The sequence below is a fragment of the Novosphingobium sp. ST904 genome (genome assembly GCF_001298105.1).
Classification (GTDB): Bacteria; Pseudomonadota; Alphaproteobacteria; order Sphingomonadales; family Sphingomonadaceae; genus Novosphingobium.
In genome coordinates this window covers 113,533-162,422 of the sequence record NZ_LGJH01000159.1, presented here as the reverse complement: position 1 = coordinate 162,422, position 48,890 = coordinate 113,533, and the positions used below count along the sequence as shown (strand labels likewise).

The 48,890-nt window shown below is 63.8% G+C and carries 51 protein-coding genes and 7 pseudogenes (1 of these 58 running past the window's edge); 9 read left to right on the top strand and 49 right to left on the bottom strand.

The window, feature by feature from the left end; translation table 11 throughout:
* Positions 1 to 245: 245 nt before the first annotated feature.
* A pseudogene (locus ADT71_RS22325) lies at positions 246 to 1,551 on the bottom strand (class I SAM-dependent methyltransferase).
* A gap of 52 nt (positions 1,552 to 1,603) precedes the next feature.
* Positions 1,604 to 2,979: pseudogene (locus ADT71_RS22320) on the bottom strand (deoxyribodipyrimidine photo-lyase).
* A gap of 41 nt (positions 2,980 to 3,020) precedes the next feature.
* Between ADT71_RS22320 and ADT71_RS22315 the strand changes: the two are divergent.
* Complete coding sequence (locus ADT71_RS22315; RefSeq protein ID WP_054440378.1) at positions 3,021 to 3,749, top strand: phosphatase PAP2 family protein; 729 nt, start codon at positions 3,021 to 3,023, stop codon at positions 3,747 to 3,749.
* Here ADT71_RS22315 and ADT71_RS22310 read toward each other — a convergent pair.
* From ADT71_RS22310 to ADT71_RS22300, 3 genes are read right to left on the bottom strand one after another with little or no spacing between them, the layout of a single operon-like run.
* Positions 3,718 to 4,653 carry a metal-dependent hydrolase gene (locus tag ADT71_RS22310; RefSeq protein ID WP_255351680.1) on the bottom strand — a complete coding sequence of 312 codons (936 nt, stop codon included), beginning with the start codon at positions 4,651 to 4,653 and terminating at the stop codon, positions 3,718 to 3,720. The two genes, ADT71_RS22315 and ADT71_RS22310, sit on opposite strands and share 32 nt — an antisense overlap.
* A 33-nt stretch (positions 4,654 to 4,686) precedes the next feature.
* Positions 4,687 to 5,700: a 2-oxoacid:ferredoxin oxidoreductase subunit beta gene (locus tag ADT71_RS22305; protein ID WP_054440373.1), complete on the bottom strand. Its 1,014-nt coding sequence runs from the start codon at positions 5,698 to 5,700 to the stop codon at positions 4,687 to 4,689.
* A 23-nt stretch (positions 5,701 to 5,723) separates the two neighbouring features.
* Complete coding sequence (locus ADT71_RS22300; RefSeq protein ID WP_231636105.1) at positions 5,724 to 7,727, bottom strand: 2-oxoacid:acceptor oxidoreductase subunit alpha; 2,004 nt, start codon at positions 7,725 to 7,727, stop codon at positions 5,724 to 5,726.
* A 269-nt stretch (positions 7,728 to 7,996) separates the two neighbouring features.
* On the opposite strand from ADT71_RS22300, the gene ADT71_RS22295 reads away from it, so the two are divergent.
* Positions 7,997 to 8,479 (top strand): RNA pyrophosphohydrolase, encoded by a 483-nt coding sequence (locus ADT71_RS22295; protein WP_054440404.1) that lies wholly within the window; start codon positions 7,997 to 7,999, stop codon positions 8,477 to 8,479.
* Between the two features lie 43 nt (positions 8,480 to 8,522).
* On the opposite strand, the gene ADT71_RS22290 is transcribed toward ADT71_RS22295, so the two are convergent.
* The 5 genes and pseudogenes from ADT71_RS22290 to ADT71_RS34285 all read right to left on the bottom strand — a co-directional run bounded on the left by ADT71_RS22290 (position 8,523) and on the right by ADT71_RS34285 (position 13,368).
* Positions 8,523 to 9,065 (bottom strand): hypothetical protein, encoded by a 543-nt coding sequence (locus ADT71_RS22290; RefSeq protein ID WP_054440371.1) that lies wholly within the window; start codon positions 9,063 to 9,065, stop codon positions 8,523 to 8,525.
* 13 nt (positions 9,066 to 9,078) lie between these two features.
* Complete coding sequence (locus ADT71_RS22285; protein WP_054440369.1) at positions 9,079 to 10,251, bottom strand: RsmB/NOP family class I SAM-dependent RNA methyltransferase; 1,173 nt, start codon at positions 10,249 to 10,251, stop codon at positions 9,079 to 9,081.
* A 37-nt stretch (positions 10,252 to 10,288) separates the two neighbouring features.
* Positions 10,289 to 11,745, bottom strand: a pseudogene (gene guaB, locus ADT71_RS22280) (IMP dehydrogenase).
* Positions 11,746 to 11,821: 76 nt separating this feature from the next.
* The gene (locus ADT71_RS34290; RefSeq protein WP_231636104.1) at positions 11,822 to 12,691 is read right to left on the bottom strand and encodes a M28 family peptidase; all 870 of its coding nucleotides are present in this window, start codon (positions 12,689 to 12,691) and stop codon (positions 11,822 to 11,824) included.
* Complete coding sequence (locus ADT71_RS34285; protein WP_231636103.1) at positions 12,688 to 13,368, bottom strand: hypothetical protein; 681 nt, start codon at positions 13,366 to 13,368, stop codon at positions 12,688 to 12,690. The genes ADT71_RS34290 and ADT71_RS34285 overlap by 4 nt, the downstream gene beginning before the upstream one ends.
* A 186-nt stretch (positions 13,369 to 13,554) precedes the next feature.
* Here ADT71_RS34285 and ADT71_RS22270 point away from each other — a divergent pair, with 186 nt between their 5' ends.
* A complete protein-coding gene (locus ADT71_RS22270; protein ID WP_054440368.1) occupies positions 13,555 to 14,421 on the top strand; it encodes a neutral zinc metallopeptidase in 867 nt (288 codons plus the stop codon).
* Between the two features lie 80 nt (positions 14,422 to 14,501).
* Positions 14,502 to 15,113, top strand: coding sequence for a hypothetical protein (locus ADT71_RS34280; protein WP_231636102.1), 612 nt, complete (start codon positions 14,502 to 14,504; stop codon positions 15,111 to 15,113).
* Positions 15,114 to 15,157: 44 nt separating this feature from the next.
* On the opposite strand, the gene ADT71_RS22260 is transcribed toward ADT71_RS34280, so the two are convergent.
* The 6 genes and pseudogenes from ADT71_RS22260 to sdhC all read right to left on the bottom strand — a co-directional run bounded on the left by ADT71_RS22260 (position 15,158) and on the right by sdhC (position 20,677).
* Positions 15,158 to 16,855 (bottom strand): M56 family metallopeptidase, encoded by a 1,698-nt coding sequence (locus tag ADT71_RS22260; protein WP_054440366.1) that lies wholly within the window; start codon positions 16,853 to 16,855, stop codon positions 15,158 to 15,160.
* Positions 16,852 to 17,262, bottom strand: a complete 411-nt coding sequence (locus ADT71_RS22255; protein WP_054440364.1) for a BlaI/MecI/CopY family transcriptional regulator — start codon at positions 17,260 to 17,262, stop codon at positions 16,852 to 16,854. Before ADT71_RS22255 ends, ADT71_RS22260 begins: the two co-directional genes overlap by 4 nt.
* A gap of 58 nt (positions 17,263 to 17,320) precedes the next feature.
* Positions 17,321 to 17,917 (bottom strand): HdeD family acid-resistance protein, encoded by a 597-nt coding sequence (locus ADT71_RS22250; RefSeq protein WP_054440361.1) that lies wholly within the window; start codon positions 17,915 to 17,917, stop codon positions 17,321 to 17,323.
* A gap of 149 nt (positions 17,918 to 18,066) precedes the next feature.
* On the bottom strand, positions 18,067 to 19,887 hold the full coding sequence (gene sdhA / locus ADT71_RS22245; protein ID WP_054440358.1) for a succinate dehydrogenase flavoprotein subunit: 1,821 nt from the start codon (positions 19,885 to 19,887) through the stop codon (positions 18,067 to 18,069).
* Complete coding sequence (sdhD, locus tag ADT71_RS22240) at positions 19,887 to 20,270, bottom strand: succinate dehydrogenase, hydrophobic membrane anchor protein (RefSeq protein ID WP_054440356.1); 384 nt, start codon at positions 20,268 to 20,270, stop codon at positions 19,887 to 19,889. Before sdhD ends, sdhA begins: the two co-directional genes overlap by 1 nt.
* Positions 20,271 to 20,282: 12 nt before the next feature.
* A pseudogene (sdhC, locus tag ADT71_RS22235) lies at positions 20,283 to 20,677 on the bottom strand (succinate dehydrogenase, cytochrome b556 subunit).
* Between the two features lie 223 nt (positions 20,678 to 20,900).
* Between sdhC and bla the strand changes: the two are divergent.
* From bla to ADT71_RS30645, 3 genes and pseudogenes are all read left to right on the top strand, one after another.
* Complete coding sequence (gene bla / locus ADT71_RS22230; RefSeq protein WP_231636101.1) at positions 20,901 to 21,842, top strand: subclass B3 metallo-beta-lactamase; 942 nt, start codon at positions 20,901 to 20,903, stop codon at positions 21,840 to 21,842.
* Positions 21,839 to 22,740 (top strand): annotated as a pseudogene (locus ADT71_RS22225) (50S ribosomal protein L11 methyltransferase). The gene bla and the pseudogene ADT71_RS22225 overlap by 4 nt, the downstream one beginning before the upstream one ends.
* Positions 22,741 to 23,012: 272 nt before the next feature.
* On the top strand, positions 23,013 to 23,315 hold the full coding sequence (locus tag ADT71_RS30645) for a DUF1153 domain-containing protein (RefSeq protein WP_082370497.1): 303 nt from the start codon (positions 23,013 to 23,015) through the stop codon (positions 23,313 to 23,315).
* Between the two features lie 66 nt (positions 23,316 to 23,381).
* Here ADT71_RS30645 and ligA read toward each other — a convergent pair whose 3' ends face one another.
* Positions 23,382 to 25,553: an NAD-dependent DNA ligase LigA gene (gene ligA / locus ADT71_RS22215; protein ID WP_054440350.1), complete on the bottom strand. Its 2,172-nt coding sequence runs from the start codon at positions 25,551 to 25,553 to the stop codon at positions 23,382 to 23,384.
* A gap of 48 nt (positions 25,554 to 25,601) precedes the next feature.
* Complete coding sequence (locus ADT71_RS22210) at positions 25,602 to 26,924, bottom strand: cytochrome P450 (RefSeq protein ID WP_054440348.1); 1,323 nt, start codon at positions 26,922 to 26,924, stop codon at positions 25,602 to 25,604.
* A 138-nt stretch (positions 26,925 to 27,062) separates the two neighbouring features.
* Between ADT71_RS22210 and ADT71_RS22205 the strand changes: the two genes are divergently transcribed.
* Positions 27,063 to 27,692, top strand: coding sequence for a trimeric intracellular cation channel family protein (locus tag ADT71_RS22205; protein WP_054440401.1), 630 nt, complete (start codon positions 27,063 to 27,065; stop codon positions 27,690 to 27,692).
* A gap of 6 nt (positions 27,693 to 27,698) precedes the next feature.
* Here the strand turns inward: ADT71_RS22205 and ADT71_RS22200 are convergent.
* The 30 genes and pseudogenes from ADT71_RS22200 to rpsJ all read right to left on the bottom strand — a co-directional run bounded on the left by ADT71_RS22200 (position 27,699) and on the right by rpsJ (position 47,179).
* A pseudogene (locus ADT71_RS22200) lies at positions 27,699 to 29,854 on the bottom strand (prolyl oligopeptidase family protein).
* Positions 29,855 to 29,957: 103 nt separating this feature from the next.
* Positions 29,958 to 30,380, bottom strand: coding sequence for a 50S ribosomal protein L17 (gene rplQ / locus ADT71_RS22195; RefSeq protein ID WP_054440398.1), 423 nt, complete (start codon positions 30,378 to 30,380; stop codon positions 29,958 to 29,960).
* A 145-nt stretch (positions 30,381 to 30,525) separates the two neighbouring features.
* On the bottom strand, positions 30,526 to 30,933 hold the full coding sequence (locus ADT71_RS22190; RefSeq protein ID WP_054440346.1) for a diacylglycerol kinase family protein: 408 nt from the start codon (positions 30,931 to 30,933) through the stop codon (positions 30,526 to 30,528).
* 131 nt (positions 30,934 to 31,064) lie between these two features.
* Positions 31,065 to 32,132, bottom strand: coding sequence for a DNA-directed RNA polymerase subunit alpha (locus ADT71_RS22185; RefSeq protein WP_054440344.1), 1,068 nt, complete (start codon positions 32,130 to 32,132; stop codon positions 31,065 to 31,067).
* 106 nt (positions 32,133 to 32,238) lie between these two features.
* Positions 32,239 to 32,628 (bottom strand): 30S ribosomal protein S11, encoded by a 390-nt coding sequence (gene rpsK / locus ADT71_RS22180; protein WP_007011846.1) that lies wholly within the window; start codon positions 32,626 to 32,628, stop codon positions 32,239 to 32,241.
* A gap of 66 nt (positions 32,629 to 32,694) precedes the next feature.
* On the bottom strand, positions 32,695 to 33,063 hold the full coding sequence (gene rpsM, locus ADT71_RS22175) for a 30S ribosomal protein S13 (RefSeq protein ID WP_021233423.1): 369 nt from the start codon (positions 33,061 to 33,063) through the stop codon (positions 32,695 to 32,697).
* A 382-nt stretch (positions 33,064 to 33,445) separates the two neighbouring features.
* Positions 33,446 to 34,093, bottom strand: a complete 648-nt coding sequence (locus ADT71_RS22170) for an adenylate kinase (RefSeq protein ID WP_054440342.1) — start codon at positions 34,091 to 34,093, stop codon at positions 33,446 to 33,448.
* A 34-nt stretch (positions 34,094 to 34,127) separates the two neighbouring features.
* Positions 34,128 to 35,495: a preprotein translocase subunit SecY gene (secY, locus tag ADT71_RS22165; RefSeq protein WP_054440340.1), complete on the bottom strand. Its 1,368-nt coding sequence runs from the start codon at positions 35,493 to 35,495 to the stop codon at positions 34,128 to 34,130.
* 202 nt (positions 35,496 to 35,697) lie between these two features.
* Positions 35,698 to 36,177, bottom strand: a complete 480-nt coding sequence (gene rplO / locus ADT71_RS22160) for a 50S ribosomal protein L15 (protein WP_054440338.1) — start codon at positions 36,175 to 36,177, stop codon at positions 35,698 to 35,700.
* A 99-nt stretch (positions 36,178 to 36,276) separates the two neighbouring features.
* Positions 36,277 to 37,545: a hypothetical protein gene (locus ADT71_RS22155; protein WP_054440336.1), complete on the bottom strand. Its 1,269-nt coding sequence runs from the start codon at positions 37,543 to 37,545 to the stop codon at positions 36,277 to 36,279.
* 197 nt (positions 37,546 to 37,742) lie between these two features.
* Complete coding sequence (rpmD, locus tag ADT71_RS22150) at positions 37,743 to 37,919, bottom strand: 50S ribosomal protein L30 (protein ID WP_054440396.1); 177 nt, start codon at positions 37,917 to 37,919, stop codon at positions 37,743 to 37,745.
* A 5-nt stretch (positions 37,920 to 37,924) separates the two neighbouring features.
* Positions 37,925 to 38,637: pseudogene (gene rpsE, locus ADT71_RS30640) on the bottom strand (30S ribosomal protein S5).
* Between the two features lie 2 nt (positions 38,638 to 38,639).
* Complete coding sequence (gene rplR, locus ADT71_RS22140; RefSeq protein WP_054440334.1) at positions 38,640 to 38,978, bottom strand: 50S ribosomal protein L18; 339 nt, start codon at positions 38,976 to 38,978, stop codon at positions 38,640 to 38,642.
* A complete protein-coding gene (gene rplF, locus ADT71_RS22135) occupies positions 38,978 to 39,511 on the bottom strand; it encodes a 50S ribosomal protein L6 (protein ID WP_054440332.1) in 534 nt (177 codons plus the stop codon). Before rplF ends, rplR begins: the two co-directional genes overlap by 1 nt.
* Positions 39,511 to 39,906 (bottom strand): 30S ribosomal protein S8, encoded by a 396-nt coding sequence (rpsH, locus tag ADT71_RS22130; RefSeq protein ID WP_054440330.1) that lies wholly within the window; start codon positions 39,904 to 39,906, stop codon positions 39,511 to 39,513. The genes rplF and rpsH overlap by 1 nt, the downstream gene beginning before the upstream one ends.
* Before the next feature lie 12 nt (positions 39,907 to 39,918).
* Positions 39,919 to 40,224 carry a 30S ribosomal protein S14 gene (rpsN, locus tag ADT71_RS22125; protein WP_054440327.1) on the bottom strand — a complete coding sequence of 102 codons (306 nt, stop codon included), beginning with the start codon at positions 40,222 to 40,224 and terminating at the stop codon, positions 39,919 to 39,921.
* 29 nt (positions 40,225 to 40,253) lie between these two features.
* Entirely contained in the window at positions 40,254 to 40,832 is a 579-nt protein-coding gene (rplE, locus tag ADT71_RS22120) for a 50S ribosomal protein L5 (RefSeq protein ID WP_054440325.1), read from the bottom strand.
* Positions 40,825 to 41,142: a 50S ribosomal protein L24 gene (gene rplX / locus ADT71_RS22115; RefSeq protein WP_054440323.1), complete on the bottom strand. Its 318-nt coding sequence runs from the start codon at positions 41,140 to 41,142 to the stop codon at positions 40,825 to 40,827. The genes rplE and rplX overlap by 8 nt, the downstream gene beginning before the upstream one ends.
* Positions 41,142 to 41,510: a 50S ribosomal protein L14 gene (gene rplN, locus ADT71_RS22110; RefSeq protein ID WP_054440322.1), complete on the bottom strand. Its 369-nt coding sequence runs from the start codon at positions 41,508 to 41,510 to the stop codon at positions 41,142 to 41,144. The genes rplX and rplN overlap by 1 nt, the downstream gene beginning before the upstream one ends.
* A gap of 162 nt (positions 41,511 to 41,672) precedes the next feature.
* A complete protein-coding gene (rpsQ, locus tag ADT71_RS22105) occupies positions 41,673 to 41,942 on the bottom strand; it encodes a 30S ribosomal protein S17 (RefSeq protein ID WP_054440320.1) in 270 nt (89 codons plus the stop codon).
* Positions 41,943 to 41,953: 11 nt separating this feature from the next.
* On the bottom strand, positions 41,954 to 42,154 hold the full coding sequence (rpmC, locus tag ADT71_RS22100) for a 50S ribosomal protein L29 (RefSeq protein WP_054440318.1): 201 nt from the start codon (positions 42,152 to 42,154) through the stop codon (positions 41,954 to 41,956).
* A gap of 12 nt (positions 42,155 to 42,166) precedes the next feature.
* Positions 42,167 to 42,601 (bottom strand): 50S ribosomal protein L16, encoded by a 435-nt coding sequence (rplP, locus tag ADT71_RS22095; protein WP_021233439.1) that lies wholly within the window; start codon positions 42,599 to 42,601, stop codon positions 42,167 to 42,169.
* Positions 42,602 to 42,623: 22 nt separating this feature from the next.
* The gene (gene rpsC / locus ADT71_RS22090) at positions 42,624 to 43,319 is read right to left on the bottom strand and encodes a 30S ribosomal protein S3 (RefSeq protein ID WP_054440316.1); all 696 of its coding nucleotides are present in this window, start codon (positions 43,317 to 43,319) and stop codon (positions 42,624 to 42,626) included.
* Positions 43,320 to 43,322: 3 nt separating this feature from the next.
* Entirely contained in the window at positions 43,323 to 43,700 is a 378-nt protein-coding gene (gene rplV, locus ADT71_RS22085) for a 50S ribosomal protein L22 (protein WP_054440314.1), read from the bottom strand.
* Positions 43,700 to 43,978 carry a 30S ribosomal protein S19 gene (gene rpsS, locus ADT71_RS22080; RefSeq protein WP_054440312.1) on the bottom strand — a complete coding sequence of 93 codons (279 nt, stop codon included), beginning with the start codon at positions 43,976 to 43,978 and terminating at the stop codon, positions 43,700 to 43,702. The genes rplV and rpsS overlap by 1 nt, the downstream gene beginning before the upstream one ends.
* 6 nt (positions 43,979 to 43,984) lie before the next feature.
* The gene (rplB, locus tag ADT71_RS22075; protein ID WP_054440310.1) at positions 43,985 to 44,821 is read right to left on the bottom strand and encodes a 50S ribosomal protein L2; all 837 of its coding nucleotides are present in this window, start codon (positions 44,819 to 44,821) and stop codon (positions 43,985 to 43,987) included.
* Positions 44,822 to 44,825: 4 nt separating this feature from the next.
* Entirely contained in the window at positions 44,826 to 45,137 is a 312-nt protein-coding gene (locus ADT71_RS22070; protein WP_054440308.1) for a 50S ribosomal protein L23, read from the bottom strand.
* On the bottom strand, positions 45,130 to 45,756 hold the full coding sequence (gene rplD, locus ADT71_RS22065; RefSeq protein ID WP_054440306.1) for a 50S ribosomal protein L4: 627 nt from the start codon (positions 45,754 to 45,756) through the stop codon (positions 45,130 to 45,132). The genes ADT71_RS22070 and rplD overlap by 8 nt, the downstream gene beginning before the upstream one ends.
* Before the next feature lie 2 nt (positions 45,757 to 45,758).
* Positions 45,759 to 46,514 (bottom strand): 50S ribosomal protein L3, encoded by a 756-nt coding sequence (rplC, locus tag ADT71_RS22060; RefSeq protein ID WP_054440304.1) that lies wholly within the window; start codon positions 46,512 to 46,514, stop codon positions 45,759 to 45,761.
* Positions 46,515 to 46,867: 353 nt separating this feature from the next.
* Complete coding sequence (rpsJ, locus tag ADT71_RS22055; protein WP_007011873.1) at positions 46,868 to 47,179, bottom strand: 30S ribosomal protein S10; 312 nt, start codon at positions 47,177 to 47,179, stop codon at positions 46,868 to 46,870.
* A 212-nt stretch (positions 47,180 to 47,391) separates the two neighbouring features.
* On the opposite strand from rpsJ, the gene ADT71_RS22050 reads away from it, so the two are divergent.
* On the top strand, positions 47,392 to 47,892 hold the full coding sequence (locus ADT71_RS22050) for a hypothetical protein (RefSeq protein ID WP_054440302.1): 501 nt from the start codon (positions 47,392 to 47,394) through the stop codon (positions 47,890 to 47,892).
* 116 nt (positions 47,893 to 48,008) lie between these two features.
* Here ADT71_RS22050 and tuf read toward each other — a convergent pair whose 3' ends face one another.
* On the bottom strand, positions 48,009 to 48,890 hold the 3' portion of the coding sequence (gene tuf, locus ADT71_RS22045; RefSeq protein WP_054440300.1) for an elongation factor Tu. It continues 309 nt past the right edge of the window; only the last 882 of its 1,191 coding nucleotides appear in the window; the start codon falls outside the window, past its right edge; it ends in the stop codon at positions 48,009 to 48,011.

Here is a 48,890-nt window from a genome sequence, read left to right as displayed (position 1 = left end):
TTGATCGAAGAAGGCAATCCGCAGTGGCGCGATCTCGCCATCGACTTTGGCTTCGAAGCGTTGCGTTGACTGGATTCCCGCCTTCGCGGGAATGACGAAGATCTGGGTGCGGATTTGGCATCAGCAACTGGTGTTTTAAAATCCGAACCCGACAGTCCGCTATCCACCCTTGCCTGCCGTTCAGCCGGTTTACGTGTCTACCCCATAGCGAAAGTCGATTCAGGCTGGAAATTCGTCCAGGCCGCCTAGGTTGCAGTCTTCACCAGCGTCACTTGCGCCACGTCGATGCCGCCGCCCATGAAGCCGCCTTCGCAATACATCAGATAGAACCGCCAGAGCCGGACGAAACGTTCGTCGAATCCCGCCGGCAACCGCCCCTCTTCTACCGCTGCATCGAAATTGCGACGCCATTCGTAAAGCGTGCGGGCATAGTCGAGCCCGAAGCCCTGCCGGTCTTCCCACGCCAGCCCCCGTTCCTCGGCCAGGCGGCGGAATTCCGGTTCGTGGATCAGCAGGCCGCCCGGAAAGATGAAGGTCTGGATGAAGTCCGCGCTTCGGGCGTAAGCCTCGAAGAGATCGTCCCGAATGACGATGTACTGGATCGCCGCCCTGCCGCCGGGTTTCAGGTTGCGGGCCACGCAGTCCAGGAAATCGGGCCAGAACCGGCGCCCGACCGCCTCGACCATCTCGACCGAGGCAATCGCGTCATACCTGCCCGCAACGTCCCGGTAATCCTGCTTGCGAAAGTCCACCCGGCCGCCGCTTGCCTCGATCCTGCCGCTCCAACGCTGGCGCGCGTAAGCGAGCTGCTCTTCGGAAAGGCTGATGGCATCGACATGGGCACCCTCGGTTTCGGCCAGGAAGGCGGAAAGCGTGCCCCAGCCGCAGCCGATTTCCAGCGCCCGGCCGCCCGCCGGCAATGCCAGCCGGTGGGCAATCGCGCCGATCTTGTTGGACTGCGCCATGTCGAGTTCGCTGACGAACTGGCTCAGCGCATTCGGGCCGCTTCCCGGCTTCGGGTAGATGCCGCTCGAATAGAGCATCGTTTCGCCCAGCCACTGCTCGTAGAAGTCGTTGCCGAGGTCGTAATGGGCGTGGATGTTGCGCAGTGCGCCGCGCGGTGTTGCGGTGGAGCCAGTGCACGAAGCGCGCCGCCGCGCGCCATGGGCCATGGGCGCGTCCCACGTCGCCGAGGCTGGTGGCATTGTCCATGAAAAGCGCGAAGATCGGCACCGGGTCCGCGCTGTCCCATTCACCGGCCTCCCAGGCCTGGTACCAGCCGACCGAACCTGCCGTGGCGAGGCGCAGCAAGGCGCGCCAGCTCCGGATTTCCACGGCGGCCTCGAATCCCGGGGCCCGGCCGCCGAGCAGACGCGTTTCGCCGCCGGGAAGCGTGGCCTCGATGGCCCCGCGCTCCAGCCCCCGGTCGATCCGGTCCAGCACTTTGTCCACCCCGCCCGACCAGAGCCTGGCCAGCCATTGAGGACCGACACCGATGGACCGGCCGCCCTCGACCAGTTCCTCACCCCTGCCTGGCGCCTGTGCGTTCATGCTGCCGATATTATCCGGAAAATGGCCACGGGCAATTGCTTAGGTCGTGCCATCAATTGCCTTTCGAACGGGCCCATGCGGCCAACGCACGCTCCCGTCCGTCGCGGTGCTCGACCAGCTTTGCGGGATAGCCTGCCGGGCGCCGGCCGGCGGGCGGATCGTGGATATCCTGATCGGACAGGTCCTTGAGTTCCGGTACCCATTCCCGAATGTAGGCCGCCGCGTCGAACTTCTCCGACTGCGAGAGGGGCGCCATGATCCGCACGAACATCTGCGCGTCGACGCCGGACCCTGCGGACCACTGCCAATTCACCGCATTGGACCCGTAATCGGCGTCCACCAGCGTATCCCAGAACCACTGCTCGCCTTCGCGCCAGTCGATCAGGAGGTGCTTGATGAGGAAGCTGGCCGCGATCATCCGGACGCGGTTGTGCATCCAGCCGGTGTGCCAGAGCTGCCGCATTCCGGCATCGACGATGGGATAGCCGGTCCTGCCCCGCTGCCATGCGCGAAGGTCCGATTCGGCCCCCTTGCCCGTGCGCCAGTGCAAGTGGGCGAAGTCCTCCTTCGCCGGGCGACTGCCATATTCGGGCAGTTGCAGGATCACGTTCTGCGCATAGTCGCGCCAGCCCAGTTCGCCGAGAAAGGTTTCCACGGAGCCCCCCGCTCCGGCGACCGCGTGCCACACCTGCCCCGGCGAGATCTCGCGAAATGGAGGTGCGGGGAAAGGAAGGAGGTGCCTTCGACCGAAGGAAGGTTGCGCTGCGCCTCGTAAGCTGCGGCTTCCTCCCGGAAGGCATCCAGCCGCTTGTGCGCACCGTGCTCTCCCGGCTCCCACATGTCCCGCATGCCGCCCGCCCAATCGGGCTTCGCCGGCAGCAGGCTCCAGTCCGCCAGACGGTCCGACGCGGGCCATTCGTCCGGCGCTTCGAGCCGATGCGGACGGGGATGCGGCTCCACCGGCGGCAGGCGTTCGTGCAGCGCCCGCCAGAACGGCGTGTAGATCTTGTAAGGCCGCCCGGAACCGTTCGTCACCGCGCCGGGCGGCACCAGATAATTGCCGTGGTGGAGATGGAGGTCGATCGCCTTGGCTACCGCCTTTTCGGCGTTGCGCCACCAGGGCTCGTAATGGTGCAGCGCGTGAACCGCGGTGGCGCCGGTTTCCCGCGCGATTTCGGCCAGCACATCCTCGCTGCGCCCCTTGCGCAGGACAAGGCGCGATCCCTTTTCACGCAGAGCTGCATCAAGGCTTTCCAGCGAGTGATGCAGCCACCAGCGCGAAGCCGCTCCCATCCGGCGATGCCTGGGGGTCTCGTCATCGAGAACGTAGACCGGGATAACGGCCCCTTGGCTGGCGGCTTCGGCGATGGCAGGCTGGTCCGAGAGGCGCAGGTCGCGCCGCAGCCAAACGATGACGGGGGATTTCATGGAGCCGGAACGCGTATCACTCATGGGCGTTCCCTAGGCCAATGACCCTGTCTTCCGAAAGAACGATCGCTCCGCGTCACCGGATCGACCCGCGCAAGGCGCTGATCGCGGCGCTTGCCTGCTGGTCCGCCTTTGCCCTGTTCGCCTGGGCCGTGCCGACCGGCCGAACCGCGCAGTTCGACCGGATCGGCCTGCTGTTCTGGCGCACCGAGGACCTGAGGCCGCTCGGCCCCACATGGCTGCTGGAATGGGTTCGCGACCTGACCGCGATGGGCGGCTTTCTCCAGCTCAAGCTCTACACGATCTGCGCAGTCGTCGCCCTGTTCTGGCTGCGCTGCCGCCGCGAGGCGGTGCTGCTGGCGCTGACGGTGCTGAGCGCCAGCCTCGTCAACATCGGGTTCAAGGCACTGTTCGGCCGCCCGCGCCCCGAAATCCTGCTTCGTCTCACCGAAGCGGGCGGCGCCAGCTTCCCGAGCGGGCACAGCTTCAACGCCGCCTCCACCTACATCGCCCTGGCTCTCGCCTTCGCAGCGCTGAGCCCCCGTGCAAGCGTTCGCCATACGCTGGTTGCCGCGGCCATGGCGCTCAGCCTTGCCGTTGCATGGAGCCGCGTCTGGCTGGGCGTCCACTGGCCGAGCGACGTCATGGCGGGCTGGCTGGGCGGAGCGGGCTGGTCGTTCCTTGCCAGCGCCCTGCTCTACCGTCCCGCGCAGACCATGGTTCACGCCGCGGACGAGTTCACCGCCCCGCACAACCGGGACCGTCCGTAGGAACTTCTGCCGAGGCGGAGAAGCTGTTCTCGAAACGCGGCCCCTCGAAGCGCGCGTCGCGGAAGGTCACGCGGGCGGTGCAGCCCCGTCGCTCGATCCCGGCCATCGGCAGGTTCGACCATGCCAGAAACCGCGCGACCTCGAGATTCGCCGCGGCAGCGCGGCGAACCAGCGGATCGGCCATGTTGTCCGGCCGCAACGGTTCGCGCGAAATCAGGGCGTCCGCCTTGCGCAACAGGTCGTATCTGCCTTTCCCGATCATGCCGCCCTCCCGCCAGATCACTTCGCGCCGCCAGAAAGCCAGCGGCTCCGGCCCGGCGAAGATCCGATCCGCCCTGACACCGGGCGCCTCATAGGCCAGCCGGGCGATGCCGATGTTCGCGGCGATATAGGCCAGGACGACCAGCAGCGCGGCAATCGCGGGCACGGCGCTGCCGGATCGCCTTCTGCGCCAGATGCCCAGCCCCAGCACGATCCAGACCCACGGGTCGATGATGAACAGCCCGTCGGTATGGAACCACGCCCCGCTCATCGGCGAGAACAACTGGACCGCATAAACATTCTGGAGGTCCAGCAGGGGATGGGTCAGCGCGCCGAGGTAGCATAGCGTCACCAGCCAGCCGAAGTGCATCCGAGGCCCGCGTGCGAACACCTTGCCGCGCTTCGCCTGCCAGCGATCGAACAGCCAGAGCAGCGCCGCGAGCAGAGGCGGCATGAGCAGCACGCCGCCGACGAGGCCATGAGTGAAGCCCCGGTGCATCGCCAGCGGTGCCCAGGGAGACCAGCCGAAGAATACGTCGATATCCGGCATGTTCGCCGCCAGCACGCAGGCCGCCAGCCCCTTGCGGCTCCGCCGCATGAGACCGGTCTCCGCCAGCGCCCAGCCGACAAGGCTGTGAGTGATATTGTCCAGAAAACGCGACCTCGAGAACGTGGATCAGGAAACCGTCCAAGTCTGGCCCCGCGCGAGCAATTTGCCAAGGTCTGCGGACTTTCCGGCGATCAGGCCCTCCCGCTCCGCGATCACGGCGCTTTCGAAAGTCGGCGCGGGATCGTCGTAAATCACGCCGAGTGCCATGGGGAACGGTCCGAACGGCATCTCGACCAGCATATGCGCAAGCCCGCGATTCCGGGCATTGTGGACCAGCACCCCCGCTGCCTGCCAGTCACCCCCGGCTACCTCGACGACTTTCAGCGAAAACGTATCGGGATCGAGCGCCAGGCCCTTGCTTTCCTTTGCGAAAAGCAGCGGCTCACCGTCCCGGCACTGGACCTGCATGTCCGCCGAGACCGCCTTGGCCGTGAAGTCGTCGAAGCGGTCCTTGTTGTAGACTATGCAATTCTGGAAAATCTCGATGAAGGCCGCGCCCTTGTGGCGATAGGCCGCCTGGAGCACTTCGGGCAGGTCTTTCGAAACGTCGTAACTGCGGGCCACGAAGCGTGCGCCCGAACCAAGCGCGAACGCACAGGGGCTCGCCGGCCGGTCCACCGACCCTGCCGGCGATGTCGGCGAAGGCGTGCCGGTGCGGCTGGTGGGAGAATACTGGCCCTTGGTCAGGCCGTAGATCTCGTTGTTGAACAGCATGATCTGGCAATCGAGATTGCGCCGCAGGATATGCATCGTGTGATTGCCGCCGATCGACATGCCGTCGCCGTCGCCCGTCACCAGCCAGACGTCGAGTTCGGGATTGGCCAGCTTTATCCCGGTCGCCACCGCCGGCGCCCGGCCATGGATGGTGTGGAAGCCGTAACTCTCGACATAGTAGGGGAACCGGCTCGAACAGCCGATGCCCGAAACGAACACGGTGTTCTTCGGATCGGCGCCCAGCAACGGCAGGGTCCGCTGCACCGCCTTCAGGATCGCATAGTCGCCGCAACCCGGGCACCAGCGCACTTCCTGATCCGTTTCCCAGTCTTTCAGCGTCGTCTCGATCGGGGTCATGCCGTTCATGAGGAAGTCTCCGTCCGAAATGCTCAGGGCTGTTCGATTTCGGGCGCGGGAAGCTGGCTTTCATTGACCGCCACTTCGCCGCCTTCGTTTCCGGGCACCCCGTCGAAGAACCGGAAGATCGCCGTTTCCAGTTCGGCGATCGCGAAAGGCTGGCCGCTCGTCTTGCCCAGCGATACGGCATCCACGAGGAAGCGGTCGCGCAGCAGCGTCTTGAACTGCCCGGTGTTCATTTCCGGCACCAGGATATGCTCGAACCCGGACAGCAGCTCGCCCAGATTTCCGGGCAGCGGCCAGATATGGCGGACATGGGCATGGCTGACGTCGAGCCCCAGCCCGCGGGCGCGCCGGACGGCCTGATGGATCGGCCCGAATGTCGATCCCCAGCCGATCACCAGCAGCCGTCCCTTCGCCTCGCCCAGGCAGACTTCCTGCGGCGGAACGGTTTGGGCTATGCCGTCGATCCTGGCCTTGCGCGCATCAGTCTGGAGTTGATGCACGTCTGGCGCATAGTCGATGTTTCCGCTGTCCACCGCCTTCTCGATTCCCCCTATGCGGTGCATGAGGCCGGGCGTACCCGGCCTGATCCAGGGGCGGACGCCGCGTTCGTCCCGCTTGTAGGGCAGCACGCGGTCCCCGCCGTTCCTCTCCTCCAGGAAGCGGACGGGGAACGGCTCGAAGCTGTCGGGATCGGGGACTTTCCAGGGCTCGGACGCATTGCCGATATAGCCGTCCGTCAGCAGGATCACCGGCGTCATGTAGCGGGTGGCGATGCGGCAGGCCTCGATGGCGCATTCGAAGGCATCGGCCGGCGAACGCGCGGCAATCACCGGCAGCGGTGCATCGCCGTTACGGCCGTAGACGGCCTGATAGAGGTCCGATTGCTCGGTCTTGGTCGGCAATCCGGTGGAAGGACCACCGCGCTGGGAGTTGACGATCACCAGCGGCAATTCGGTCATCACTGCCAGACCCATCGCCTCACCCTTCAGCGCGATTCCGGGACCGGAGGACGAGGTTACGCCAAGCTGCCCGGCATAGCTCGCCCCGATGGCAGAGCAGATCGCGGCGATCTCGTCCTCGGCCTGAAACGTGGTGACGCCGAACTCCTTCATCTTCACGAGATGATGCAGGATCGCCGAGGCGGGCGTGATCGGATAGCCGCCGAAGAACATCGGCAGTTCGGCCAGGCGGCAGCCGGTGACCAGCCCCAGCGAGATCGCCTCGGCGCCGGTGATCGTGCGGTAGAGGCCCGGCTCGGCAGGCACGGGATCGATATGCAGCTTGCGAAGCGGCCCGGCGATTTCGGCCGTCTCCCCATAGGCGTGTCCGGCATTGAGGGCGGCGATGTTCGCCTGGGCAAGGACCGGCTCCTTCGCGAACTTCGCCGTGAGCCAGTCCACCAGCGGCTGCCGGTCACGATCGAACATCCACAGCGCGAGGCCGAGCGTCCACATGTTCTTGCAGCGCAGCGCCTCCTTGTTGCCGAGGCCGAAAGGCTTCACCGCTTCGAGCGTCAACGCCGAAATGTCGAATGCCAGCACATCCCATCTGGCGAGACTTCCGTCTTCCAGCGGGTTCTCGGCATACTTCGCCTTTTCGAGATTGCGCCTGCCGAACTCGCCCGTGTCGATGATGACCAGCCCGCCGGTCTTCAGCGCGTGGATGTTGGTCTTGAGCGCTGCCGGGTTCATGGCAACGAGCACGTCCGGCGCATCCCCCGCCGTGGTGATCTCGCTCGAGCCGAAATTGATCTGGAATGCCGAGACCCCGAACAGCGTCCCTTGCGGTGCCCGGATTTCGGCGGGGAAATCCGGGAAAGTGGCAAGATCGTTCCCGGCAAGCGCCGTGGAGAGCGTAAACTGCCCCCCGGTCAGCTGCATGCCGTCTCCCGAATCGCCGGCAAAGCGCACGACCACCGCTTCCACGGCCGGTGCATCCGGCGCTCCGCCCGCCGCGCCGGAGAAGATGCCCTTATCCGATGAGCCCGATGAGCCCGATGAGCCCTTATCCGATGAGATTGTCGCCATCATCGTCCTCTCCCGGGAATGCCGGTCTTGTGCCGACGGCTTGTTTTCCCGTTCGCAAGACTATGCCCGCTCGGTATCGACGCAAAACGGAAAAATGCTCAGGGCCACAAATAGCCCCGCCCCCCAAATCGGTTACCGGGGATGGAAGCATAAATCGCACTGGCAATGCGAGCGCCCTTGGGCCATTCTGGAGTCATGCGATCCGCTCCGGTAATCCTGCCGCCGATTTCCGAATGACGCTTCTCCCAATCACCATGGAATCCCGCTCACCGATGAAAGACTTCGCGTCCCTGCCCTACCGCCCCTGTGTCGGCGTCATGCTCGTCAATTCAGACGGCAAGGTCTTCGTCGGCAAGCGGATCGACACCAAGGAAGGCGACTGGTGGCAGATGCCCCAGGGCGGCGTCGACGAGGGCGAAGACCTGAAGGCCGCGGCTTTTCGCGAGCTTTGGGAGGAAACCGGCGTCACCGAAAAGCACGTCACCATCCTGTCGCACACGCGGGAAGAGCTGCTTTACGACCTGCCGGACGAACTCATCGGCAAGCTGTGGAAGGGCAAGTATCGCGGCCAGCGCCAGACCTGGTATCTGGCACGCTTCGATGGCGCCGATGCCGACATCGACCTTAACGCGCACAAGCCGGCCGAGTTCTGCGAATGGAAGTGGATCGACGCCGAACTGCTTCCAGAGCTGATCGTGCCCTTCAAGAAGCGCGTTTACCGCGCCGTTCTGGAAGAATTCCGGGCACTCATCTGAATTTCCGGCCTGCCCGAACCGGGCACGCCGCAATTCCCCAAACTCAGTTCTCCGAAACGGCCGGCTTCGCGGTCACCGATTCGGCGCTGACCATGCGCGTCGACGGCCCACGGGCGATCGCTGCCGCCAGCTTCTCCGTCTCGGCGCAATCCTTGCCGCAGAGCGTCTGGAGGCGGGCGAGATTGCGATTCGCCTTCTCGGTCGCGCCCTTTTCGGCAAGCGCGATCCCCTCTCCGGCGATGGCGGCCACATTGCGCGGGTCAGTACCAAGCGCGACGCGGTAATAATGCAGGGCCTTGCCCTGGAGCCCCTGCCCGCGAGTAGCGTCCGCCAGGGCGAGAAGAACCGATACATTGCCGGGCTCGACCGTCAGCGCCGCCTCGTAGGCATCGATCGCACCGTTGAGATTACCTGCCTCGGCAGCCGCGCGGCCTTCTCCCATGAGTGTTGCCGTGCGCGGGTCGAGAGCCGCGACGGGCGCTGACAGGATGGCGCTGGAAGAAACGGCAACAACAAGGGAAAGAGCAATCGCGGCAGGCGTGTAACGCATCAAAATGTCCTTGGCCGAGGGCTTCGTCCTCATCATGACCGCGACGCTATCACAGGCGTTCAAAACGCGCGACGAAAAAGCCGTCGGTACCGTCGTGCCACGGAGAGAGGCGCAAACCGGGGCCACGCGGCGTTCCGACGGGCAGGTCGGGCATCGCCGCAGACCAGTCCGGATGCCGCTTCAGGAAGCCTTCGGCCTGCTTCGCGCCTTCCTCGTCCAGCAGCGAACAGGTGACGAAAACCAGCCTTCCACCGGGCTTCACGAGCTGCGCCGCAATATCGAGCAGGCGCGACTGGGTGGCGACGTATCGGCCCAGTTGCGCCTCGGTGAGCCGCCAGCGCGCCTCGGGATTGCGGCGCCAGGTCCCGGTTCCGGAACAGGGTGCATCCACCAGCACCGCATCGGCAGCCCCTGCAAAGCGTTGCAGCGCCTGAAGTTCCTTGCCCGGATCGAGCAGAACGGTTTCGATGCCCGTCGCCCCGGCACGCTCCGCGCGAGGCGCAAGGCGCGAGAGGCGTGTCCGGTCGGTATCGCAGGCCACCAGAGCGCCGGAATTGTCCATGGCCGCCGCCAGCGCCAGGGTCTTGCCCCCTGCCCCTGCGCACAAGTCCATGATCGTCTCGCCCGCACGGGCGGCAACCACTTCGCACGTGAGCTGGGAGCCGGTGTCCTGCACCTCGATCGCGCCCTGAACATAGGCTGCGGACTGTTCGATGCGGGTTTCCGGCGGATAGCGCCAGCCGTTGGCGGCCACCGATCGCTCGCCGCCCTCCGGCAAGGCAAGGCTTGCGGCCTTGAGCGTATTGACGCGGATGTCGAGCGGGGCCCGGTCCAGCAAGGCCGCCGCATCTGCCGCGGCGACACCGCTGGCGGCGAAGCGTTCCACCAGCCATTGCGGAGCCAGACCGGCCTCCGCAACGGGTTCTCCCGCCACGATCGCGGCCGGAGAATGGCCCGTACCGTCAAACAGGGCGGCAACTTCCCGGTCTTCCGCAGCTACCCGCAGCATGGCCGCCCGGCCCGTTTCCGGTACTTCGCCGCAGGCCCTGATCGCACGATAGGCAAGCTCACGAACGGCGCGCCGGTCCTTGCTGCCTGCAAATCGGCGCGTACGGAACCAGTCCCCGATCAGGCGGTCCGCCGGTGCGCCGTTGGCGCGTGCGGCGGCGATCACCTGATCGAGAATCTCGATCGCCGCTTGTACTCGTGCGCCCGGCGTCATCCCCCAGCCCTCGAACCGATGTCGAAACCTGCGGCGATCAGCGCGTCGGGTAGTTCGGCGCCTCGCGGGTGATCGTCACGTCATGGACGTGGCTTTCGCGCAAGCCGGCATTGGTGATGCGGACGAACTGGGCGTTCTTGCGCAGGTCCTCGATGGTGGCCGAACCGGTATAGCCCATGGCCGCCTTCACCCCGCCCACGAGCTGGTGAATGACGTCCTTTGCGGGGCCCTTGTAGGCAACCTGGCCTTCGATACCTTCGGGAACCAGCTTCATCTGGTCCTTGATGTCGCCCTGGAAGTAGCGGTCCGCCGAACCGCGGCCCATGGCGCCCACCGAACCCATGCCGCGATACGACTTGTAGGCACGGCCCTGGTAGAGGAACGTCTCGCCCGGCGCTTCCTCGGTACCGGCAAGCATCGAGCCGACCATGATGGTCGAGGCGCCGGCGGCCAGTGCCTTGGCAGCATCACCCGAAGTGCGCAGGCCGCCATCGGCGATGACCGGGACGCCCGCCTTGTCGGCTTCTTCCGCGGCATCCATGATCGCGGTCAGCTGCGGTACGCCGACACCTGCAACGATGCGCGTGGTGCAGATCGAACCCGGCCCGATGCCCACCTTCACGCAGTCCGCACCCGCGTCGATCAGCGCGCGCGCCGCTTCGGCGGTGGCGATGTTGCCGGCGATGACCTGTGCCGAATTCGCCATCTTCTTCACCCGCTCAACCGCGAGCGCCACGTCCTTGTTATGGCCGTGTGCCGTGTCGATGACGACAACGTCGCACTCGGCCGCAAGCAGCGCCTCGGTGCGGGCGAAGCCCTTTTCGCCCACGGTCGTCGCGCGGCGACGCGCAGGCGGCCGGCGGCATCCTTGGTGGCGTCGGGGTACGTAACAGCCTTCTCGATGTCCTTGACGGTGATCAGGCCGACGCAGCGGAAGTCATTGTCGACCACCAGCAGCTTCTCGATGCGGCGGGCGTGCAGCAGGCGGCGAGCTTCGTCCTGATCGACGCCGACCCGCACCGTGGCGAGATTCTCATGCGTCATCAGTTCGCGCACGGGCTGCGCCGGGTTGGCTGCAAAGCGCACGTCGCGATTGGTGAGAATGCCGACGAGCTTGCCCGAGTTCTCCACCACGGGAATGCCGCTGATCCGGTTGGCCTGCATGATCGCCTGCGCTTCCCCCAGCGTGGCATCAGGCGAGATCGTGATCGGATTGACGACCATGCCGCTTTCGTAGCGCTTCACGGCGCGCACGGCAGCGCACTGCTCCTCGATCGTGAGGTTGCGGTGAAGCACGCCGATTCCGCCGAGCTGGGCCATGACGATGGCCATGTCGGCCTCGGTCACGGTGTCCATCGCGGACGAGATCACCGGGATGTTGAGCGAGATGTCGCGCGTAAGGCGGCTACGGGTATCGGCCTGCGTCGGGACGATGTCGGACTTCGCAGGACGAAGCAGTACGTCGTCGAAAGTAAGTCCGAGCTGGATATCCATGAGCGCCACCATAACCTTGTACCGGGGAGAATCGTGGCGGCCCATGTAATCAAAGGGGGGCGCTAGTGCTAGTACCTCATTTCACCGTCTTGTCGGCCGGCGCGGCAAGCGTTGGCGCGGAGCCCGCCGGCACCCGGCGCAGATCGCCGAACCAGCGGCCGAGCGCGGTCAGCATCTTCACGTCCTCCACCGCGCCGCCAAGCTCCAGCGGCTTTGCCATATGGGCCAGGTCGTCGCTCGGCCGGTGATAGTCTCCATCGAAGAAGGCCCGCATGCGGTCGATGTCGCCATAGGCCGTGGTAACCATCACCGCCGGAATATCGTGCTGCAACAAGGCCCAGCCGTCCTGGCGGCGCATATATTCGTTGGCGTCGTCATTGGCGCGCAGCTTGACCTTCTCGGCCTTGGCGACCTTGGCGATTTCCGCATCGAGGCCGGTCAGCCCGCGGCCGACGATGGCAAAGGGCGTGCCTTTCGGCGCGATCGCATTGGAATCGATGTTGAATGCCGCCACGATCTGGCCGGGGGGAAGCGGCGGGCTTTCCGCAAAGGCATGAGCGCCCAGCAGGCCAAGTTCCTCGCCGGTGGTAGCCAGGAAATAGACATCGCGATCGAGCTGCTGCCCGCGCGCGAGACGCCGGGCCACCTCGGTCAGCGCCGCGAGGCCGCTGGCATTGTCTATCGCGCCATTGCAGATCAGGTCCTCGGCCGGAGCCTCCCCGCATTCGCCGAAATGGTCCCAGTGCGCAAGGAACAGCACGGCCCCGGTTTCGGGACGGCGTCCCGGGAGCTTGCCGATCAGGTTATGCGTGCGGATCGTCGTCTCGCGCGTGGTGGCCTCAAAAGACCCGGTCACATCAAGCGCCACCGGCACGAAATCGGGCTTGGCCGCCAGTTGCTCCAGATCGTCGAGCGAGCGTGACGTGCCCTTGAGCAGCGCGGTCATGGCCTCACGGGTGATGAAGGCTTCGAGATCGCCGCCGAGAGAATCGTCAGACAGCGCATAACCCGAACGCTGGCGCGCGCGGCGACCTGATCGAGGCTGCGATCGCCGTCCAGCACCGTCAGCACGGCGGAAGCGCCAAGCGCGAGAAGGTCGTTCTGGCGTTCGCCATCGGGCGTATCGCCGTCGAGCACCACCGCCACGCGGCCGGCAAGTTCGGTGCGCGTATAGTCCCGCCCGCGCCCCTTGCCGAGGAACAGCAGCGGGACATTGCGCACGAGACTGCGCTTGCCGGAGGTCAGCACCAGAACGCCGTCCGGGGAAACGGTGCTTCGCGCGCCCTTGCGCAGGAACCGCGCCGCGGAAGCGGAAGGTTCGCGCGCGACCAGCGTGACCGGCGCGAACCACTCATGCCCCGGATCGTTGGTGCCCGATACCAGCCCGATATCGAACCATTGCTTGCCGAGATAGCGCAGGGTCTTCGCCTCGCCGTCGGTACCGGGCTCGCGGCCGTCGAAATCGTCGCTCGCAAGCACTTCGATATGGGCGCGCAGCCGGGCGGCCAGTTCCTGATCCGCCCGGGATATCGCCGAAAGCAGCGGATGCCCGCTGACCAGCACCGCGCCGAGCGCCGCCGCGCCAACCGCACGAGCCAGTCCTGCCTTGAATCCCCTGTTCATCGTGTCGATGCCTATACGACGGATTTCGGCAGGCGGTTAGCATTTCCCGCGCACGCACAGAGGCATGACAGCATTTGTGGCCGGATGGCAACGCTGGAACCTGGCGCGCCAAAAGCGATTGAACAGGACTTGAGCCTGTGGCTACTCTCAACGGCCCAGGACGGCTGACAGAAAGGATCCTTCGCGATGCGGCTCGATGAGTTCGACCCCGACAATATCCGCGTCAGCCAGGGGGGAAGGAGCTTCCCCGGCGGGCGCGGCGGCAAGATGGGCTGCGGCTCGCTGGTGATCGTGCTGATCGGCGCGCTCGTGTTCGGCGTAGATCCCGCGCAGATGCTCGGTACGCTGGAGAACGTACAGCAGCAGCAGCAGCCCGCGTCCGTCCAGCAGGACGTGCCGCAGGACACCACGGCTACCTGCAAGCAGAACGCCTACTCGCTGGAATCCTGCAATGCGCTCGATTCGCTCAATCGCACATGGCAGCCCCTGTTCCAGAAGGCCAACATCGCGTTCGAGCAACCGATGCTGCGCTTCTACAACGGCACGGACAGGTCGGGATGCGGCGCGGCGCAAAGCGCGATGGGCCCGTTCTACTGCCCGGCGGATCAGGGCATCTATATCGACACCAGCTTCTATGACGAGCTTGAACGGCAGCTTGGCGCCAAGGGTGACTTTGCACGCTACTACGTGGTCGCTCACGAATATGGCCATCACATCCAGCACCTGCTCGGTATCGACAGTCAGGTCCGGCAGGCCCAGCGCCAGAACCCGCAGCGCGCCAACTCCCTTCAGGTCCGCATGGAACTTCAGGCCGATTGCTATGCCGGCGTCTGGGCGGGCAGGAACAAGGACCGCATCGAGCCGGGCGACATGGAGGAAGGCATGACCGCCGCCAGTGCCATCGGCGACGATACCCTGATGAAGAACGCCGGCCAGCGTGTGAGCCCCGAGAGCTTCACGCATGGGTCCAGCGCCCAGCGCATGGATTGGCTCAAGCGCGGATTGGAAACAGGGAACGAGGACGCCTGCGACACGTTTAACGATATGAAATGATTTGAACCCCAGGCTGGCGCTTTCCCTCCCATCCGCATGGCTGGCGGCGATGCCGCCGGCTGGGCGGACAGGAGGACTCAATGCGCCATTTCATGATCGTTGCGGCTCTGGCGGGTACGCTCGCGGCGACCTCGGCCGAGGCACGCCAGGACAAACCTATCACCAACAAGGAACCGGATGTGGTGGATGTCGCCAAGACGCCGGTGACGGACCTCAACCTCGACAAGACCGAGATTCCGCCCACGCTGATCGCCGCATTGAAAAAGCCTTACGACCTTTCCTCGATGCGCGGCTGCAGGCAGATCAGCGCCGCCGTGACCGAACTAGACCGCATTCTTGGTCCGGATCTGGACTTGCCCCAGGAAGCGCGCGACCGTGTGAGCACCGGGCGTGTGGCGAAATGGGTCGTCAGTTCGTTCATTCCGTTTCGCGGATTGATCCGGGAGATTTCCGGCGCCAACGCCCAGGAACGCGCAGTCCTTGCCGCAATTCAGGCGGGTGTCGCAAGGCGCGGCTTCCTGAAGGGGGTGGGCGCGGAACGCGGCTGCAAGTACCCAGCCTCCCCCGCCACGCCCGCGATCATTCAGGCAAAGGCGCTGGAACGGCATAACAGCGACGAAGAGAAGAGCGATGCCAAGCCGATCCCAAGCCGGCCGGGAAGGACGGGAAGGCCACTGGGCAGGGCGAGGTGACTTACACCTCGCAGCCCGTGGTCCAGCGGGTGCCCTGATAAGGCCTAGATGCCCTCTTCGTTCAGCGCGGCCCGGCGGGTGTCGGCCATTTCCTTGTCCAACTCCGCAAGTATCTGGCTACGCACCATGCTGTCGAGATTGCGGTTAGCCGCAATTGTTGCCCGCGCCGATGCGATGGCCTTCAATGAAACTTCGGCGGTGTGCTTGGGCGCACCCGTGCAGATCAGCACCGAGGTGGAACGGTTTCCATTCCTTGCGTGGGCGGAAGACCGATGCGTGTCTGCCGGGCAGGTGCTGTCGAGCGTCATGGTGTTGCTGACGTCCCGCTTGCCGCTTTCGTCCGTGCTGACGATTCGAATGGTCTGGATCCGGCCGTCCGACGAGGTGGACTGCTCGACCTTCGGCACACGCCGCATGGCTCTGGCCATGGCGGCATCATGATCGGCCCGGGCAAGCGCACGGTCCGCCGCAGCCTGCCATGACGGCGGAGGAGGAGCCGGGGGTGCCGGGGGCACCGGGGGCGCAGAACGCACGGCCTGCGCGGACGGCCACGGCGCAGCAACAGGGCGCGGCGATGCGGCGGACGGGAGAGGCTCGGCCGCTTCAGAGATTTCCGCCGGTTCCGAAGTCCAGGTGCCATGCTCTACTGCAGAAGCCGCCTGAGGCTCCGCGGGAGCATCGGGTACGACGGGTGCGCGCGGCGCCGCCGGCTCGGCCGCAGGCATTTCAGGTGCAGGCGGAGCCTCGGGCTCTTCCATCGCCGCATAAGTGACCGTGGCGGTGCAGGGCACGGAAACGATCGCAAAAGCGAAAAGACTACGCGCAACCACGCGCCGAGCCGGCGAGACTTCGGCCGAGGCAAGCGCCTTAAGGCGCTGAATGATCGGCTTTTCTCCTGCCAGCGTACCGGCGATCGGCGCCGCCAGCGTCAGCCGCGTTCCTGCAGCGAACGAGGCGATCACGCGGCCGTAACGCGCACGCATCTCGCGGTTGCACCCGGACATGACACGGGCGTCGCAGGCAGCCTCCTGATCCGCACGCAGCGCGCGCCAGGCGGCCCACCCCAGCGGGTTGAACCAGTGCAGCGCGAACAGCGGCTGCAACACCATCAGCGCAAGCAGGTCGTTTCCGGCGTGATGTTCGAGTTCGTGCGCAATCGCGAAGTCGGAGCTTTCCGAATCGACCGTCGCCAGAAATCCGCGGGGAAGCGCCACGACCCTGTCCGTCACCCCGAACGCCAGCGGCGCCCCGGCTGCCGGCGTCTCGACAATGCGGATATCGCCTGCCCGCGCCACTTGCCGCGCATCGGCGAGCAGTTCCTGCTTCATCAACCGATAATTGCGAACCCTGAGCGCAAGGAAAATCACCGCTCCGGCCAGCCAGATCGCGATCGCCAGATTGCCCCAGGGTATCTGGGCCAGCACTCCGGGCTCGATAGCGGCAACCGGGACCGAAGCACCCGCATCCGCGACCGGCCCCGCGATTGGCGCCGTAGCATTGGCGAGCGCCGTATCAACGGCAGGAAGTGCGTTTGCCGTTGTCTGTTCGACCACGATATCGGGCCTGGTGAAAAGCCCCCGTGGCAGCGCCAGCGGCGGAAGAACAAGCCTCAGGACCGGCAAGGCCCATAGCGCATAGGCAGCGGCAGGACCGAACCAGCGCGATACCGGGCGGCGGACCAGCAGAACCAGCGCCATCAGCCCACCGGTCATGACGAGCGTATCGGTAAGCCATTCAATCATGACTTCAGCTCCTTCAAGAGCGCTTCGATCTCGGCGATATCATTCTCGGTCAATGCGTCCGCTTCGGCAAGATGCGCAAAGAGCGGTGCGGCCCTCCCCCCGAACAGGCGGTCGACCAGCCGCCGGCTTTCAGTGCCGACATAAGCCTCACGGGCAATGCTGGGGGAATAGAGAAAACGCTTGCCGTCGGGTTCGGTCGTCACCGCCTGCTTGGCGACCAGTCGCGAAAGCAGGGTCTTGACGGTCGCCAGGGTCCAGCCGCGCGGTTCGCAGACCTTTGCGCAGACTTCCGCAGCCGTAAGTGGGCTGCGGGACCAGAGCGCCTCCATCACCGCATGTTCGGCATCCGAGATACGCTCGGGCGGCTCAGCCGACTGATCCGAATTGACCGACACTCTGGCCTCCATCGTTTACATACGTAATCGACTACGTTTGTAAACATGAATGCCAGATTAACAGGGGCGGTCAAGCCTGCGCCGACTTGCGCAGTGTGAGGGCGAGCATGATGAGGAACACACCGCGCACGACCAGACTGACCATGATGATTATCGCCAGGAAGGCAAGGCCGATACCCGGCGAAGAGAACAGCAGCACAAACCCCAGCAGCACATCGAGAACGCCGAGGAACAAACGCCATCCCTTGTCGTGGCGGGCCTTGAGCGCGAAGGCGATCTGAAATCCACCCGAAACGAGAAGCCACGCACCGATAGCCCAGACGAGCGAAAGCGCGCCCGCAACCGGATTGACGAGCGCAAAGACGCCCGCGATCAGCGCCAGCAGCCCCAGCAGGATTTCCACCCAGCGCGCTCGCTGCGAAAGCGATGTCCAGCCGGAGGCAATGGCAGCGATCCCGTAGATAACCAGAACTACGCCGACGAGCAGCCCGGTCGCTACTCCTGCAACAAGCGGGCGGGAAACCACCAGCAAGGCAATGAGCATGAGAAGAACACCGTAAGCCAGCACCCAGCCCCAGGCCTTGCCAGAGGCCTGCTTCAACGAACTAACGAGGGGATCGTTTTCCACGTTCGGTTCGAGCAACGGGTCCATCTCGGTTCGTGTCATGCGCCTGCCTCCTGCGTTGGCGGGGTCTCTGCAAGAAAATGCCCAGAAACCCGATCGGTTGCAACGACACGGGCAATTGTGAACGCAAAAGGGCGGCGTACCGAATGCCGGTACGCGCCCTTTTCGATTTCAGCTGGCTTGGGAGAAGCTCAGTACACGCGGGCCTTGGGCTTGATGTACTGCACGTCTTCCGTGAGCGTGTATTCGTGGACCGGGCGGTAATCGAGACGGATTTCGCCGCCCTTGCCGCCCCAGCCGTTGAACCAGCCGACGGTGTGCTTCATCCAGTTCGCATCGTCGCGGTTCGGGAAGTCCTCGTGCGCGTGGGCGCCGCGGCTTTCCTTGCGCGCCTGGGCGCCGTGCAGAGTGACCGAAGCCTGCGAGATCAGGTTGTCCAGTTCCAGCGTTTCCACCAGGTCCGAATTCCAGATCAGGCCGCGATCGGTGACCTTGATGTCCTGCATGCGCTCATAGGTCTTGGCGAGCTTGTCCTTGCCTTCGACCATGAGTTCATCGGTGCGGAACACGGCGGCGTGTGCCGACATGGTGCGCTGCATTTCGGTGCGCACTTCCGCCGTCGGCGAACCGCCGTTGGCGTTGCGGAAGTGGTCGAGACGGCCCAGCGCGAGATCCGCCGAATCCTTCGGCAGTTCCGCCTGATTGACGCCCGGCTTGACGATCTCCTTGAGGCGGTGGCCGGTGGCGCGGCCGAAGACCACGAGGTCGATCAGCGAGTTCGAACCCAGACGGTTGGCACCGTGAACCGAGACGCAGGCCGCCTCACCCACCGCGAACAGGCCCGGCACCACGGTGTCCGGATTGCCGTCCGGTCCGATGGTGACGACTTCGCCGTGATAGTTACAGGGAATACCGCCCATGTTGTAGTGAACGGTGGGAACGACCGGCAGCGGCTGACGGGTCAGGTCGACGCCCGCGAAGATCTTGCCGCTTTCGGTGATGCCCGGCAGACGCTCGCCCAGCACCTTGGGATCGATGTGATCGAGGTGCAGGTAGATGTGGTCCTTGTGCGGGCCGACGCCGCGGCCTTCGCGGATTTCCAGCGCCATCGAGCGCGAGACGACGTCGCGCGAGGCGAGATCCTTCGCGGAAGGCGCATAGCGCTCCATGAAGCGCTCGCCTTCGGAGTTGGTCAGGTAGCCGCCCTCGCCGCGCGCGCCTTCGGTGATGAGCACGCCCGCACCGTAGATGCCGGTGGGGTGGAACTGCACGAATTCCATGTCCTGCAGCGGAAGACCCGCGCGCAGGACCATGCCGCCGCCGTCGCCGGTGCAGGTATGGGCCGACGTGGCGGTGTAGTAACTACGTCCGTAACCGCCCGTCGCCAGCACGACAGCCTGCGAACGGAAGCGGTGGATCGAACCGTCATCCATGCAGAGCGCGATCACGCCCACGCACTTGCCGCCGTCCATGATGAGGTCGATGGCGAAGTATTCGATGAAGAAGTCCGCGTCGTACTTCAGCGACTGCTGATAGAGCGCGTGCAGCATGGCATGACCGGTACGGTCGGCAGCGGCGCAGGTGCGCTGCACCGGCGGACCTTCGCCCATGTTCTGCATGTGGCCGCCGAACGGGCGCTGGTAGATCGTGCCGTCGGCATTGCGGCTGAAGGGCACGCCGGCGTGCTCCAGTTCGTAGACCGCCGCCGGGGCTTCGCGCACCATGTATTCGATGGCGTCCTGGTCGCCCAGCCAGTCCGACCCCTTGACGGTGTCGTACATGTGCCAGGTCCAGTGGTCCGGCGAGTTGTTGCACAGCGAGGCGGCGATGCCGCCCTGCGCCGCAACGGTGTGCGAGCGGGTCGGGAAGACCTTGGTGATGCACGCGGTGCGAAGGCCGGCTTCGGCCGAGCCCATGGTGGCGCGCAGACCCGAGCCACCGGCGCCGACGACGACGGTGTCATAGGTATGGTCGATAATCTTGTAGGCAGGGCCCGAGGCGTTTTGGGTCATCAATGGGCTCCCAGCGCGAGACGAATGACGCAGAAGACGCCGAAAGCGATCCCGGCGCAGGCGGAAAGGTTCAGCGCCGCGATGCAGGCGAACTTGTTTGCGTGATCGTGGACATAATCCTCGACGACGACCTGAAGCCCGATGCGTGCGTGCCAGAAGGTGGTCACGACGAGCAGGATCATCGCCACGGCGGGAACCGGGCGCACAATCCACTCGACGACGGTTGCATAGCTCAGATCCGGCAGCAGCAGGATCGAGACCACGAGAAACAGCACCGAGAGAAGGTTGCCGATGGCGGTGAAGCGTTGCAGCAGCCAGTGGTGAACACCGGTCTTCGCCGAACCGAGGCCGCGAACGCGGCCGATGGAAGTTCCGTTACCCATATTTCCCGTTCCTCAGCGAAGCAGCAGGATCGCCCAGAAGGCGACGGTGAGGATCACACCCAGGACCGGCGAAAGGATCGACCAGGTCTTGTTGATCGTCAGTTCGAACCCGGCGCGACGTCGAGGGCGAAGTGGCGAAGGCCGCTCATCATGTGCGTGAAGAAAGCCCAGGAAATGCCGACGAGAACGACATAGCCGATCGGCGTGGTCATCGCCCAGCTGAACGTCTCGTAGGCGGCAGGGCCACCGGCGAGCGCCCCGAGCCACCACAGCAGCACGGCGAGGCCGGCGAATGCCATGCCATCACCGGTCACGCGGTGAAGAATCGAGACGAACATGTGAGGGCCCCAACGCCAGATCTGGAGATGGGGCGAAAGCGGACGGTTCCTGGTGCCGTCTTTGGCCATGGCTCTTTCGAATCCCTTTTGCCTTTGCAGCAGCCCAAGGCTGCCCCTGTCGAGAAGTCCCCTTAGACAAATCGCCGCTTGGCGCAAGTTCCGCGAAGCACATCGCGGATGCATCGCACACAAGCGACTTTCCCGGAGCCTCATCGACAATCGGGCGCAGATGGTACGCGGGACGACCCGTCCCACTGGCTTTGGCCGCCCCTCCGCACTAAAGCGCCAACCCATGAAGAGACCCATGAGCCGCCTGTCGAACATGCTCGCCCCCGCGTTTCTGCTGGGCGCCTGTTCCACCGCGCCCGGCAGCGCAGCACCTGCAACCGACAGCGCGGAGGCACCCCCATCGAGGCTCGCCGCCGCCTGTGAAGGGCACGATGGCTGGGCCGATGCCGCTCCGCCCGCCCACCTTTACGGCAACACCTGGTATGTCGGCACCTGCGGCATTTCCGCTATTCTCATCACCGGCAAGCAAGGCCACATCCTGATCGACGGCGGCCTTCCCGAAGCGACACCGATGGTTCTGGCCAATATCCAGGCGGCCGGATTCAAGGTGAAGGACGTGCGCTGGATTCTCTCCAGCCACGAACACTTCGACCATGCAGGCGCTCTTGCGGAGCTGCGACGCGCGACCGGCGCGCGGCTCGCCGCATTGCCTGCCGCCGCCGAAGTGCTCGAAACCGGCAAGGCCAACCCGAACGATCCGCAATTCGGCCAGCTCGACCCATTCCCGGCGGTTCACGTCGACAAGCGCCTCTCGGGCGGGGAAAGCATCACGCTGGGCGACATCACCGTCACCGCCCGCGCCACGCTCGCTCACGCTGCCGGATCGACGAGCTGGACATGGCAGTCATGCGGCAAAGAGGGCAAATGCCTGACCATCGCATATGCGGACAGCGCAAGCGCGATTTCGGCCAAGGGCTACCGCTTTACCGACCACCCCGACCGCATTGCCGATGTCCGGGAAGGGTTGCGCCGAATCGCCGCCCTGCCCTGCGACCTGCTGGTCACGCCGCACCCCGGGGCAAGCGATCTCTTCACACGGCTAGCGGGCAAGTCCCCGCTGGTCGATCCCACCGCCTGCCGTACTTATGCGGCTGCCGCCAATGCCCGCTTCGACCAGCGCCTTTCCGAAGAAGCCGCCGCCGCAGCGAAGGAGACCCGTTCGTGAGCTGGAAGATCACCGCTTATGCCCCGCGCACCGTCATCGAAGGCGCCCTTGTCGCTCACGAGGATGCATTCGACTGGGACCCCGACATCGTCCTTTCGGGCAGCGAGATCGCCGAAGACAAACCGGACGACTGGCAGCTTGAAGCATGGCTGGCCCACAAGCCGCGCAAGGCCGACAAGGACGCCGTCGCCGCCCTGTTCGGCGGCAAGCCGCCAAAGTTCATTGTCGAGGAACTGCCGGAAACCGACTGGCTGGTAACGAGCCAGCAGGGACTCGAACCGATCCGCGCGGCCGCTTCCACGTCCACACGCCCGAACATCCGGTTTCTGACGATCCCTGCATAACCGATTTCACCATACCCGCCAGCCAGGCTTTCGGCACCGGCCAGCACGCCACGACCGCCGGCTGCCTCGCCATGCTGACGCATATGAAGGCGCAGGGGCTGGTCGTTCGCAACCACGCCGATATCGGGACGGGCACGGGACTGCTGGCCTTCGCAGCGATGTCGCTCTGGCCACGGGCACTCGCGACCGCGAGCGATATCGATCAGGTCTGCTACGGCGTCGTGGAAGACAATGCCGCCGCGAATGGAGTCAGCCTCGGCGCGCGCGGCGGCGAACTGGCCATGACCATCGCGGACGGCATGGACCACCCCCTGCTGGCAGCGCGCGGCCCATACGACCTCATCATGGCCAATATCCTCGCCGGCCCGCTGGTTTCCCTTGCGCCGGACTTCGCCAAGTCCCTTGCTCCGGGGGGTAGCCTCGTCCTTGCGGGCCTGCTGGAAACGCAGGAGGCCGCCGTGCGCCGCGCCTGTCGCCGTGCCGGGCTTCGTCTCGCCGCCAGACTGGTAAACGGAGACTGGTCGATCCTGTGGATGCGGGCGCGTCGCCGATAGCGCGCACGCTTCACCGCACGAACAACTCGCCCAGTCGCAACCGCCGTCATTTCCAAAAACAGCAGATGATCGTGGTTAAACCGAACTTAACGCAAGTCAACGAAAGTTAAATCTCCGAGGAAAAAAAGCCTCGGAGATTTACCCATTCATTTCAGGGAATTACCTGGCAATTGGTTAACGATGATTAACCAAGACCGGTTCCGAATAATTAAAGGATTCGGCCAAGAATTAAGGCCAAGGGGGGCTGGTAACAACAGCTCAAGAGGCCAAAAATGCTTCAATCTGAACTAGACAGGCCGAAGGCCGTCGTCGGACCCCTGGGTGAAGCGCTCGACAAGGGCAGCCTTCCGCCACGCAACACGTCTCGCTGGGTAGTTCGCCGTAAGGCGGAAGTCGTAGCTGCGGTCAACGGAGGGCTCCTGACGATCGCCGAGGCTTGCGACCGCTACGGCCTCACTCTCGAGGAACTGGCATCGTGGCAACGCGCCGTCGAGCGTGAAGGAATGGCCGGCCTGCGCGCCACCCGGGTACAGCACTACCGTCACATGCACGAAAGGCAGGGACGAAACTCCTGATAATCCGCTCGCCGGCGTTCACGCCGACGAGCGGCAGGGGGCCCTCCCTGGGCGCCCTGCCCTTTCTCAACCGGCGCTGCGCACGATCTCGGCCCACCCGGCTTCATCGATCACTTCGATACCGAGCTCGGCAGCCTTCTTGAGCTTTGAACCGGCACCGGGACCAGCGACCAGCAAGTCCGTCTTTGCCGATATGGACCCGGCCGCCTTGGCACCAAGACGCTCAGCCTGAGCCTTTGCCTCGTCGCGGCTCATCGTTTCCAGCTTCCCGGTAAATACCACCGTCTTGCCCGCCACGACGCTTTCCACCGTCTCGACGACGTAAGGCGGGGGAGCGACCTCCGAAAGCAGGTCGTCCCAGACCTGACGGTTATGCTCTTCGTGGAAGAAATCGCCCAGCGCCTCCACCACGGCCGGACCGATGCCGTCGATCGACACCAGTTCGGCATAAGCCTCGCTACCCAGCGCCGCAGCCTCCTCGCCTTCCTTGGCGTGGGCCTGTTCGGCCAGCAGCCGCAAGGCCGGCAACGTCTCGAACCGCTTCATCAGGTCGCGCGCTGTGACGGCTCCGACATGGCGGATTCCGAGCCCGAAGAGCAGCCGGGCCGCATCTGGCGCGCGCTTGTTTTCCACTGCGGCCAACAGGTTGTCCACAGACTTGTCCTTCCACCCGTCAAGCGCGAGAATCTCGTCGCGACGCTTGCGCAGACGGAAGATATCGGCCGGACTTTCGAGCCAGCCCCTGGCGAAGAACTCGTCGATAGTCCGTTCCCCCAGCCCTTCGATGTCGAGGGCTCCCCGGCTGACGAAGTGCTTGAGCCGTTCCGTCCGCTGGGCCGGGCAGATGAGGCCGCCCGTGCAGCGCACATCGACTTCCCCCTCTTCCGCAACCGCCTCGCTACCACATTCCGGGCAGTGATCCGGGAAGTGGAACGTCGCCCTCTCCTCGGCGCGCGTCAGGTTATCCACGACCTGTGGAATCACATCGCCGGCGCGCTGCAGGACCACGCGATCCCCTGGCCGGACGCCAAGACGCGCAATCTCGTCGCGATTGTGCAGAGTGACATTGGTAACGGTCACGCCTCCGACCAGAACCGGCTTGAGCCGCCCGACCGGCGTGAGCTTGCCCGTGCGCCCGACCTGAACGTCGATCGATTCAAGAACGGTTTCGGCGCGCTCTGCCGGAAACTTGTGAGCCATTGCCCAGCGCGGCGCCTTGGCCACGAAACCAAGCCGCTGCTGCCAGTCGAGGCGATCGACCTTGTAGACGACGCCATCGATCTCGAACGGCAAGCCGGGCCGGCCATCGCGAATGACGCGATAGGCCTCCAGCACTTCCTCAAGCGTATGGCACAGGCGGAATTGCGGGGAGACCGGAAGCCCCCAGGATTCGATCCGGCGGATCACCTCGTGCTGGCTGACCCCCGGCACATGGCTCGCGGCGCCCCAGCCATGCGCCCAGAAACGCAGCGGGCGCTTCGCGGTGACAGCCGCATCCTTCTGGCGCAGCGAACCGGCTGCGGCATTGCGCGGATTGGCGAACTGGCGGACCTTGCCCTCGTCGAACACCTCGCCCCTGGCCTCCGCATGTGCGCGCGCTTCAGCCATCAGGGCCTGGTTCAGCGCCGCGAAGGCTGCCTTCTCCATGTAGACCTCGCCGCGCACCTCGAAGACTTCGGGAACATCCTCTCCCTTCAGTTCCTGCACGACATCGGCGATATGCGCGACATTGGCGGTAACGTCCTCGCCCACCATGCCATCCCCGCGCGTGGCGGCGCGGACCAGCCTGCCTTTCTCATACCGCAGCGAGCAGGAAAGACCGTCGATCTTGTCCTCCGCCGTCATCGCTACCGGCTCCTCCGCCGATAGCGAAAGAAAGCGCCGGACCCGGCCCACGAACTCCGCCACTTCCTCGTCAGTGAAAGCATTGTCGAGGCTCATCATGCGAACCTCGTGCGTCACTTTCGACAGGGGCGAGCCGGCCACTTCGTGCCCGACCTGATTCGATGGACTGTCGGAGCGGGCGAGATGGGGGAACGCCAATTCCAGTTCAGCATTGCGCCGCACCAGGGCGTCATATTCGGCATCCGAAATCTCGGGCGCATCCTCGGCGTGATAAAGGCGGTTGGCGCGCTTTATCTGGCGCGCCAGGCGCATCAGTTCATTGGCCGCTTCGGCTTCTCCGATCGCGGAAGCAATCTCGGGGCCGATCTCGGAGCGGGTCTCAGTGCTGGTCATTGCGCGGTAATAGGCCAGAGCGATGCGGGTTGGAATTCCCCCGACGCGTTAATCCCCTTCGATCGGATCGAATTCGAGGTGCAACGCCGCCAGCGCGCGTAGGATGTAAGTCGGCTCGTAATCGAAATGCAAAGCCTCGGCGGGGCCATGATGGGCCTCGGACAAACGGATGTTGCCCATGCGGGCGAGCAGCCGCTCGATACTCGTCACCACTTCGCGCCGGGCCAGCGGAGCACCGATGCAGGTATGAGCGCCCCTGCCGAACGCGAGATGCTCCTTGATCCTCGGCCGGTCCATGTCGAACTGCCCCGGTTCCGCGAAGCGCCTGGGGTCCCGGTTGGCGGCCATGTGCGACAGCAGGACGGCGGTGCCAGCCTTGATCTCCACTCCGCCCAGCGTCGTCGTCTTCTGGCACATGCGCCCGCCGCTCTTCACCGAACCGTCGAACCGCAGCACTTCCTCGACGAAATCACCGATCCGAGCCCGGTTTCCACGCAGTTCCTGCTGGATATCGGGCCTCGTCGCGATGATCCGGAACGCATTGGCAAGAAGCCGATTCGTCGTGTCCTGCCCGGCGCCGAAAAGGAATGCCGCAAGGCTGGTGAGGTCGACCAGCGAAGGCTTCCCGCCATCGGGATAGCTCGCCGTGGCCAATTCGCTCAGGATATCCTCACGCGCCAGCAGGCCGTGCAAAGGCTTCATCAACGGATGGGCGACGATGCGCCGCTGGGCGATCAGCCTGAACAGATCCTTCCCCACCCCCACTAGCGGGTTCTTGAGCATGTCCTCCTCGCTGGCATCCATCGGCACGGGTATCGCTCCCTCAAGCAAGGCCCTGAATTTCGCGCGGCTTCGTTCAGAAAGGCCCAGGAGATCGGAAATGACAAGCGCGCCATAGGGACCGCCGTATTGGCGCACGAGGTCGACCTTTCCGTCCCTGGCGAATTCGTCGATCAGCGATTCCGCCGTGGCGAGCAGCTTCGGCTGCAGATCCTTGAGGCGGCTCGGCGTAAACAGCCGCGCAATGATGGAACGAAGGTCAGCGTGGCGCGCACCGCCCTCGGTCACGATCTGATCGGCAAACGGTATCTGCCGGCGATGCGCCTCCAGCTTCTCCGAGATGTCATCCCCATCGGCTCTGAAAGGCAGGTCGGCAACCGGGCCGGTGACGGCATTGATCGAGGAGAAATGCTCCGTATCCAGCATGATCTGGACAGTCTCATCGTACCCCGTCACCGCCACGGCGTTACGATATGGCAGTCGCACCACCGGGCCTTGCGCGCGCAGGTAATCGAAATAGGCATGTGGATCGTCGACGAGCGAGACGTCGGTATACCAATCGGCGGTTTCGTAGGCTTGTTGATGAGACACCCGTTGCTCTCCCGATTTTATGATCTCCTATGTATCATATATGGATGAGGCGTCATAGCCGGACTGTCCACGCCGCGGCGATGCGATCCCCTCCCCGATTGGCGACAGGCGCGCTATGACAAGGCCATGCCCACGATCATGCCGCCTGACGCGCCCGCCCTGCCCGCAGCGTTCGATATCCTTGGAATCGCCGTCTTCGCGCTGACCGGCGCCCTTTCGGCGGCCCAGTTGCGGCAGACTTTCGTGACCGTCGCATTCTTCGCGCTCATGACCGGCGTGGGCGGCGGCACCTTGCGAGATCTCCTCATCGGAGCGCCGGTCTTCTGGGTTCGCGATCCTTTCGTGGCCCCCGTATGCCTCGCGGTCGCGACCCTCGCCTGGTTCACGCCGGTACGCTGGTGGCAGGGACAATTGCTGGAGTGGGCCGACGCATTGGGTCTTGCGGTCTATTCGGTGTTCGGAACCATCAAGGCCATGGCCTGGGGCGTGCCACCGATTCCGGCGATGGTCATGGGCGTCGCCACCGGCTGCGTCGGCGGCATCGTCCGCGATGTCGTGGCCGGACAGCCTTCGATCCTGATGCGGCCGGAACTATACGTGACAGCCGCAGCCCTGGCAGCAACCGTCGCGGCGGCGGGTATAGCCCTCGGCATCGCCCCTCAACTGACCTGGGCCATAGCCGCAGCGGCGGGATTCGCACTGCGCGGAGCCGCTATCTACTGGTCCCTGGGGCTGCCCGCTCACGAAGGAACGGACAGCGAATCCTGAAGGGGCTCAGTCGGGAATCTTCAATCCCGTCCACCGCGCAACGAACGAGAGGACATCCGCGCCTTCCTCGATCGCCTTGTCGGTCGGCTTGCCGGAGCCATGTCCCGCCCGCGTCTCGATACGGATCAGATGCGGCTTGTCACCCAAGGGCGCGGCCTGAAGCGCCGCCGCATATTTGAAGGAATGCCCCGGAACCACACGATCGTCGGTATCCGCGGTGGTCACGAGAATCGCCGGGTAATCCGTGCCCGCCCGGATGTTGTGATAGGGTGAATAGGCCTTCAATATCCGGAAATCCTCTTCCCGGTCAGGATAGCCATAGTCGTCCACCCAATAGCGACCGGCAGTGAAGCGGTCGAAGCGCAGCATGTCCATGACGCCGACCTGCGGCACCCCGGCCGCGAAAAGATCGGGCCGCTGGTTCAGCACGGCCCCCACGAGAAGCCCGCCGTTCGACCCGCCCTGGATCGCAAGGCCATCCTTTGAAGCGATCCTTCGGCCTTGAGATACTCGCCGGCGGCGATGAAGTCGTCGAACACGTTCTGCTTGTTGGCACGGCGCCCGGCATCGTGCCAGGCGCGTCCATACTCGCCGCCGCCGCGCAGGTTCGCCATGGCAAAGGCGCCTCCGGCCTGGACCCAGGCCATGCGACTGGCCGAGAAACCCGGTGTCAGGGAAATGTCGAAACCACCATAGCCATAGAGCAGCGTCGGCACGGCCTTGCCCGACTGCACCACGTCCTTGCGCCGCACGAGGAACATCGGCACCCGCGTGCCGTCCCTCGACGTATAGAAGCGCTGCTCGACCACGACGTCCGAAGGGTCGAAATCCATCACCGGCTCCGCGAAGGGCTCGGACATGCCGGTATCGAGGTTCATCCGGAAGATCGCTGCCGGACGGTTGAAGCTCGTGAAGGAGTAGAAGGTCTCAGGGTCTCCGGGCTTGCCCCGGAACCCGGAAGCCGTCCCGATACCGTTGAGCGCAAGCGCACGGCCGGCTTGCCGTCAAGCCCGAATCTCGGCATGGCTCGCCGCGTCACGCATATAGTTGAGAACGAGTTGCTGGCCGACGATACCGGCCCGCTCCAGAATGTCCTCGCGCTGCGGGACGACTTCCGCGAAGGCCGGAGCCTTCGCCCCGAGATCGATACTGATGAGCCGGTAGCGCGGTGCACTTTCGTTGGTGACAAACCAGAGCTTCTGTCCGGCCCCTTCGACAAGCCGCCAGTCGTCCTTGAAACCCGTCACCACGGGCTTTGCGTCCCACCCCGCCTTCTTGCGCTTCGACAGGTCGATCACATGCACATCGTAGCGCGAATCCGTGCCGATATGCGAGGTGATGACAGCAAGCCGCCCGTCCTGCGTCACTTCGGCGGCGTGGCCGTAATCCGGATGGTCCGGCGTGGAGTAGACCAGTTCGTCGGCGCTCTGCGGCGTACCGAGCCGGTGGAAATAGATCGCCTGGTTGTAGTTCAGGCTCTGGAACGCGGCCCCTTCCTCAGGCGCCGGGAATCGCGAGTAGAGGAAGCCCTCCTCCCCGATCCAGGCCAGCGCGCTGAACTTGACCCAGCGCAGTTCGTCATCCAGCGCCTTGCCCGTGGTTACATCCAGCACGTGAAGCACACGCCAGTCACTCCCGCCGTCCTGCACACTATAGAGCAGATAGCGACCTTCGTGAGAGGGCTCCCACGCATCCAGTGCCGTGGCACCGTCCTTCGCCCAGGCGTTGGGATCAAGCAGCATCCGCGGCGCACCGTGAAGTCCGTCGCGCACGAAAAGCTGCGACTGGTTTTGAAGCCCGGTGTTTCGGGTATAGAAGTACCGCTTGCCAGCCTTGATCGGCAAACCGAACCGCTCGAAGTTCATCAACGAACTGATCCGCTGCTTGAACCAACTACGCTGCGGCAGTCCTTCAAGGTAAGCTTCGGTGAAGGTCGATTCCTTCTCGACCCAGGCGGCGACTTCCGGATCGTGCCGCACATCGTTTTCGAGCCAGCGGTACGGATCCGCGATGCGCTCGCCGAACAGGGTTTCAACGAGATCGTCGCGGCGTGTTTCGGGATAAGTCATCGGAACCATCGTCTGCGCTGAAACAGGTACCACCGCAAGGCTGGAAGCGGTGGAAAGAAACACGGCCCCAAGCAGGCCCGACAGACGATACATCACGTTCTCCCGAAACAAAAAGAAAGGCGGCCGCGAGGTATTCCCGCGACCGCCCTGCAATCTCTTTGCCGGCTCCTCTACGAAGCCGACTGCCGAAAGGCGATCAGGCCTCGGCGTATTCCTCGGTGTCGGTGGTCACCGGGCCCGAGTCCTTGCCCTTTTCCGAAACGTCGCGGTCGACGAGTTCGATGATCGCAATCGGGGCGGCGTCCGAAGCGCGGATGCCTGCCTTGATAATGCGGGTGTAGCCACCGTTGCGGCCGGCATAACGCTCGGCCAGAACTTCGAAGAGCTTCTTTTCCTGCGCTTCGTCCATCAGGCGAGCGTGCGCCAGACGACGATTCGAAAGGCCGCCATGCTTCGCGAGCGTGATCAGCTTTTCGAGGTAAGGACGCAGTTCCTTCGCCTTCGGCGTGGTGGTCTGGATCTGCTCGTGCTTGATGAGAGCGGCGGCCATGTTGCGCAGAAGGGCGGCGCGGTGGCCCGAGGTGCGCTGCAGCTTGCGCTGACCATGCTTATGACGCATTTCATATACTCCGTTCGTCAGGCAGCCGTTCAAGGTACTGCCTGCCGGGCGATGTGGTTCGGCCATCGCCCAAAGCCGGTTCACTTACGTGTGAGTGGCGCCCTCAACCCGAAAACGGCGAAGGAGTCAAGCCGGAACGGGCCTACTACTGCTGGACAAGCACCCATAACGGCGGACCCAGCGTCAACACACCAATCAGCGCTGCCGCCAGAGAGGCGATTAGAACAGCCCCGGCCGCAACATCCTTGATCCGACCTATGACAAGGTCGAACCCCGGTTCGATCCGGTCGCAAAGCTCCTCGATCGCCGTATTGAACGCCTCGGCGAGCCACACCATGGCCATCGCCAGGACGAGCCACCGCCAGTCGTCCATCGAAACTCGCAGCCAGATGCCTGCCGCCACGACGCACAGCGAAGCGGCGAGGTGTATCCGCGCGTTATGCTCGCCATGAACAAGCCTGCGCAGTCCGCGCCACGCATAGATGACACTCCTGAAGCGTGCGCCAAGACTGAAGCGAGTCCGCGCCGATAGCACGTCGGAAGGTTCGATCATGCCAGCACGCTAAACAGCCGCACGCAAATCGGCCAGACCCGATTGCACCTGCTGCCCAGGGAGCAGTTCCCCAAAGAAAAAGGCCCCGCATTCCTGCGGAGCCCTCTTCAATTCGGTATCGAAGTAACCGATCAGCCGAGCAGTTCCTGCTCCAGCTTCTTGGCCATTTCTTCGATGTTCTCGGGCGGCCAGCCCGGAATGTCCATGCCGAGGCGCAGACCCATCGAGGAAAGAACTTCCTTGATCTCGTTGAGCGACTTGCGGCCGAAGTTCGGCGTACGCAGCATCTCGGCTTCGGTCTTCTGGACCAGATCGCCGATATAGATGATGTTGTCGTTCTTGAGGCAGTTGGCCGAACGTACCGACAGCTCCAGTTCGTCCACCTTCTTGAGAAGGTAGCGGTTGAGCTGGTTGGTATCGCTCTCTTCCGAGGCAGCAGCGCCGCCAGCAGCCATGCCGATCATCGGCGAGGCGCCAACCGGTGCGATGTCCTCGAAGTGGACGAACAGCGCAAGCTGGTCCTGGAGGATGCGCGCAGCATAAGCCACGGCGTCTTCCGGGGTCACGGTACCGTCCGTTTCCACCGTCAGATTGAGCTTGTCGTAGTCAAGCTCCTGACCGATGCGGGCGTTGTCCACCTTGTAGCTGACCTGACGCACCGGCGAGTAGAGCGAATCGACCGGGATAAGTCCGATCGGTGCGTCCACGGGACGGTTCGACACGGCGGGGACGTAGCCCTTGCCGGTGTCGGCGGTCAGTTCCATGTTGAGCGTGGCACCCTCGTCGAGGTGGCAGATCACGAGGTCCTTGTTCATGACCTCGATGTCACCCGAGACGGCGATGTCGCCCGCCTTGACCGCTGCCGGTCCGGTAGCCGACAGTTGGAGACGCTTCGGGCCTTCGCCCTGCATCTTGAGCGCGATCTGCTTGACGTTGAGGACGATGTCCGTGACGTCCTCGCGCACACCGGCCAGCGACGAGAATTCGTGCAGCACGTTCTCGATCTTGATCGAGGTGATCGCAGCACCCTGCAGCGAGGAGAGCAGCACGCGACGCAACGCATTGCCGAGCGTCAGGCCGAAACCGCGCTCGAGAGGTTCGGCGACGAAGGTCGCCTTCAGCTTGGGGTCGGGTCCCGGCTTGATCTCAAGGCTGTTCGGCTTCTTGAGTTCCTGCCAGTTCTTGATGTTGACAGTCATGGACTTCCCCTGGGAGTGATGGCGGTTACGCCCCGGAGCCTGGTGGAAAGGCTCGGGACGTTCCGAAGCCCGGACGACGACCGGTTCGTCGTCCGGATTAGCTCGATCAGACGCGGCGACGCTTGGAAGGACGCACGCCATTGTGCGGGATCGGCGTCACGTCGCGGATCGAGGTAATGGTGAAGCCGACCGCCTGGAGGGCGCGCAGGGCGCTCTCACGGCCCGAACCCGGGCCCTTGACTTCGACTTCGAGAGTGCGGACGCCGTGTTCGGCGGCCTTCTTGCCGGCGTCGTCAGCGGCGACCTGCGCGGCGTACGGCGTCGACTTGCGGCTACCCTTGAAGCCCATCATGCCTGCCGAGGACCAGCTGATCGCATTGCCCTGGGCGTCGGTGATGGTCACCATGGTGTTGTTGAAGCTGGCGTTCACATGCGCGATGCCGCTGGTGATGTTCTTGCGCTCGCGGCGCTTAATGCGCTGGGGTTCGCGTGCCATGATCGTGTATCCTGTCGAAAAATCGCTGGGGGAAACCGGATGGGCCGATTGCTCGGCCCGAACGGCTTACTTCTTCTTGCCGGCGATCGGCTTAGCCTTGCCCTTGCGGGTGCGCGCATTGGTATGCGTGCGCTGGCCACGAACCGGCAGACCCTTGCGGTGACGCAGGCCACGGTAGCAGGCGAGGTCCATCAGGCGCTTGATGTTCATCGCGGTTTCGCGACGAAGGTCACCTTCAACCGTGTGATCGGCGTCGATGGTTTCGCGGATCTGCAGGACTTCGGCGTCCGACAGGTCCTGAACACGGCGGCTGTGATCGATGCCGAGCTTGTCGGCGATCTCGAGAGCCTTGGTACGACCGATACCATGGATGTAGGTGAGCGCGATGATAACGCGCTTGTTGGTGGGGATGTTTACCCCGGCAATACGAGCCACTTAAATCTCCATGCTCCACAGGAGCGCCCTAGGGACGACCCCCATCTCAACGCTTTTCACCCGAAAGGCGTAAATGACAAAAGGTCCGGTTGGCGGCACGCTTGTTGCCAACGCCCCCGGACTTGCCGAAACCTTTGAGTGAAGGGCGCGCATAGGACGATTCGAAAGGCGTGTCAACGCCCGCGAACCGTGCCGCTCGATCACCGGCCCCGTGTGGGCGGCGAGAGCAGACCTTGCGCCAACTGTTTACCGCATCCGCGTACGGTAGTCAAAGAAAGCGAAAATCGCCGCGCAGGAAGCCCCACGCGGCGCATCGTCACGGCAGCGCCACCGGCACGCATACCGCAAACGAGAACGGCCGGACTTTCGCCCGGCCGCATCATCAGGATTTCAGGACCGCTTCGATGGCTGCGGTGACATCGTCCATGTCAGCCATGCCATCGACCCTGGCAACGATTCCCTGCGCCTCATAGATCGGCAGGATCGGCGCAGTTTTCGCACGGTACTCTGCCAGACGAGTCCTAACGGTCTCCGCATTGTCGTCAGGACGGCGCTTGAATTCCGTCCCACCGCACTTGTCGCAGACCCCGGGAACCTTGGGTTGCTCGAACTTGTCGTGATAGCCCTTCCCGCAACTGGCGCAGGAAAAACGGCCGGTGATCCGCTCGACAAGCGCCTCTTCGTCGACTTCAAGTTCGATCACGTGATCGAGCTTGCGACCACGTGCGGCCAGGATTCCGTCAAGCGATTCGGCCTGAGCCGCCGTGCGCGGATAACCGTCGAAAATCGCACCGGCACCGGACCCCATGGCGTCCAGTTCGTCTCCGATCAGAGCTGAGACGATCTCGTCCGAAACGAGCTCGCCACGCTCCATCACTGCCTTGGCTTCCAGCCCGGTAGGCGTACCAGCCTTCACCGCAGCGCGGAGCATGTCGCCAGTCGAAAGCTGGCGCATGCCATGCCGCTCGACCAGACGCTGCGCCTGGGTGCCCTTGCCCGCCCCCGGCGGGCCCAACAGGATGATATTCACGCCTTACCCCTCATTTGTCCCTGGCGAGCGCCGATCAGCGCAGTCTGCCTTTCAGTTTCGCCTTCTTGATCAGGTCGCCATACTGGTGTGCCAGCAGGTGCGACTGGATCTGCGTGATCGTGTCGACGGTCACGTTGACGACGATCAGCAAGCTCGTTCCACCCATGAAGAGCAACGGCAGACCGGTCATCGAGAGGAAGTACTCCGGAACGGTGCAGACGATGGTCAGGTAGATCGCTCCGATCACGGTGATGCGGGTCAGCACGTAATCGAGATAATTCGCGGTGTTCTTGCCCGGGCGAATGCCGGGAATGAAGCCACCGTTCTTCTTCAGGTTGTCAGCGGTTTCCTCGGGATTGAAGACGACCGCAGTGTAGAAGAAGCAGAAGAACACGATGCCCGCTGCATAAAGCAGCATGTAGAGCGGCTTGCCGTGACCGAGGTACTGGTTCAGCGAAACGACGATCTTGCCCCAGGTCGATTCCGGGTTCAGCGATTTACCCGCGAACTGAGTGATCGTCAGCGGCAGCAGCAGCAGCGAACTGGCGAAGATCGGCGGGATCACGCCTGCGGTGTTGATCTTCAACGGCAGATGGCTGCGATCGGCCTGCATCATCCCGCGCTGAGTCGCCCGCTTCGGATACTGGATCAACAGACGGCGCTGCGCACGTTCCATGAAGCAGATCATCAGGATCATGGCGACGATCAGCACGATCAGCGCAATGATGAGGATCGAGCCCGTGTCGCCCGCGCTGTAGGCCTGTCCGACGTTCGTCGCGAACGTCGGCATCTGGGCGACGATGCCCGCCATGATGATGAGCGAAACACCATTGCCGATGCCGCGCGAGGTGATCTGCTCACCAAGCCACAGCAGGAACATCGTGCCCCCGACGAGCGAAATCACGGCACCGATGCGGAACACCAGGCCAGGATCGACGACGGCCTGAAGCCCGTTCGAAGCGCCGTACGCCTCAAGGCTGACCGCGAGGAACCAGCCCTGGATCGCGCAAAGGAGAACTGCGCCATACCGGGTGTACTGGTTAAGCTTCTTGCGGCCGGTTTCGCCTTCCTTCTTCAGCGCCACCAGTGCGGGGTGGAGCGATGCGGCGAGCTGGACCACGATCGACGCCGTGATGTAAGGCATCACGCCGAGCGCGATGAGGCTCATTCGCGAAAGCGAACCGCCCGAGAAAGTGTTGAACAGGTCGAGAATGCCGCCCTGCGTCTTGCTGTAGAGCTGCGAGAGAATCAGCGGGTTCACGCCGGGAAGCGGAACGAAGCTCAGGAAGCGGAAGACGATCAGCGCACCGATGGTGAACCAGATTCGGTTCTTTAGCTCGGTGGCTTTCGAGAAGTTGGCCAGGCTCAGAGTGCTGGCGATATTGTCGGCGCGGGAAGCCATGACGATTTGTAAAGCCTCGATAGTCGGTTCGGGTCTGCCTTAGCGACTGCATGAAGGCTTGTCGAACCCCGGTTCTGGTCCGCTCATATAGACATTCGCGCCGGCTCTGGAAGACCTGTCGCCGAAAGGCAGTCTGAATGAAGAGAGGGCGAAGCGCATCGCGCCCGCCCTCCCCCTATGAGCATATCGCGGTTGCGATGGCTCAGGCTTCGGCGGCTTCCTTGGCAGGAAGAATCACCGAACCACCAGCCTTCTGGACCGCTTCCACGGCACCCTTCGAAGCACCGGCAACGTTGAACTCGACCTTGGTGGTCAGTTCGCCCTTGCCCAGCAGGCGGACGCCGTCCTTGCCACCACGAGCCAGGCCAGCGGCCTGGAGAACCGCGTGATCAACGGTGCCCGAGATGTCCAGCTTACCGGCGTCGATCGCCTTCTGGATCATGCCGAGGTTCACTTCCGCGTAATCCTTGGCGAACTTCTTGTTGCTGAAGCCGCGCTTCGGAAGGCGCATGTGAAGCGGCATCTGGCCGCCTTCGAAGCCGTTGATCGAAACGCCCGAGCGTGCCTTGGCACCCTTCTGACCACGACCAGCGGTCTTGCCCTTGCCCGAGCCGATGCCACGGCCGACGCGGATGCGACGGTGACGGGCGCCGGCGTTGTCGCGGATGTCATTCAATTTCATAGTCTGCACTCGCTTTCGCTTTTAGTCGCGCTAATGGGAAGGCGCGGCCCATAAGCGAACCGCGGCGCAATGTCACCCCCGAATCCGGAACTGCGGCTCTTAACTGCCTCGGAGGCGGATCATGAGCTTCCCGTTTCCGGGGATCGAACGGCCTTCAGCGTCTCGTGCGGGCTTCCATTTGAACACCTCGGCACCAAGCCGGCAAATATCCGCGTCGAACTCTGGTGAAACAGTTTTCGGTTCGAAAGAACAAGAGGTTACGCGCCCACCAGCGTTAACGGTGAACTTCAATTCATGACGAGTGAGCTCGTCCTTATTGAAGATCGTGCCGTAACGATCGCCCAGTTTCGCCAGTTCGGCGTTGAATTGCGCCTTGTTTCCATCGGGCAAGGCCGGCTCTTCCGCGAGGCGGGCATAATCGGCCTCAGGCACAAGCGCCTTCATCTTCAGGACCATTTGCAGCCAGCCCTGCGCTCGCGCAATCTGCATCGGCGAATCGCGATCCATGAGTGCCTGGCATTGTGCTCCGGAAGGACTGGCCTGCCGTGCAAGCAGGAAACGAGCCGCTCCGTCACGATGATAGGCAATTGCCCAGGCAAGCGACGTCATTCCGAACAGATCTGGGGAATCGATGGTCTGCGGCGCATCCAGCGCATCACCTGTCGGGTCGGCCGAAGGTTCCTCGTCAAGCATCCGCCGCAAAGCCGCAACATTGCCGCGGCGCGCTGCATCGGCGAGCGTGGCGTTTTCTGGCAACGGGCCGAGCTTTGCGTAACCATAAGCGCGCTCTGGACCCTTCGCGACGTTAGGCTCCTGCGCTGCAGCCCCCTTCTTCACAGCCAGGACGGGAACGGACCGGCACACGTCTCGATATGGATACGCCGGATCAGCGATCAGCGCTTCATTGAAAGTCCGTGCAAATGTCGCGAGCCGATCTTCGGTCCCACCGCTCGGCGCCTCACTGGGCGCGGGCGTCGGTAGCGAATCCTCACCGAAGTAGGTCACGACACGCGCCATCCGGGGAGATAGTCCTCCCCGTAGCACGCATTGAGCACCGAACTGGCTGGTGTCGATGCCGCCAAGCGTCACCGCAGCGACAAGCCGGAAATCTCCGGCCGCCGCAGCCTTGCGCGCCTCGGCAACCGGATCGGCCTGTCCTGACGCGAGAAGCGTCTTGAGCGCCTTGTCGGCCTCGCGATCACGCTCCAGCGTAGCGGGATCGGCGAGCGGATCGTTACAGGCCGGCTCGGCAGCCGGACTCTCCTGAACATAGGTTTCACCGTTATCGGGCGGCTCGCTGCCTTCACATCCCGAAAGAGCGAGAACGGCCAGAGACAGTGATGTGGCCGCGATGGTCCTGCGAAGCAAAGTATCCCCCGGGGAAATCCAGATCTCCGCGCTTAACACAAGTGGCACCAAAGGTGGAGGAACCGACACGGCTACGCACGGATTATGCGCAGCATCGATAAGACGCGGGATAAGGGAATGTAAAGCTCGACCGAAACGAAAAAGGCCCCGACGTTTCCGCCAGGGCCCTTCCGGTTATCGTGCCTGATACAGGCTGATCAGTCGATCACCACAACCATGTGTGGCAGCTTCGCGATCGCACCACGGACTTCCGGGGTGTCTTCGCGTTCGACGACCTTGTGCATCTTGCCCAGGCCAAGACCGATGAGGATCTTCTTCTGGCTTTCGGGGCGACGGATCGGCGAACCGATCTGCTTGATCTTGATCTTTGCCATGAGCCTTACTCCACGATGGCTTCGGCAGCGGCCTCGGCCTCTGCTTCGCTGACGCCACCGCGACCAAGCAGGTCGGCGACCTTCTTACCACACGCTGGGCAACCGACTTCGGCGAAGTCTGGTTGACGAGCGCGTCGAAGGTGGCGCGGATCATGTTGTACGGGTTCGAGGTGCCCACCGACTTGGTGACGACGTCAGCGACGCCCAGGCTCTCGAACACGGCGCGCATCGGGCCACCGGCGATGATGCCGGTACCGGCCGGAGCCGAACGCACGTTCACCTTGCCGGCGCCGAAGTGGCCCTTGCCGTCGTGGTGAAGAGTGCGGCCTTCCTTGAGCGCCACGCGGACCATCTTCTTCTTGGCAGAAGCAGTGGCCTTCGTGATCGCCTCGGGAACTTCGCGAGCCTTGGCGTGGCCGAAGCCGACACGGCCCTTGCCGTCGCCTACGACGACCAGCGCAGCGAAGCCGAAGCGCTTACCGCCCTTGACCGTCTTCGAGACGCGGTTGATGTGGACGAGCTTCTCAATGAGCTCCTCGCCCTGTTCCTCGTCGTTGTTGCGGCCACCGCGACGGTCATCGCGACGGCCACGGCCGCCACGCTCACCGCGTTCACCGCGACCACGACCGCGACCGCGACCCTCACGGGTCTCCTGCGCTTCGCCGCCCTGCGGCTGCTCAGCGGCGATCGGCGCTTCGTTGATGTTTTCGTCAGCCATGATCAGAACTCCAGCCCGCCTTCACGGGCGGCATCGGCCAGCGCCTTGACGCGGCCATGGAAGAGGAAACCGCCACGGTCGAACACGACCGAAGTGATACCCGCCTTCTTGGCGGCCTCGGCGAGTTCCTTGCCCACGCGGATCGCGGCGTCCTTGTCAGTGCCCTTGGCGCCAAGCGTGTTGGCGGCGGCCACCGTACGGCCCTGCGCATCGTCAATGATCTGCGCATAGATGTGACGGCCGGTGCGGTGCACCGACAGACGAGGACGGCCGCCCGAACGAGCCTTCAGTGCGGTACGAACGCGACGAGCGCGGCGATCGAAAAGAGACAGCTTGGCCATTACTTCTTCTTCCCTTCCTTGCGGAAGATGAACTCGCCACGGTACTTGATACCCTTGCCCTTGTAAGGCTCGGGCTTGCGCCAGCGACGGATCTCGGCCGCAACCTGGCCGACCTTCTGCTTGTCGATACCGGAAATCTCGACCGTGGTGTTATCCGGGGTCTTGATTTCGATGCCCTCGGGGACAGCGACGTCAACGTCGTGCGAGAAGCCAAGCTGAAGCTTGAGCGTCTTGCCCTGCGAATTCGCACGGTAACCAACGCCCTTGATCTCAAGAACCTTGGTGTAACCGTTGGTGACGCCCTCGATGAGGTTGGCCACCAGCGTACGCTGCATGCCCCAGTGGCTGCGGGCAGCCTTGGTCTGGTTGGCGGGCTGAACGGCAATCGAACCTTCCTCGACCGAGTAGGTCACGAGGTCCGACAGACCCAGCGTCAGGGTGCCCTTCGGGCCCTTGACGGTCAGGATGCCGTTATCGATGGCGGCAGTGACCCCGCCAGGGATCACAACCGGCTTTTTGCCGATGCGGCTCATTAGAACACCTCCGCCAGCACTTCGCCGCCGACGTTGGCAGCGCGCGCTTCGGCATCCGAAAGCACGCCGCGCGGCGTCGAGACGATGGTGATGCCGAGGCCATTGCGAACAACCGGGAGTTCCTTCGAACCCGAGTAGACGCGGCGGCCAGGCTTGGAGACGCGAGCGATGTGCTTGATAGCAGGCTCGCCTTCGAAATACTTCAGCTCGATGCGCAGCTGCGGATGAGCGCCGGTAGCGTCATCGCTGTAGCCACGGATGTAGCCTTCGCGCTGGAGAACTTCCAGAACGCGCGCACGAAGCTTGGATGCGGGCGAAAGAACGGTGTCCTTCTTCGCCTGCTGCCCGTTGCGGATGCGGGTGAGCATATCACCCAGGGGATCGGTCATAGCCATTGCTTCGTACCCTTACCAGCTCGACTTGGTCACGCCGGGGATCATGCCCTTGTTGGCAAGATCACGCAGCTCGATGCGGCAGAGACCAAACTTGCGGTAGTAACCGCGCGGACGGCCGGTGGTCGCGCAACGATTGCGAACCCGGGTCGGGTTGCCGTTACGCGGGATTTCGGCCAGCTTCAGACGGGCGATGAGACGCTCGGTTTCGTCGAGCGATTCATCATCGGCAACCGCCTTAAGGCGCGCGTACTTGCCTGCATACTTCTTAACGAGCTGCTTGCGGCGCTCGTTCTTGTTCACGGAACTCAGTTTCGCCATGGACTTAAGCTCTCTTCCTCAGCGGCGGCTCACGCCGCTTCCTTCTGTTCCGACTCTTCAGCCGGGAACGGGAAACCGAACAGACGGAGCAGCTCGCGCGCTTCCTCGTCGGTCTTTGCGGTGGTGGTGACGATGATGTCCATGCCACGCACCTTCTCGATCTTGTCGTAGCTGATCTCCGGGAAGATGATCTGCTCCTTAAGACCCATCGCGTAGTTGCCCCGGCCGTCGAAAGACTTCGGGTTCAGACCACGGAAATCGCGAATGCGGGGCATTGCGATCGTGATGAGGCGATCGAGGAATTCGTACATGCGTTCGCGGCGCAGGGTAACCTTGCAACCGATCGGCATGCCTTCGCGCAGCTTGAACTGTGCGATCGACTTGCGGGCCTTGGTGATCACCGGCTTCTGACCAGCGATGGCTTCCATTTCCGCAGCGGCAGTCTGGACCTTCTTCTTGTCCTGGCTGGCCTCGCCCACACCCATGTTGAGCGTGATCTTTTCGATCTTGGGCACTTCCATTGCGTTCTTGTAACCGAACTTCTCGGTCATCGCCTTGACGACGGCGTCGTCATAGCGGGTGCGCATGCGCGGAGTGTAATCAGCCATCGATGGTCTCCCCGGACTTCACGGCCACGCGGACCTTCTTGCCGTCCTTGGTTTCGAAGCGAACGCGCGTCGGCTTGCCGTCCTTGTCGGCGACCGCGATCTTGCTGATCGCCATCGGGGCCGGAATGCGCTCGATGCCACCCTGCGGGTTCTGCTGGGTCGGCTTGCGGTGACGGGTTGCGACGTTCACGCCTTCAACCACGACCTTGCCGTCCTTCGGGAGAACCTGAAGCACGGTGCCGGTGCGGCCCTTGTCCTTGCCGGACAGGACGACGACGGCGTCACCCTTCTTGATCTTCGAAGCAGCCATTACAGCACCTCCGGAGCGAGCGAGATGATCTTCATGAAGCCCTTGCCGCGCAGCTCGCGAACGACGGGGCCAAAGATACGAGTGCCGATCGGCTCCTCGTTCTTGTTGATGAGCACCGCCGCGTTGCTGTCGAAGCGGATAACGCTGCCGTCTGCACGGCGCACGTCCTTGCGGGTACGCACGATCACCGCACGGTGAACGTCACCCTTCTTCACGCGGGCGCGGGGCTGCGCCTCCTTTACCGACACCACAATGATGTCGCCAACGCCTGCGAAACGACGCTTCGAGCCACCCAGCACCTTGATGCACTGGACGCGCTTGGCGCCGCTGTTGTCCGCGACGTCGAGATTGGATTGCATCTGGATCATCGATCCGGGTCCTTCTCAACTGGCTTGCCGGAACCAGTCCGGCAGTTCCTAAAAAGACAGGCCCACTAGGGGCCCGAGTCGCCTTGACGGGCGAAGTGCGGGCCTTTGCCGCATTCTCCCGTCCAGGTCAACACTCTGCTTTCGGCCTGGAGGCCGAGGTCCTTAGACCTCTGCTTCCAGTGCCGTGCCCTTGCTCGCCTGAAGACGGTCAAGAACCTTCCAGGTCTTGGTCTTCGAGTAGGGCTTCGTCTCCTCGATGCGGACACGTTCGCCGGTCTTGAAGGCGTTGTCCTCATCGTGAGCATGGTACTTCTTCGAGCGGCGGATGATCTTCCCGTAAAGGGGGTGCTTCACCTTGCGCTCGACCAGTACGGTAACGGTCTTGTCGGTCTTGTCGGAAACCACGGTCCCGATCAGAATACGCTTGGGCATCGTGTGTCTCCTCAGGCCTGCGCCGCGCGCTCGGCCTGGAGCGTCTTGATGCGCGCGATGTCACGGCGGACTTCACGCACCCGCGCCGGGGCTTCGAGCTGGTTGGTCGCGGCCTGGAACCGCAGGTTGAACTGTTCGCGCTTAAGGTCGGCGAGGTCAGCGGTCAGCTGATCGTCGGTCTTGGCACGAAAGTCTTCGATCTTGTTTGCCATGATTCGACTTCCTTACTCGCCGCCAAGGTGCGAAGTGTCGCCGAGGCGAGCCACGACCTTGGTCTTGATCGGCAGCTTCATCGCAGCGCGGCTGAAAGCCTCGGCTGCGAGCGGGCCAGCGACGCCGTCCAGTTCGAACAGGATACGGCCGGGCTTGACGCGGGCCGCCCAGTATTCGACCGAACCCTTGCCCTTACCCTGACGGACTTCAGCAGGCTTCTTCGAAACCGGCACGTCGGGGAAGACGCGGATCCAGAGACGACCCTGGCGCTTGATGTGACGCGTGATCGCGCGGCGAGCCGCTTCGATCTGGCGGGCGGTGATCCGCTCGGGCTCGAGGGCCTTGAGGCCGTACGAACCGAAGTTCAGGTCGGTGCCGCCCTTGGCATCACCCTTGATCCGGCCCTTGAAAGCCTTGCGGAACTTGGTCTTTTTCGGTTGCAGCATGGTGCTTACTCTACCTCAAGCCTCAGCGCGCCGGACGGACGCCGGAGGTCTGAGCCTCCATCATCAGACGATCCTGCGCCATCGGGTCATGGCCAAGGATTTCGCCCTTGAAGATCCAGACCTTGATGCCGATGATACCGTAGGCGGTCAGCGCCTCGGCTTCGGCATAGTCGATGTTCGCACGCAGCGTGTGCAGCGGAACGCGGCCTTCGCGATACCATTCCACGCGAGCGATTTCGGCGCCGCCGAGACGGCCACCGCAGGTGATCTTGATGCCTTCGGCACCAAGACGAAGGGCCGACTGAACGGCGCGCTTCATCGCACGGCGGAACGCAACACGGCGGACCAGCTGGTCGGCAATGCCCTGAGCGACGAGCTTCGAATCGATTTCCGGCTTGCGGATTTCGACGATGTTCAGCTTCACTTCGCTCGAAGTCATGGCCGAGAGCTGCTTGCGCAGCTTCTCGATGTCCGCACCCTTCTTGCCGATGATCACACCGGGCCGGGCTGCGTAGATCGAGATGCGGCACAGCTTGGCCGGACGCTCGATGACCACCTTGGAGATCGCTGCCTGCGGCAGGGTCGACATGATGGACTTGCGGATCTTGAGGTCTTCCTCAAGAAGCTTGCCGTAGTCCCGGCCTTCCGCAAACCAGCGGCTGTCCCAGGTACGGTTGATCTGCAGACGCAGACCGATCGGATTGCTCTTGTGACCCATGGATCAGGCCTCCTCGACTTCGCGAACGACGATCCGCAGGCGTGAGAACGGCTTGAGGATCCGGGTGGACTTGCCGCGACCGCGCGCGTGGAAGCGCTTCATCGTGATCGACTTGCCAACCGATGCCTCGGCGATGACGAGAGCGTCGACGTCGAGGTTATGGTTGTTTTCCGCATTGGCGATCGCCGAAGCGAGGATCTTGCGGGCGTCCTGGGCCATGGCCTTCTTGGAGAAGGCCAGGATGTTCATCGCGTCCTCGGCCTTGCGGCCACGGATGAGAGCGGCGACGAGGTTGAGCTTCTGGGCGGAACCACGAATGGTGGTGCCAACCGCAAGAGCTTCCTTCTCGCCAACGCGGCGGGGTGCTGCCTGCTTGCTCATTAGCGCTTGCCCTTCTTGTCGGCGGCGTGGCCGGGGAACGTGCGCGTGGGCGCGAATTCACCGAGCTTGTGGCCGACCATGTCCTCGTTGACCGAGACAGGGATGAACTTGTGCCCGTTGTAGACCGAGAAGGTCAGACCAACGAACTGCGGGAGAATGGTGGAGCGACGCGACCAGGTCTTGATCGGACCAGCGCGGTTGCCGGCATCCTGCGCGACCTCGGCCTTCTTGAGAAGGTACAGGTCGACGAAGGGGCCTTTCCAGACGGAACGTGCCATCGTGTCTTACCTCTTCTTCTTGGCGTGGCGCGAACGGATGATCATCTTGTCCGTCTGCTTGTTGTTGCGAGTGCGAGCACCCTTGGTCGGCTTGCCCCACGGAGTGACCGGATGACGGCCGCCCGAGGTACGGCCTTCACCACCGCCGTGCGGGTGGTCGACCGGGTTCTTGGCAACACCGCGGGTCAGCGGGCGACGGCCCAGCCAACGGCCGCGACCAGCCTTGGCAAGGGTCTGGTTGGCGTTGTCGGGGTTCGACACGGCGCCAACGGTGCCCATGCAATCGCCACGCAGGTAGCGCTGCTCGCCCGAGTTCAGACGAACGATGACCATGCCGCGATCGCGACCGACGACCTGCACATAGGTGCCTGCCGAACGTGCGATCTGGCCGCCCTTGCCGGGCTTCATCTCGACGTTGTGGCAGATCGTGCCGACCGGCATCTGCGACAGAAGCATGGCATTGCCGGGCTTCACGTCGGTCTTCTCGCCGGCGACGACGACGTCGCCAACGGCCAGACGCTGAGGCGCGATGATGTAGGTCAGCTCACCGTCGGCGTACTTGACCAGCGCGATGAAAGCAGTGCGGTTGGGATCGTATTCGATCCGCTCCACGGTTGCTTCCATGTCCCACTTGCGACGCTTGAAGTCGATGAAGCGGTACTTCTGCTTGTGACCGCCGGCGATGCCACGCGAAGTGACATGGCCCTTGTTGTTGCGGCCACCGGTCTTGCTCTTGCCTTCGGTCAGCGCCTTGAGGGGCTTGCCCTTCCAGAGCGACGACTTGTCGACGAGGACCAGGCCGCGGCGGGCGGGGCTGGTCGGGTTGTAATGCTTCAGTGCCATCGGATCAGCCCCGTACGCCTTCGGTGATGTCGATCGACTGGCCTTCGGCCAGCGTGACAATCGCCTTCTTCACGTCGCTGCGGCGGTATTCCCTACCGCGCCAGCGCTTGGTCTTGCCCTTCTGGACCAGGGTGTTCACGCCAGTCACCTTGACGTCGAACAGCGCCTCAACGGCGGCCTTGATCTGGGGCTTGGTTGCCGCGTCGGCCACCTTGAAGACAACCGCGTTCTGCTCGGAGAGCAGGGTCGACTTCTCGGTGATGTGCGGCGAGAGGATCACGTCGTAATGACGGATGTCCACGTTGCTCTTAGCCATTGAAACGCGCCTCCAGCTTCTCGACAGCGGCGCGCGTCAGCACCAGCGTATCATGCTTCAGGATGTCGTAGACATTGGCGCCGACAGCCGGAAGCACGTTGACGCCGATGATGTTGCGGGCAGCCAGGGCGAAGCCCTCGTTTACCTGCTCACCGTCCATGACGAGAACCTTCTTGCCGAAGTTCGCCTTGGCGAGCTGACCGGCGAGCGCCTTGGTCTTGGCATCGGAAACGTCGAGCGAGTCGACGATCACGAGACCCTTCTGAGCCTTGGCCGAAAGGGCCATCTTCAGACCGAGAGCGCGGATCTTCTTGTTCAGCGAGACGTTAAACTCGCGGCGACGAGCACCGTGAGCCTTACCACCGCCGATGAACACCGGAGCCGCACGATCGCCGTGACGGGCAGTACCGCCGCCCTTCTGGCGACCGAACTTCTTGCCGGTACGCGCGACTTCCGAGCGCTCGCGGGTCGCACGGGCGATGCCGCGGCGATTTTCGAGCTGCCAGGTGACGACGCGGTGCAGGATGTCCGCGCGCGGCTCGAGGCCGAACACGTCGTCCGAAAGCTCGATGTCGGCGTTAGCGGCCGAACCGTCGATATTGAGGACCTGAACCTTCATGATTAGCCCTCCTGGCCTTCGGTCGCTTCGGGAGCCGCCACGTCAGCAGGGGTCTCGGCAGCGGCCGTATCATTGGTGTTGGCAGCCAGCTTGAGGCCGGCGGGGTACGGAGCCTCGCCGTGACGGTCGACCTTGACGGCGTCCGAAACGGTGAGCCAGGCGTTCTTCGAACCCGGGACCGAGCCCTTGACGAAGATCAGGCCACGCTCGTCGTCCACGCGGACGACTTCGAGGTTCTGCTGGGTGCGCTGACGGTCGCCCATGTGGCCGGCCATCTTCTTGTTCTTGAACACCTTGCCCGGATCCTGACGGTTACCCGTCGAACCGTGCGCACGGTGCGAGATCGACACACCGTGGGTGGCACGCATACCGCCGAAGCCCCAGCGCTTCATGGCGCCCTGGAAGCCCTTGCCCTGGGTGTGGCCGGCAACGTCGACCAGCTGGCCAGGCACGAAGTGCGAGGCAGCGATCGTCGAACCGACTTCGAGGAGGGCATCGTCGGCAACGCGGAATTCCGCGACGCGCATCTTGAGCGAAACTTCAGCCTTGGCGAAGTGCTCACGCTGCGGCTTGGCAACGTTCTTCTGCTTTGCTTCGCCCGCACCGAGCTGAACCGCGACGTAGCCGTCACGATCAGCAGTACGAACCGAAACCACCTGACAGTCTTCAAGTGCCAGGACAGTGACGGGCACGTGGCGACCGTCCTCCTGGAACAGGCGGGTCATCCCGACTTTCTTGGCGATCACGCCTGTACGCATGACCTTTCTCCTTACAGAGGCGTACGCAGGACCATCCCCCGTACGCGTGTCCAACCCTGGTTGTGATACGAACCCCGTCCGGGTCAGGTGTTCCCTGCCAGCCCATCATGGACCGCGGAAACGAGACGGGGGACGCATTCCCGACGCTTCCCGAAGGAGACGGCGGAGGTATCCCTTGTGTCCCCTGGCGGCTTGCCGCCCGGGGCGCTGTCTCTGCGGGTTTCTCCCCGCAAAGCCGGCCATCGGGCCGACAAGGACAATTTGGATCCGAAGATCCGAATTTCGCCTCGATCGTTTAAAGTCCGATCGGAAAGGACTTTCGGGGCAACCTTTCGGTCACCCCGCAAACCAGCTTAGGCCAGCTTGATTTCGACGTTCACGCCGGCAGCCAGATCGAGCTTCATCAGAGCGTCGACGGTAGCTGCGTTCGGCTGCACGATATCAAGCAGGCGCTTGTAGGTGCGGACTTCGAACTGCTCACGCGACTTCTTGTCGATGTGCGGGCCACGGTTGACCGTGAACTTCTCGATCTTCGTCGGCAGAGGAATGGGCCCACGAATCAGAGCGCCGGTACGGCGGGCCGTGTCAGCGATTTCGCCAGTAGCCTGGTCGAGCACGCGATGGTCAAACGCCTTGAGGCGGATACGGATGTTCTGAGCTTCCATTACCTACTACCGATGAGAAAGAGCCAAAGGGCCGAAGCCCCGTCAAATTCGAACCGCGCCACTACACGGTGATGCCGAGTCGAGCAAGCCCTGATTTCACGAAGTCCGGCAGGTTCCCGAAGGTCGCCAACGCGGTTCGTCGCATCGCCCCTTCCCTACCCCCGTTCCGCATCCTAGGTTGGCATGGCGACGCCTAGCAGAAGGCGCTTTCAATGCCCTCCATCACCACGACAATTTCCAGCACGCTTGCCGCGCTCACCCTTGCATGCCTGGCGCCCGCCACCGCAGCAGCCGACAGTTCCGGCTACGGCCCCGGCCAAACGGGCGTCCCCATCGACATCGACGATACCAACATGCTTTCCGCCCACGCCACCATGCCAGACGCCAAGGGCGCTGCCGTTGATGAGGCCTGCCGTGCTGCCGCCCGTGCCAGCAATGGCGGCAATGACGGCACGATCGTCGTCTGCTCCCACGGCGGCGATGGCACTGACCAGCGCGTCCCGGCTTCGAAATCCGTCGACGAAAGCACGCGTACGGGCGCGGCCTACCCGCCCGACCTCTGGGACCTGCCTGGCTGCCTAGGCCCCTGCATCACCATACCGTTCGGCCACGTGCCGGAACCTGTCTACTACATCGACCTGGCGTCCATTCCCGAAGCACCCAAAGGCTCGGATGCATGGAAGATCGGACAGGGCGAGTTGCGGGCACACTAGCCCTACGCCGGGGCCTCGAGCGCCACAAACGCCTTAACTCCATAAACGCGAAAAGCCCGGCGCCTCTTTCGAGACGCCGGGCCAATCACTTTAGCCGTAGCGGCACGATCAGCGAATTACTTCGTGATCGTGGCAACGACGCCCGAACCGACGGTGCGGCCGCCTTCGCGGATTGCGAAGCGGAGACCTTCGTCCATGGCGATCGGAGCGATCAGCTTCACGGTCAGCGAAACGTTGTCGCCCGGCATCACCATTTCGGTGCCCTCGGGAAGGATCACTTCGCCGGTCACGTCGGTGGTGCGGAAGTAGAACTGCGGACGGTAGTTGGCGAAGAACGGCGTGTGACGGCCGCCTTCGTCCTTCGACAGAACGTAGACTTCAGCCGAGAACTCGGTGTGCGGGGTCACGGTGCCCGGCTTGGCGAGAACCTGGCCACGCTCCACGTCGTCGCGCTTCAGGCCACGAACCAGCGCGCCGATGTTGTCGCCGGCTTCACCCTGGTCGAGCAGCTTGCGGAACATTTCGACGCCGGTGACGGTGGTCTTCTGCGTGTCGCGGATACCGACGACTTCGACTTCTTCACCAACCTTGACGATGCCGGTTTCGACGCGGCCGGTAACAACCGTACCACGACCCGAGATCGAGAACACGTCTTCGACGGGCATCAGGAATGCCTTGTCGGTGGGACGCGGGGGCTGCGGGATGTAGTCGTCGACAGCCTTCATCAGCGCAAGGATCGATTCCTTGCCGATGTTGTCGTCACGGCCTTCGAGGGCGGCGAGAGCCGAACCCTTGACGACGGGGATGTTGTCGCCGTCGAAGTCATACGACGAGAGCAGTTCGCGCACTTCGAGTTCGACGAGCTCGAGGAGCTCTTCGTCATCGACCTGGTCGACCTTGTTCATGTACACGACCAGCTGCGGCACGCCGACCTGGCGGGCGAGCAGGATGTGTTCGCGGGTCTGCGGCATCGGGCCGTCAGCAGCGTTCACGACCAA

Coding starts and splice junctions, on each gene's coding strand:
- rpmD (WP_054440396.1), bottom strand. CDS start 37,919: ATGGCAAAGATCAAGATCAAGCAGATCGGTTCGCCGATCCGTCGCCCC.
- rpsJ (WP_007011873.1), bottom strand. CDS start 47,179: ATGGAAGCTCAGAACATCCGTATCCGCCTCAAGGCGTTTGACCATCGC.
- ADT71_RS22190 (WP_054440346.1), bottom strand. CDS start 30,933: ATGATCGAACCTTCCGACGTGCTATCGGCGCGGACTCGCTTCAGTCTT.
- ADT71_RS22255 (WP_054440364.1), bottom strand. CDS start 17,262: ATGGAGGCCAGAGTGTCGGTCAATTCGGATCAGTCGGCTGAGCCGCCC.
- ADT71_RS34280 (WP_231636102.1), top strand. CDS start 14,502: ATGCGCCATTTCATGATCGTTGCGGCTCTGGCGGGTACGCTCGCGGCG.
- rplX (WP_054440323.1), bottom strand. CDS start 41,142: ATGGCTGCTTCGAAGATCAAGAAGGGTGACGCCGTCGTCGTCCTGTCC.
- rpsH (WP_054440330.1), bottom strand. CDS start 39,906: ATGGCTATGACCGATCCCCTGGGTGATATGCTCACCCGCATCCGCAAC.
- rpmC (WP_054440318.1), bottom strand. CDS start 42,154: ATGGCAAACAAGATCGAAGACTTTCGTGCCAAGACCGACGATCAGCTG.
- ADT71_RS30645 (WP_082370497.1), top strand. CDS start 23,013: ATGCTTCAATCTGAACTAGACAGGCCGAAGGCCGTCGTCGGACCCCTG.
- ADT71_RS22270 (WP_054440368.1), top strand. CDS start 13,555: ATGCGGCTCGATGAGTTCGACCCCGACAATATCCGCGTCAGCCAGGGG.
- rplF (WP_054440332.1), bottom strand. CDS start 39,511: ATGAGCCGCATCGGCAAAAAGCCGGTTGTGATCCCTGGCGGGGTCACT.
- rpsC (WP_054440316.1), bottom strand. CDS start 43,319: ATGGGTCACAAGAGCAATCCGATCGGTCTGCGTCTGCAGATCAACCGT.
- ligA (WP_054440350.1), bottom strand. CDS start 25,553: ATGACCAGCACTGAGACCCGCTCCGAGATCGGCCCCGAGATTGCTTCC.
- ADT71_RS22285 (WP_054440369.1), bottom strand. CDS start 10,251: ATGACGCCGGGCGCACGAGTACAAGCGGCGATCGAGATTCTCGATCAG.
- sdhD (WP_054440356.1), bottom strand. CDS start 20,270: ATGGGTAACGGAACTTCCATCGGCCGCGTTCGCGGCCTCGGTTCGGCG.
- sdhA (WP_054440358.1), bottom strand. CDS start 19,887: ATGACCCAAAACGCCTCGGGCCCTGCCTACAAGATTATCGACCATACC.
- rplO (WP_054440338.1), bottom strand. CDS start 36,177: ATGAAATTGAATGACATCCGCGACAACGCCGGCGCCCGTCACCGTCGC.
- ADT71_RS22295 (WP_054440404.1), top strand. CDS start 7,997: ATGAAAGACTTCGCGTCCCTGCCCTACCGCCCCTGTGTCGGCGTCATG.
- rplN (WP_054440322.1), bottom strand. CDS start 41,510: ATGATCCAGATGCAATCCAATCTCGACGTCGCGGACAACAGCGGCGCC.
- rpsQ (WP_054440320.1), bottom strand. CDS start 41,942: ATGCCCAAGCGTATTCTGATCGGGACCGTGGTTTCCGACAAGACCGAC.
- ADT71_RS22205 (WP_054440401.1), top strand. CDS start 27,063: ATGCCGCCTGACGCGCCCGCCCTGCCCGCAGCGTTCGATATCCTTGGA.
- ADT71_RS22300 (WP_231636105.1), bottom strand. CDS start 7,727: ATGATGGCGACAATCTCATCGGATAAGGGCTCATCGGGCTCATCGGGC.
- rpsS (WP_054440312.1), bottom strand. CDS start 43,978: ATGGCACGTTCCGTCTGGAAAGGCCCCTTCGTCGACCTGTACCTTCTC.
- rplV (WP_054440314.1), bottom strand. CDS start 43,700: ATGAGCAAGCAGGCAGCACCCCGCCGCGTTGGCGAGAAGGAAGCTCTT.
- ADT71_RS22290 (WP_054440371.1), bottom strand. CDS start 9,065: ATGATGAGGACGAAGCCCTCGGCCAAGGACATTTTGATGCGTTACACG.
- ADT71_RS22050 (WP_054440302.1), top strand. CDS start 47,392: ATGCCCTCCATCACCACGACAATTTCCAGCACGCTTGCCGCGCTCACC.
- rplR (WP_054440334.1), bottom strand. CDS start 38,978: ATGGCCAAGCTGTCTCTTTTCGATCGCCGCGCTCGTCGCGTTCGTACC.
- ADT71_RS34285 (WP_231636103.1), bottom strand. CDS start 13,368: ATGAACAGGGGATTCAAGGCAGGACTGGCTCGTGCGGTTGGCGCGGCG.
- rpsN (WP_054440327.1), bottom strand. CDS start 40,224: ATGGCGAAACTGAGTTCCGTGAACAAGAACGAGCGCCGCAAGCAGCTC.
- ADT71_RS22070 (WP_054440308.1), bottom strand. CDS start 45,137: ATGGCTAAGAGCAACGTGGACATCCGTCATTACGACGTGATCCTCTCG.
- rplC (WP_054440304.1), bottom strand. CDS start 46,514: ATGCGTACAGGCGTGATCGCCAAGAAAGTCGGGATGACCCGCCTGTTC.
- rplB (WP_054440310.1), bottom strand. CDS start 44,821: ATGGCACTGAAGCATTACAACCCGACCAGCCCCGCCCGCCGCGGCCTG.
- rplQ (WP_054440398.1), bottom strand. CDS start 30,380: ATGCGTCATAAGCATGGTCAGCGCAAGCTGCAGCGCACCTCGGGCCAC.
- ADT71_RS22250 (WP_054440361.1), bottom strand. CDS start 17,917: ATGACACGAACCGAGATGGACCCGTTGCTCGAACCGAACGTGGAAAAC.
- ADT71_RS34290 (WP_231636104.1), bottom strand. CDS start 12,691: ATGACCGCGCTGCTCAAGGGCACGTCACGCTCGCTCGACGATCTGGAG.
- secY (WP_054440340.1), bottom strand. CDS start 35,495: ATGGCTTCCCGCGCCGACAATATCGCCAGCACTCTGAGCCTGGCCAAC.
- bla (WP_231636101.1), top strand. CDS start 20,901: ATGAAGAGACCCATGAGCCGCCTGTCGAACATGCTCGCCCCCGCGTTT.
- rplE (WP_054440325.1), bottom strand. CDS start 40,832: ATGGCTGATTACACTCCGCGCATGCGCACCCGCTATGACGACGCCGTC.
- rplD (WP_054440306.1), bottom strand. CDS start 45,756: ATGAAGGTTCAGGTCCTCAATATCGACGGTTCGGCCGCTAACGCCGAC.
- rpsK (WP_007011846.1), bottom strand. CDS start 32,628: ATGGCACGCGAACCCCAGCGCATTAAGCGCCGCGAGCGCAAGAACATC.
- rplP (WP_021233439.1), bottom strand. CDS start 42,601: ATGCTGCAACCGAAAAAGACCAAGTTCCGCAAGGCTTTCAAGGGCCGG.
- ADT71_RS22185 (WP_054440344.1), bottom strand. CDS start 32,132: ATGACTGTCAACATCAAGAACTGGCAGGAACTCAAGAAGCCGAACAGC.
- ADT71_RS22315 (WP_054440378.1), top strand. CDS start 3,021: ATGACCCTGTCTTCCGAAAGAACGATCGCTCCGCGTCACCGGATCGAC.
- ADT71_RS22305 (WP_054440373.1), bottom strand. CDS start 5,700: ATGAACGGCATGACCCCGATCGAGACGACGCTGAAAGACTGGGAAACG.
- ADT71_RS22260 (WP_054440366.1), bottom strand. CDS start 16,855: ATGATTGAATGGCTTACCGATACGCTCGTCATGACCGGTGGGCTGATG.